At 63.6% G+C, this 57,671-nt stretch carries 46 protein-coding genes and 1 pseudogene; 26 read left to right on the top strand and 21 right to left on the bottom strand.

All coding sequences use genetic code 11. The features are described from left to right. Positions 1–17: 17 nt before the first annotated feature. The 6 genes from EJV47_RS25130 to ftsZ all read left to right on the top strand — a co-directional run bounded on the left by EJV47_RS25130 (position 18) and on the right by ftsZ (position 7,864). The gene (locus EJV47_RS25130; RefSeq protein WP_126695975.1) at positions 18–1,196 is read left to right on the top strand and encodes an FtsW/RodA/SpoVE family cell cycle protein; all 1,179 of its coding nucleotides are present in this window, start codon (positions 18–20) and stop codon (positions 1,194–1,196) included. A 92-nt stretch (positions 1,197–1,288) separates the two neighbouring features. After that, positions 1,289–2,440: an undecaprenyldiphospho-muramoylpentapeptide beta-N-acetylglucosaminyltransferase gene (gene murG / locus EJV47_RS25125; protein WP_126695974.1), complete on the top strand. Its 1,152-nt coding sequence runs from the start codon at positions 1,289–1,291 to the stop codon at positions 2,438–2,440. Between the two features lie 83 nt (positions 2,441–2,523). Continuing rightward, a complete protein-coding gene (locus tag EJV47_RS25120; protein ID WP_126696036.1) occupies positions 2,524–3,939 on the top strand; it encodes a UDP-N-acetylmuramate--L-alanine ligase in 1,416 nt (471 codons plus the stop codon). Then, positions 3,923–4,687, top strand: coding sequence for a cell division protein FtsQ/DivIB (locus EJV47_RS25115; RefSeq protein WP_243651310.1), 765 nt, complete (start codon positions 3,923–3,925; stop codon positions 4,685–4,687). Before EJV47_RS25120 ends, EJV47_RS25115 begins: the two co-directional genes overlap by 17 nt. 83 nt (positions 4,688–4,770) lie before the next feature. Beyond that, the gene (gene ftsA / locus EJV47_RS25110; RefSeq protein WP_126695973.1) at positions 4,771–6,150 is read left to right on the top strand and encodes a cell division protein FtsA; all 1,380 of its coding nucleotides are present in this window, start codon (positions 4,771–4,773) and stop codon (positions 6,148–6,150) included. 133 nt (positions 6,151–6,283) lie between these two features. Next, positions 6,284–7,864: a cell division protein FtsZ gene (ftsZ, locus tag EJV47_RS25105; RefSeq protein ID WP_126695972.1), complete on the top strand. Its 1,581-nt coding sequence runs from the start codon at positions 6,284–6,286 to the stop codon at positions 7,862–7,864. 81 nt (positions 7,865–7,945) lie between these two features. Here the strand turns inward: ftsZ and EJV47_RS25100 are convergent, their stop codons facing one another. The 5 genes from EJV47_RS25100 to EJV47_RS25080 form a co-directional block, all read right to left on the bottom strand. Next, entirely contained in the window at positions 7,946–9,028 is a 1,083-nt protein-coding gene (locus tag EJV47_RS25100) for a cytochrome-c peroxidase (protein ID WP_126695971.1), read from the bottom strand. A 91-nt stretch (positions 9,029–9,119) separates the two neighbouring features. Next, positions 9,120–10,178 (bottom strand): cytochrome-c peroxidase, encoded by a 1,059-nt coding sequence (locus EJV47_RS25095; RefSeq protein WP_126695970.1) that lies wholly within the window; start codon positions 10,176–10,178, stop codon positions 9,120–9,122. Between the two features lie 14 nt (positions 10,179–10,192). Next, a complete protein-coding gene (locus EJV47_RS25090; RefSeq protein ID WP_126695969.1) occupies positions 10,193–10,969 on the bottom strand; it encodes an MbnP family protein in 777 nt (258 codons plus the stop codon). A gap of 25 nt (positions 10,970–10,994) precedes the next feature. Then, positions 10,995–11,399: a hypothetical protein gene (locus EJV47_RS25085; RefSeq protein ID WP_126695968.1), complete on the bottom strand. Its 405-nt coding sequence runs from the start codon at positions 11,397–11,399 to the stop codon at positions 10,995–10,997. A gap of 93 nt (positions 11,400–11,492) precedes the next feature. Continuing rightward, positions 11,493–12,020: an NADPH-dependent FMN reductase gene (locus EJV47_RS25080; protein WP_126695967.1), complete on the bottom strand. Its 528-nt coding sequence runs from the start codon at positions 12,018–12,020 to the stop codon at positions 11,493–11,495. A 402-nt stretch (positions 12,021–12,422) separates the two neighbouring features. Between EJV47_RS25080 and EJV47_RS25075 the strand changes: the two genes are divergently transcribed. Together EJV47_RS25075 and EJV47_RS25070 are read left to right on the top strand one after the other, a co-directional pair. Then, on the top strand, positions 12,423–15,767 hold the full coding sequence (locus EJV47_RS25075) for a helicase-related protein (RefSeq protein WP_341539279.1): 3,345 nt from the start codon (positions 12,423–12,425) through the stop codon (positions 15,765–15,767). A gap of 25 nt (positions 15,768–15,792) precedes the next feature. Beyond that, the gene (locus tag EJV47_RS25070) at positions 15,793–19,812 is read left to right on the top strand and encodes an Eco57I restriction-modification methylase domain-containing protein (RefSeq protein WP_126695965.1); all 4,020 of its coding nucleotides are present in this window, start codon (positions 15,793–15,795) and stop codon (positions 19,810–19,812) included. On the opposite strand, the gene EJV47_RS25065 is transcribed toward EJV47_RS25070, so the two are convergent. Then, a complete protein-coding gene (locus EJV47_RS25065) occupies positions 19,787–20,614 on the bottom strand; it encodes a TaqI-like C-terminal specificity domain-containing protein (RefSeq protein ID WP_126695964.1) in 828 nt (275 codons plus the stop codon). The genes EJV47_RS25070 and EJV47_RS25065 overlap by 26 nt on opposite strands. A 130-nt stretch (positions 20,615–20,744) precedes the next feature. Between EJV47_RS25065 and EJV47_RS25060 the strand changes: the two genes are divergently transcribed. Beyond that, the gene (locus tag EJV47_RS25060; protein ID WP_126695963.1) at positions 20,745–21,341 is read left to right on the top strand and encodes a master DNA invertase Mpi family serine-type recombinase; all 597 of its coding nucleotides are present in this window, start codon (positions 20,745–20,747) and stop codon (positions 21,339–21,341) included. Between the two features lie 214 nt (positions 21,342–21,555). On the opposite strand, the gene EJV47_RS25055 is transcribed toward EJV47_RS25060, so the two are convergent. From EJV47_RS25055 to EJV47_RS25040, 4 genes are all read right to left on the bottom strand, one after another. After that, positions 21,556–22,116 carry a hypothetical protein gene (locus EJV47_RS25055; RefSeq protein ID WP_126695962.1) on the bottom strand — a complete coding sequence of 187 codons (561 nt, stop codon included), beginning with the start codon at positions 22,114–22,116 and terminating at the stop codon, positions 21,556–21,558. A 301-nt stretch (positions 22,117–22,417) separates the two neighbouring features. Next, entirely contained in the window at positions 22,418–23,173 is a 756-nt protein-coding gene (locus EJV47_RS25050) for a succinate dehydrogenase/fumarate reductase iron-sulfur subunit (protein WP_126696034.1), read from the bottom strand. A gap of 202 nt (positions 23,174–23,375) precedes the next feature. Then, a complete protein-coding gene (locus EJV47_RS25045) occupies positions 23,376–25,331 on the bottom strand; it encodes a fumarate reductase/succinate dehydrogenase flavoprotein subunit (protein ID WP_126695961.1) in 1,956 nt (651 codons plus the stop codon). A 17-nt stretch (positions 25,332–25,348) separates the two neighbouring features. Next, positions 25,349–26,023, bottom strand: coding sequence for a succinate dehydrogenase cytochrome b subunit (locus tag EJV47_RS25040; RefSeq protein ID WP_126695960.1), 675 nt, complete (start codon positions 26,021–26,023; stop codon positions 25,349–25,351). A 246-nt stretch (positions 26,024–26,269) separates the two neighbouring features. Here EJV47_RS25040 and EJV47_RS25035 point away from each other — a divergent pair, with 246 nt between their 5' ends. The 3 genes from EJV47_RS25035 (at position 26,270) to EJV47_RS25025 (ending at position 31,551) form a co-directional block, all read left to right on the top strand. Continuing rightward, on the top strand, positions 26,270–29,128 hold the full coding sequence (locus EJV47_RS25035; RefSeq protein ID WP_126695959.1) for a T9SS type B sorting domain-containing protein: 2,859 nt from the start codon (positions 26,270–26,272) through the stop codon (positions 29,126–29,128). Between the two features lie 279 nt (positions 29,129–29,407). After that, complete coding sequence (gene fabD, locus EJV47_RS25030; RefSeq protein WP_126695958.1) at positions 29,408–30,292, top strand: ACP S-malonyltransferase; 885 nt, start codon at positions 29,408–29,410, stop codon at positions 30,290–30,292. 62 nt (positions 30,293–30,354) lie between these two features. Further along, positions 30,355–31,551: a hypothetical protein gene (locus EJV47_RS25025; protein ID WP_126695957.1), complete on the top strand. Its 1,197-nt coding sequence runs from the start codon at positions 30,355–30,357 to the stop codon at positions 31,549–31,551. 4 nt (positions 31,552–31,555) lie between these two features. Here EJV47_RS25025 and folK read toward each other — a convergent pair whose 3' ends face one another. The 3 genes from folK to EJV47_RS25010 form a co-directional block, all read right to left on the bottom strand. Beyond that, a complete protein-coding gene (folK, locus tag EJV47_RS25020) occupies positions 31,556–32,062 on the bottom strand; it encodes a 2-amino-4-hydroxy-6-hydroxymethyldihydropteridine diphosphokinase (RefSeq protein WP_126695956.1) in 507 nt (168 codons plus the stop codon). 161 nt (positions 32,063–32,223) lie between these two features. Then, positions 32,224–33,096: an alpha/beta hydrolase family protein gene (locus EJV47_RS25015; RefSeq protein ID WP_126695955.1), complete on the bottom strand. Its 873-nt coding sequence runs from the start codon at positions 33,094–33,096 to the stop codon at positions 32,224–32,226. A gap of 52 nt (positions 33,097–33,148) precedes the next feature. Then, positions 33,149–34,021, bottom strand: coding sequence for a DUF3667 domain-containing protein (locus EJV47_RS25010; protein WP_126695954.1), 873 nt, complete (start codon positions 34,019–34,021; stop codon positions 33,149–33,151). A gap of 115 nt (positions 34,022–34,136) precedes the next feature. Between EJV47_RS25010 and EJV47_RS25005 the strand changes: the two genes are divergently transcribed. Next, positions 34,137–35,126: a polyprenyl synthetase family protein gene (locus EJV47_RS25005; protein ID WP_126695953.1), complete on the top strand. Its 990-nt coding sequence runs from the start codon at positions 34,137–34,139 to the stop codon at positions 35,124–35,126. A gap of 237 nt (positions 35,127–35,363) precedes the next feature. On the opposite strand, the gene EJV47_RS25000 is transcribed toward EJV47_RS25005, so the two are convergent. Next, complete coding sequence (locus EJV47_RS25000; protein ID WP_126695952.1) at positions 35,364–35,681, bottom strand: hypothetical protein; 318 nt, start codon at positions 35,679–35,681, stop codon at positions 35,364–35,366. A 412-nt stretch (positions 35,682–36,093) separates the two neighbouring features. Here EJV47_RS25000 and EJV47_RS24995 point away from each other — a divergent pair, with 412 nt between their 5' ends. Next, on the top strand, positions 36,094–37,443 hold the full coding sequence (locus tag EJV47_RS24995) for a cytochrome P450 (RefSeq protein WP_165903924.1): 1,350 nt from the start codon (positions 36,094–36,096) through the stop codon (positions 37,441–37,443). Positions 37,444–37,487: 44 nt separating this feature from the next. Here EJV47_RS24995 and EJV47_RS24990 read toward each other — a convergent pair whose 3' ends face one another. The 3 genes from EJV47_RS24990 to EJV47_RS24980 all read right to left on the bottom strand — a co-directional run bounded on the left by EJV47_RS24990 (position 37,488) and on the right by EJV47_RS24980 (position 40,462). Beyond that, complete coding sequence (locus tag EJV47_RS24990; RefSeq protein WP_126695950.1) at positions 37,488–38,612, bottom strand: MBL fold metallo-hydrolase; 1,125 nt, start codon at positions 38,610–38,612, stop codon at positions 37,488–37,490. Between the two features lie 106 nt (positions 38,613–38,718). Next, the gene (locus EJV47_RS24985; RefSeq protein ID WP_126695949.1) at positions 38,719–39,801 is read right to left on the bottom strand and encodes an adenylate/guanylate cyclase domain-containing protein; all 1,083 of its coding nucleotides are present in this window, start codon (positions 39,799–39,801) and stop codon (positions 38,719–38,721) included. 157 nt (positions 39,802–39,958) lie between these two features. Beyond that, positions 39,959–40,462 carry a hypothetical protein gene (locus EJV47_RS24980; RefSeq protein ID WP_126695948.1) on the bottom strand — a complete coding sequence of 168 codons (504 nt, stop codon included), beginning with the start codon at positions 40,460–40,462 and terminating at the stop codon, positions 39,959–39,961. 272 nt (positions 40,463–40,734) lie between these two features. Between EJV47_RS24980 and EJV47_RS24975 the strand changes: the two genes are divergently transcribed. From EJV47_RS24975 to EJV47_RS24965, 3 genes are all read left to right on the top strand, one after another. After that, on the top strand, positions 40,735–41,994 hold the full coding sequence (locus EJV47_RS24975; protein ID WP_126695947.1) for a hypothetical protein: 1,260 nt from the start codon (positions 40,735–40,737) through the stop codon (positions 41,992–41,994). After that, positions 41,991–43,043, top strand: a complete 1,053-nt coding sequence (locus tag EJV47_RS24970; RefSeq protein WP_126695946.1) for a hypothetical protein — start codon at positions 41,991–41,993, stop codon at positions 43,041–43,043. Before EJV47_RS24975 ends, EJV47_RS24970 begins: the two co-directional genes overlap by 4 nt. Before the next feature lie 323 nt (positions 43,044–43,366). Continuing rightward, positions 43,367–43,930 carry a GNAT family N-acetyltransferase gene (locus tag EJV47_RS24965; protein WP_126695945.1) on the top strand — a complete coding sequence of 188 codons (564 nt, stop codon included), beginning with the start codon at positions 43,367–43,369 and terminating at the stop codon, positions 43,928–43,930. A 323-nt stretch (positions 43,931–44,253) separates the two neighbouring features. Here EJV47_RS24965 and EJV47_RS24960 read toward each other — a convergent pair whose 3' ends face one another. Beyond that, entirely contained in the window at positions 44,254–45,585 is a 1,332-nt protein-coding gene (locus EJV47_RS24960; protein WP_126695944.1) for a peroxiredoxin family protein, read from the bottom strand. Positions 45,586–45,769: 184 nt separating this feature from the next. Here EJV47_RS24960 and EJV47_RS24955 point away from each other — a divergent pair, with 184 nt between their 5' ends. Next, a complete protein-coding gene (locus EJV47_RS24955; protein WP_126695943.1) occupies positions 45,770–48,064 on the top strand; it encodes an aconitate hydratase in 2,295 nt (764 codons plus the stop codon). 82 nt (positions 48,065–48,146) lie between these two features. Here the strand turns inward: EJV47_RS24955 and EJV47_RS24950 are convergent, their stop codons facing one another. Continuing rightward, positions 48,147–48,554 (bottom strand): DoxX family protein, encoded by a 408-nt coding sequence (locus EJV47_RS24950; protein ID WP_126695942.1) that lies wholly within the window; start codon positions 48,552–48,554, stop codon positions 48,147–48,149. Between the two features lie 85 nt (positions 48,555–48,639). On the opposite strand from EJV47_RS24950, the gene EJV47_RS24945 reads away from it, so the two are divergent. From EJV47_RS24945 to EJV47_RS24920, 6 genes are all read left to right on the top strand, one after another. Beyond that, complete coding sequence (locus EJV47_RS24945; RefSeq protein WP_126695941.1) at positions 48,640–48,999, top strand: winged helix-turn-helix transcriptional regulator; 360 nt, start codon at positions 48,640–48,642, stop codon at positions 48,997–48,999. 61 nt (positions 49,000–49,060) lie between these two features. Beyond that, positions 49,061–50,077: an XAC2610-related protein gene (locus EJV47_RS24940; protein WP_126695940.1), complete on the top strand. Its 1,017-nt coding sequence runs from the start codon at positions 49,061–49,063 to the stop codon at positions 50,075–50,077. 4 nt (positions 50,078–50,081) lie between these two features. Next, positions 50,082–51,008 (top strand): ADP-ribosylglycohydrolase family protein, encoded by a 927-nt coding sequence (locus tag EJV47_RS24935; RefSeq protein WP_126695939.1) that lies wholly within the window; start codon positions 50,082–50,084, stop codon positions 51,006–51,008. Then, positions 51,005–52,012: an ABC transporter ATP-binding protein gene (locus EJV47_RS24930; RefSeq protein WP_126695938.1), complete on the top strand. Its 1,008-nt coding sequence runs from the start codon at positions 51,005–51,007 to the stop codon at positions 52,010–52,012. The genes EJV47_RS24935 and EJV47_RS24930 overlap by 4 nt, the downstream gene beginning before the upstream one ends. A 102-nt stretch (positions 52,013–52,114) precedes the next feature. After that, entirely contained in the window at positions 52,115–52,363 is a 249-nt protein-coding gene (locus EJV47_RS24925; RefSeq protein ID WP_126695937.1) for a hypothetical protein, read from the top strand. A gap of 127 nt (positions 52,364–52,490) precedes the next feature. Beyond that, complete coding sequence (locus EJV47_RS24920; RefSeq protein ID WP_165903923.1) at positions 52,491–53,168, top strand: penicillin-insensitive murein endopeptidase; 678 nt, start codon at positions 52,491–52,493, stop codon at positions 53,166–53,168. A gap of 3 nt (positions 53,169–53,171) precedes the next feature. Here EJV47_RS24920 and EJV47_RS24915 read toward each other — a convergent pair whose 3' ends face one another. Then, positions 53,172–53,585 (bottom strand): hypothetical protein, encoded by a 414-nt coding sequence (locus EJV47_RS24915; RefSeq protein ID WP_207895997.1) that lies wholly within the window; start codon positions 53,583–53,585, stop codon positions 53,172–53,174. 178 nt (positions 53,586–53,763) lie between these two features. Here EJV47_RS24915 and EJV47_RS24910 point away from each other — a divergent pair, with 178 nt between their 5' ends. Together EJV47_RS24910 and EJV47_RS24905 are read left to right on the top strand one after the other, a co-directional pair. Beyond that, a complete protein-coding gene (locus EJV47_RS24910; protein ID WP_126695935.1) occupies positions 53,764–56,655 on the top strand; it encodes an MSEP-CTERM sorting domain-containing protein in 2,892 nt (963 codons plus the stop codon). A gap of 21 nt (positions 56,656–56,676) precedes the next feature. Continuing rightward, positions 56,677–57,306: a hypothetical protein gene (locus EJV47_RS24905; RefSeq protein ID WP_126695934.1), complete on the top strand. Its 630-nt coding sequence runs from the start codon at positions 56,677–56,679 to the stop codon at positions 57,304–57,306. Between the two features lie 258 nt (positions 57,307–57,564). Here the strand turns inward: EJV47_RS24905 and EJV47_RS29180 are convergent. Then, positions 57,565–57,671, bottom strand: a pseudogene (locus tag EJV47_RS29180) (IS982 family transposase); the annotation flags it as partial.

The following is a 57,671-nucleotide window of genomic DNA, read 5'->3' as shown; positions in this document are numbered from 1 at the left end:
CTCATACCCTTTCACTGATGGAACCCGTCAAAAACTGGCTGCAGCGCAATCTGAAGGGCGACCCGGTGCTCTGGGGCATCGTGATTGTGTTTTCGCTCATCAGCATGGCGGTGGTGTACTCGGCCACCGGCACGCTGGCGTATAAGAAGGACCGGTACACCGAGTACTTCCTGTTCAAGCACACCGGGCTGATTTTCGTCGGACTGTTCTTTGCCTGGCTGGCCCACCGCATCGACTACCGCCACTACTCGCGCCTCTCGCTCTACGCCCTGCTGATTTCGGTGCCGCTGCTGCTGTTTACCTACTTCTTCGGGGGCACCACCGTGAACGAGGCCTCGCGCTGGCTCACCATTCCGGTGATTAACCAGACCTTCCAGCCCTCCGACTTGGCCAAGCTGGCGCTGATTTCGCACCTGGCCAGCATGCTCAGCCGGCGGCAGCAGTACATCCAGAACTTCAAGACCACCCTGCTGCCCGTCATGCTCTGGGTGGGGCTGATTTGCGGCATCATCGTGATGTCGAATGCCTCCACGGCCCTGCTGCTGTTCTTCACCTGCCTGCTGCTGATGTTTATCGGCCGGGTGCCGCTCAAGCAGATGCTCATCATGGTGCTGATTGGCACCGTGGTCGGGGGCATCGGCCTGGCTACGGGGCAGCGGAAAAAGACCTTCGTGTCGCGGATCGAGAAGTTTACCGACAAGAGCCAGCCGCTGCCGTTCCAGCTGGAGCACTCCATGATTGCCATTGCGGGCGGCGGGCCGCTGGGCAAGGGCCCCGGCAACAGCACCGAGCGCAACATCCTGCCGCACCCGTACTCCGACTTCATCTACGCCATCATCATCGAGGAATACGGCATGGCCGGCGGCATCGCGGTGCTGTTCCTCTACCTGGCCTTCCTCTACCGCGGCCTGCTGACGGTAATGCGAAGTTACGGCGCCTTCGGGGGCCTGCTCTCGGCGGGCCTGAGTTTTAGTCTGGTCTTGCAGGCCATGGTGAACATGGGCGTGGCCGTGGGCCTGGGGCCGGTAACGGGCCTGCCCCTGCCCATGCTCAGCATGGGCGGCACCTCCCTGATTTTCACCGGTATCAGCATCGGCATCATTCTCAGCGTGAGCCGCGGCGAGCGGGAAATCCGCCCCATGGTGGGCGAGCCGGAAGACGAAGCGCGCATTCCCAAACAAACGGCGCTGGCCTGATAAGGATGAGTGGATTAGCGGATGAGTAAATGAGCAGATCATTTTTTCATCCACTCATCTACTCACTTGCTCATCTACTCATCAAAAAATAAATGCCCGAATCGGCCCTCCATATCGAGCCTAATCCCAACGCTTCCTGCCGCGTCATCATCAGCGGCGGGGGCACGGGCGGGCACATTTTTCCGGCCGTGGCCATTGCCAACGAGCTGAAGCGCCGCCGCCCCGACGCCGACATCCTGTTTGTGGGGGCCAACGGCCGCATGGAAATGACCCGGGTGCCCGAGGCCGGCTACCGCATCGTGGGCCTGAACATCAGCGGGCTGCAGCGCCGCCTGACGCCCGAGAACCTGCTCTTCCCGCTGAAAGTGTTCCAGTCGGTACGCAAGGCGGGCAAGCTGGTGGAGCAGTTCCGCCCCGACGCCGTAGTGGGCGTGGGCGGCTACGCCTCGGCGCCGGTGCTGCTGGCCGCCACCTCCCGCGCCGTGCCCGCCCTCATCCAGGAGCAGAACTCCTACGCCGGCCTGGTAAACAAGCTGCTGGCCCGCCGCGTCGATAAAATTTGCGTGGCCTACGAGGGTATGGAGCAGTTTTTCCCCCAGGAGCGGCTGGTGCTGACCGGTAACCCCGTGCGCAGCGAAATTGCCGGCGGCAGCCGCGAAGAAGCCCTGCGGTTCTTCGGCCTCGACCCCGCTAAACCCGTGCTGCTGGTTATCGGCGGCAGCCTCGGGGCCCGCACTCTGAACCAGGCCACCGCCGCCGCCCTGCCGCGCCTGCAAGAGGCCGGCGTGCAGTTGCTCTGGCAAACGGGCAAACTGTACTTTCCCACGGCCGAGCAGCAGGCCGCTGATTACAAGGCCGCCGGCCTGCACGCGCTGGAGTTTATCAAGCGCATGGACCTGGCCTACGCCGCGGCCGACGTGGTCATCAGCCGCGCCGGCGCCCTGTCGGTTTCCGAGCTGTGCCTGACGGCCAAGCCCTGCGTGCTGGTGCCCTCGCCCAACGTGGCCGAAGACCACCAGACCAAAAACGCCCGCGCCCTGTCCACGCGGAACGCCGCTCTGCTTGTCACCGACGCCGAAGCTCCGGCCCAGCTCTACGACGTGGCCCTGGATTTGCTACGCGACCCGGCCCGGCAGGCCGAGCTGCGCCGCAACATTCAGCCCCTGGCCCGCCCCGCCGCCACCAGCACCATCGTCGACGAGCTGGAAGCCCTCATTGACCGCCGAAAGTCCCGGAATTCTTAATTTTTTAATTCTCAATTTTTAATTCCGTGAACCCCGTCGCCCAGTTTCCCTACGTCTACTTCCTCGGCATCGGCGGCATTGGTATGTCGGCGCTGGCGCGCTGGTTCCGGGCCAACGGCCACCAGGTCTGGGGCTACGACAAAACGCGCACCCCGCTCACCGAAGCGCTGAGCCAGGAAGGCATCCTGATTCACTACGACGACGCCCCGGAGCATCTGCCGGCCGAAGTGCGCGCGCATAAGGAGCAGACGCTGGTGGTGCTGACGCCCGCCATTCCCAAAAACCATCAGGAGTGGGCCTGGCTGCGGGAGCAGGGTTACGACATCCGCAAGCGTAGCCAGGTGCTGGGCCTGCTCACGGCCGGCCGCCGCACCGTGGCCGTAGCCGGCACCCACGGCAAAACCACCACCAGCAGCATGGTAGCCCACCTGCTGCACCACGCCGGCGTGCCCGCCGGAGCCTTCCTAGGCGGCATCAGCGTCAACCTGGGCTCCAACTTGCTGCTGCTCCCGTCGGAAGAGCAGTTGGCCGCTGCCAACTCGCAGCTGACAACTGCCCAGGTGCCCATCGTGGTCGAAGCCGACGAGTACGACCGCAGCTTCCTGACCCTGCACCCCGACGTGGCCATCATCACCAGCACCGACGCCGACCACCTCGATATTTATGGCGACAAGGACGCGCTGGTGCAGTCCTTCCGCGACTTTGCCGGTCAGATCAAGCCCGGCGGCACCCTGCTGCTGAACCACACCGCCGACGCCAGCGTGGCCGCCGCGGTGCAGCCCGGCGTGCGGGTGCTGCGCTACGGCCTGAGCGCCGAGCAGGGCCCCGATTTGCACCCTGCCGACGTGCACGCCCACGGCCACACCTTCCGCTTCGAGCTGGTGGCGCCGGGTATGGATGACGCCCATGTGCCAGGCCTGGAGCTGCCCGTGCCCGGCTTTCACAACGTGGAAAACATGCTGGCCGCCGCTGCCGCCGCCCACTTGGTCGGCCTGAGCTGGGAGCAACTACCCGCCGCCGTGGCGGCTTACAAAGGAGTCAACCGCCGCTTTGAGTTCGTGGTGACGCAAGGGGAGGAGCGGGCCTATCTGGACGACTACGCCCACCACCCGCGCGAAATCGAGGCATTTCTGCGCTCGGTGCGGGCCTTGTACCCCGGGCGGAAGCTGCGCGTCATCTTCCAGCCCCACCTGTTCACCCGCACCCGCGACTTCGCCGAGGGCTTTGCCCAGAGCCTGAGCCTAGCCGACGAAGTGCTGCTGCTACCGATTTACCCGGCCCGGGAGCTGCCCATCGAGGGCGTCACCTCCGACATCATCTTCGATAAGCTGACGAGCCCGCGCAAGGCCCTGCTGTCAAAGGAGCAGGTGATTCAGACTGAGCGGTACGCCGACGACGAGTTCGAAGTCATTGCCACGGTGGGCGCGGGCGACATTGATCAGCTGGTGCCGGAATTGAAAAAAATCTTGCGGAATAAGTGGTATGGCGCTGAAGCGTAAGGCAAAAAATGTACTTTTCGGTATTGGCTGTCTGCTGCTGCTGACGGCCCTGTCGGTCTTTGCCTCCGTGCGCCAGGCCTCGCGGCCGGTGGGCGCGGTCATTGTCACCATCAGCAACGAGTTCAACAACTTCTTCATCAGCGAACAGCAAGTGACGGCCCTGCTCACCCGCAACGGCAACCAGCAGCTGCGCGGCGCCGCCCCGCAGGACCTCGACTTGCGCGCCCTGGAAGCCCGCATCAAGACGCATCCCTTCGTGAAAGACGCGCAGGTGTACCGCGACCTGGGCGGCAACCTGCACGCCGACGTGCGCCAGAACCGACCCATTGCCCGCCTCGTGCACCCCGAGGCGGCCCAGGACAAATACCTCGACGCCGACGGGCAACCGCTGCCCTTGTCCTCGTTGTATTCGGCCCGCGTAGTGCCTATTGCCCGAGTAGGAGGGAGCCCATTGAACGCTCAATTTTTCCAAGATTCTGCCGGCACGCGGTATCTTGAATTTTTGCGCTACGTAGATGAGCATCCATTCTGGCGGGCTCAGGTTGCTGAAGTATTTTTGTCCCCGAATGGGAAAATAATTTTCACCCAGCAGGTAGGCGACCAGCGGGTAGAATTTGGTTATCCGGAGAATATTCCGGAAAAATTTGCCAAACTAATGGTATTTTACCGCCAAATTCCGCCAGCTTTAGGTTGGGACACCTACCACCGCGTCAATGTGGAATTCCAGAACCAAATAATTTGCGAATAGCCCCCGCGTTTAATCACGCTGGGTTTCTGCGTTTTCTGCCCTAGCTGCTTCCCCGAACACCTCTCCACGCCCTGCCTCGCGCCATGCAACAAGATAAAATCGTCGTCGGCCTCGACATTGGTACCACCAAAATCTGCGCCTTGGTGGGCCGCAAAAATGAATTCGGCAAACTGGAAATTCTCGGCATGGGCAAAGCCGTGTCGGAAGGTGTCGTGCGCGGTATCGTGTCGAATATCGACAAGACTGTGGACGCCATTAAGCGCGCTATCCGCCAGGCCGAGGAACAGTCGGGAATTAATATTGGCATTGTCAACGTGGGCATTGCCGGCCAGCACATCAAGTCGCTGCAGCACAACGGCTCGATTACCCGCGCTTCGCAGGATTCGGAAATTACCCAGGACGACGTCATGCGCCTCACCAACGACATGTACCGTCTGGTGACGCCGCCCGGCTCCGAAATCATCCACGTAATGCCCCAGGACTACAAGGTGGATTACGAGGAGGGCATCATGGACCCGGTGGGCATGTCGGGCGTGCGCCTGGAGGGCAATTTCCACATCATCACCGCCCAGAGCACGGCCATCAACAACATCAACAAGTGCGTGACCAAGGCCGGCCTGGAAATCGACAACCTGATTCTGGAGCCGCTGGCGTCCAGCATGTCGGTGCTGTCGGACGAGGAGAAGGAGGCCGGCGTCGCGCTGATTGACATCGGGGGCGGCACCACCGACCTGGCCATCTTCAAGGACGGCATTATCCGCCACGCGGCGGTACTTCCTTTCGGCGGCAACATCATCACTTCGGATATCAAGCAGGGCTGCATGGTGATGCAGAACCAGGCTGAGCAGCTCAAGGTGAAGTTCGGCAAGGCTATTGCCGAGGAAGCCTCCGAGTACGAAATCGTGAGCATCCCCGGCCTGCGCGACCGGGCGCCCAAGGAAATCAGCCTGAAGAACCTGGCCTACATCATCGAGGCCCGCATGGAGGAAATTCTGGAGCTGGTATACGCCGAAATTCAGCGCACCGGCTTCGAGAAGGGCCTGGCCGCCGGCATCGTGCTGACGGGCGGTGGCTCGCAGCTGCAGAACCTGGTGCAGCTCACCGAGTACATCACCGGCATGGACACCCGCATCGGCTACCCCAACGAGCACCTGGGCAAGTCGCGCATCGAGGCGGTGAAGTCGCCGATGTACGCTACCACGGTGGGCCTGGTGCTGTCGGGTTACCGCTCCCTGGATGACCGCGGCGGCCGCCAGCAGTACGACGAGTACACCATGACCCGCCCCCACGAGGCGCCGGTGCGGCAGAACACCCAGCCGGCCAACAGCCAGCCGGCGCAGCCGCAACAGCCCGCCAAGCCCGAGCAGCCCAAGCAGCCGAGCAAGGCCGCCGGCTTCTTCCGCGACATTCTGAGCCGTACCAAAGGCCTGCTCATCGACGATTTCGACGATAAACAGTACTAAATGGCTAAATTGTCAAATGGTTAAATGGTTGGACGTTCAAGCACCGCAAGTCAGCTTCCGAACTCCCAGCCATTTAACCATTTGCCACGTCAAGCCCCGGCCACTTTCTCCAGCCATCTGACTTCCCCGCCATATGGATTTTAAATTTGATATCACGCCCCAGAGCAAGTCCATCATCAAGGTGATTGGCGTGGGTGGCGGCGGCTCCAACGCCGTCAACCACATGTTCGCGCAGGGCATCAAGGACGTGGAATTCGTCATCTGCAATACCGACAAACAGGCGTTGCAGAGCTCTTCCGTGCCCAATAGACTGCAAATTGGCGTCGACCTGACCGAAGGCCTGGGCGCGGGTGCCAACCCCGAGCGCGGCAAGCAGGCCGCCATCGAAAGCCGGGAGCAGATCCGCGAATTGCTCAGCAATGGCACCAAGATGGTGTTCATCACCGCCGGCATGGGCGGGGGCACCGGTACCGGGGCCGCCCCGGTTATTGCCAAGGTGGCCAAGGAGCTGGGCATTCTGACGGTCGGCATCGTGACGGCGCCCTTCCTGTTTGAGGGTCGCAAGAAGCGTCAGCAGGCCGAAATGGGCATCCGCGACCTGAGCGACAACTGCGACACGGTGCTGGTCATCCTCAACGACCGCCTGCGCGAGATGTTCGGCAACCTGCCCATCCGCTCGGCTTTCGCCAAAGCCGACAACGTGCTGAGCACCGCCGCCAAGTCCATCGCCGAAATCATCACCGTGACGGCCGACGTGAACGTGGACTTTGAAGACGTGAAAACCGTCATGAAGGACTCGGGCGCGGCCGTAATGGGCTCGAGTATTACGGAGGGCGAAAACCGCGCCCGCCGTGCTGCCGAGGAGGCCCTGGCTTCGCCGCTGCTGAACAACACCGACATCCACGGCGCGCAGAAGATTCTGCTCAGCATCATGTCGGGCGACCAGGCCGAGCTGGAAATGGACGAGCTGACGGAAATCACCGAGTACATTCAGGCTAAAGCCGGCCAGGATGCGGAGGTGATTTTCGGCCACGGCATCGACAGCACGCTGGGCCAGAGCATCCGGGTGACGGTTATTGCTACCGGCTTCGCCCGCGACACGCACAGCATTTCCATTATGGGGGGCCTGCGCGACCCGGAGCCGGCCAAGCCGGAAGTAGCGGCCGTAGTAGCCGATCCGCAGATTAACCTGTTCGACAAGGACCGCCACGACCCGGCCGTAGTGCGCCCGACGGTAGCCGCGGCCCCGGTGGTGGTGCCCCCGGCCCCGGTGCCGGCCCCCGTCGCCAGCGCCGACTACCCGCCCGTGCAGCCCACGCAGCCCGAGCCCCCGCAGGCCCGCTTCGACCTGGAGCAGTCTCCGTCGCCCTTCGTGCCGCCGGTGGTGTACCCTGCGCCCTCGGCGCCGGAACCGCTGCAGGCCGTGCAGCAGCAGCCGGCCGCGCCCGTAGCGCCGGAGGCACCGCAGGTCCAGCCAGTGCGCCCGTCGTTGGATGCACGGGCCGAGGAGCGCCGCCGCCGGCTGATGGAGCTGAGCAACGGCGTATCGAACGAGGCCATCAAGGAGCAGCTGGAAGTGCCGGCCTACCTGCGCCGGCAGGTGAAGCTGGAGCAGGTGCAGCCCTCCTCGGAGCGCAACATCTCGCGCTTCAACCTCTCCGACGACAACGAACTGCTCGGCGACAACCGCTTCCTGCACGACAACGTGGACTAAGCAAGCGGCCCAAGCCCCTCAACGCCAAAGCCCCGCTCAGTAGCTCTGAGTGGGGCTTTTGCGTTGAGGGGCTTGTCGGCACTACGGGCGCGGCTCCGAGAAGCGCGGGTCCTTGGTAAAGGTGGTGTCGGTGAGCGTGTGCAGGAAGGCAATGATGCGCCGCTTTTCCACGGCCGTCAGGCTGACAGGCGTGCCCAGCTGCGGGTCCAGGTTGGGGCTGTTCAGCTGCACATGGTCGCTGTAATGGTCGAGCACCTGCTCCAGGTTTTGAAAGCGGCCGTCGTGCATATAGGGCGCGGTCAGGGCCACGTTGCGCAGGGAAGGGGCTTTGAAAGTGCCCATATCGATGGTCTGGCCGGTGATACCGCCGCGGCCGCGGTCGGTGAAGGGGCCGGGGTCGAGGCCGTTGTTGAAGAAGGTGTGGCGCGGGCCGGCAAACTGCGCGCCTTCTACTGTGTGGCAATGCTCGCACTCGGCGCTGCGGGTGCTGTTGTGGCGGAACAGGTTGAGGCCCAGCACTTCTTCCTGCGTCAGCACGGTCTCACCGCGGCGCCACTTGTCGAACTTGGAATCCGAGGAAACCAGGGTCCGCTCAAACTGCGCCAGCGCTTTCAGGATGCCCGCCTCGGTGATGGTGGACGAGCCGAATGCCTTGCCGAAAAGCTGCGGGTACTTGCTGATCTTCTCTAGCTTGGTCACGCTGGCGGCCAGCGTCTGGTGCATCTCGATGGGGTTTTCAATCGGTACCCGGGCCTGCTGCTCCAACTCGGTGTTGGCCCCGTCCCAGGTGAAGTCGGCCTGCCAGGCCAGGTTGGCCAGCGACATGGTGTTGCGCGTGTGCTGCTGGTTATTCACGCCCAGCGCCCGGGCGCGGCCGTCGGTAAAGGCCTTGCTCTGCTGGTGGCAGCTGCCGCACGACACGGTGCCATCGATGGAAAGCTGCTTCTCATAGAACAGCTCCCGGCCCAGGGCCACGCCTTCCTCGGTGAGCGGGTTGTCGGCCGGCATGGGCTGCAGGGCCGGCCAGCCGGCAGGGCGGGGCAGCGTCAGCGGCGTGGGGTCGCCAAAGGCTTCCGCCACGTCCTTGTCGGGTTTGCAGCCCAGCAGCAGCAGGCTGAGCGGTAAGACGGGCCAGAAGCGGCGGAGCGTAGAAGTCGACAACACAGACAGGCTGAAAAATTGTGAACGGAAGTTACAGCGCTTCAGGCAGAACCCCAGCACCAGCGGCCGGGTTCAAACGCCCCGCGCTGCCGGCTTATTTAGGCGGGGCCAGCTGCGGATTGCTCAGCAGGGCAGGGTCGGTGAGGGTGTGCAGGAAGGCCTGCAGGTCGGCGCGCTGCTGGGCGGTGAGCGGAATGCCGAGGGTGCCATCGGGGCGGCGCAGCTGGGCGTCGAGGGTGCTGGATTCCACCACGCCGTGGTCGTAGTGGTCGAGCACCTGCGCCAGGGTCTGGAAACGGCCGTCGTGCATGTAGGGCGCGGTCAGGGCCACGTTGCGCAGGCTGGGTACTTTGAAGAGGCCCCGCTCCCCCGGGCGGTTGGTAATGCCGGCGCGGCCCGAGTCGAGGGGGAAGCGGCGGTCCAGGCCGTTGTTGCGGTAGGTTTCGTCGGTAAACAAGTCGGTGGCGTGGCAGCTGGCGCACTGGGCGCGGAAAACCGTCAGCCCGCGCAGCTCGGCCGCGTCGAGTGTGCCGCCGGCCTCGCCGCGCACGTAATGGTCGTAGCGACTGTCGGCGGAGGTGAAGCCGGCCGTAAACTGCGCCAAGGCGCGCAGCAGCTGCTGGGAGTTGATGGGCGTGCTGCCGTAAATCTGCTGGAAGCGGCGGCGGTACTCGGGGCTGGCGTTGAGCTTGTCGAGCACGTGGGGCAGCGTCTCGTCCATTTCCAGCGGATTGGTGATGGGCGCCAGCGGCAGCACTTCGAGGTTGGCCACGCCGCCGTCCCACAGCAGGGTGCGGCGCCAGCGCAGGTTTTGCAGAGCCGGCGAGTTGCGGGTCCCCAGTCGGCCCTGCACCCCGGGACTCAGGGCGCGGCCCTCGTGGGCAAAAGCCACCGCCTGCTGGTGGCAGGAGCCGCACGACACGGTGCCGTCGCGCGAGAGAACGGGGTCGTAGAACAGGCTGCGGCCCAGCTCGAAGGTGGCCCGGTCGGGCGGGTTCTGCTCCGGGCCGTACACCGGGGCCGGGAAGTTGGCGGGCAGCACGCTGCCGGGTACGGCCTCGGGCGGCTGCACGTCGGCATCGGGGCGGCAGGCGGCCACGAATAGCCCCGCCAGCGCGGCGGCCAGAAGCGGGGCTATTCGGAGTCCTTGCATGGCAGCCGGAATGGTTATTCGCCGGTGTGGATGTGGTCGATGCTGAACAGTCCGGCCGCGTAGTTATTGGCCAGCTGCACCGATTTGGCATCGGGCATGTGGCTGGTGGCGCTCAGCTGGGAGAGGCGGATGGTGGTGGGACCGGTGAAGATTTTCTGCACGTCGGCCTTTAAGTGCAGCTGCGGCGTCTTGTCCTTGGAAATAGCCAGCGAAGCAGTGCCCGCGGGCAGGGCCGGCGACACGGTGCGGATGGTATTGTAAGGCGTGCGGAACCCGCCGACGTGGTACACTATCTGCCCGTTCGAGGACTGCGGCGAGGTGCCCTCCAGCTTCAGAAAGATATAGCCCGAGTTCCAGCTCCAGTACATGTCGTTGTCGGGCGCCAGGGCCCCGGTCTGAGCGCCGGCGGTGTTACGGGCACTGTCGACACCGATGGTGAAGGTCAGCTTGGTGTAGTAGCCCGTCGGGATGTCCTTGATGGCAAAGCTGCGCGAGGCAGTTTCCGCCTGCTTGACGAGGTGGTAGCTTTCCGGCTCGGCCCACACGGTGCCGTTGTCGCGGGTGAGCTTGATGTTGGAAATGATGTAGTTGAACTTGCTGACAGTAATCTGGTCCCCGGCCAGGGTCGAATAGGACTGGCCCAGGGTCAGCGGCTGGCTGCCGACTACGTTTTCCAACTCCACGTTGAGCGTGCCGGTGGCGGGTTTTTCAGTGTCGTCGTCGCAGGCGGAGAGGGTGGCGGCGCCGAGCAGCAGCGCAAAGGAGTAAGCGGAAAGGGTACGGAAGGTCATGGGGTGAAAAAGCAGGGGTGAGAAATCAGGCCGCCCGGGCGGGCACGAGAGCGGGCCCGGGGTGCGGCGGCCGGAATACGCTACCCCGGCCATTGTACTGATAAAGCACCGTGCGGGCGGCGCCGAACTGCGGCCGCGCTGCCGGCGACGCAGCGGCCCCGGGCAGCAGCCGCTGCGCCGGCGGCAGGGCCTCGTACTTCACCTTGCCGACGAGACTGGGCGGGACTTTTTTATCGGCCTCGGCGGCTTTGCGCAGCTGCTTGCGCAGGTGGCATTTGCCGTTGCACTGCAGCTGGGGCTTGTCTTTGTTGACGCAGAACAGCTCCGTCACGCGGGCGCGGTGCAGGGCATAGTCCACGACCAGCACCTCCCGGCTGAACGACTGCAGCAGGATGAGCAGGGTCAGAAACAAAGCCAGGCACTGTTGCACGGGCGGCGGGGTAAGGTCAGTCTTAAAGATAAGCCTTCGGAGGGGCTTTGGCCTGATGACCCCGTTTGAGGCCCGACGGTTGGAACGCCGCCCCTAAAACCGCAATAATTGTTCCGCTTGTTCCCGTAGCAGCGAGTCGAACAAGGGGTTGTGCAGCTCGCCGGTGGTAGTCAGGCTGGCTTCGATGTTGGGCAGGCGCACGCGCAGGGGCAGCACGGCCGTGCCCAAGTACATCAGCACGTCGGTGAGGTGACTGAGGGCCAGCAGCCCGCCCTGCGTGCCGGAGGAGAGGCCCACCAGCGCCGCCTTCTTGTTGCGGATACCGCCGGGGTAAGGGAGCCCGTCGATAAAGGCCTTGAGCACGCCGGGGTAGGAGCAGTTGTACTCGGGCACCACAAACACCAGCTTATCGGCCGAGCTGGCCATTTGCACCAGCGCGTTGAATTCGGGGTGGGAGCCGGCGCGGTCGTAGAGGGCGGTGGCGGTGAAGTCGGCGGGCAGCGTGGCCAGGTCCAGTATCTGCGCTTCGGCCCCGAATTCGCGTAGCTGTGCCGCGTACAGGTCGCTGATGCGGCGGGCCCGGGACTGGGGACGGTTGGTGCCGGCAATGATGGTTATCAAGGTAAGGGAGCGAGGGTTAATAGTGCAGCAACCGGCTATAAGGTGCTTTGGTTGTGCGCAGCCTTGCCTTTAACAGGCCCGACAGCCCGCGGTTTATTGATATTACGGTTGCTTTTGCCACTACCACCTGCGCGAGTGCAGCTTGAGCTGGTCGGTGAAAATATCAGGTAAAGTGGGTTGGGAACCGAACGCTTACTTGTTCTATCTTGCTAGCTCATCCTTTGATCAATGAGCTATCATTCGCTTCCCGTTACTTCCCGCTCTACCATTCGTGACAATCGAGCCAACGGCCCTTACGGAAAAGTAGGCGAGTACCTAAGCCAACATTTAGCCTCGGAAACGGATCTGGCCATCGTTTCGGCTTACTTTTCCATCCATGCGCACCAAAATCTGGCCGCTGAGTTGGCTGGCATCAGGCGCTTGCGCTTCTTGTTCGGCGAACCCAACTTCGTGCTGGACCCTACTAAGCCGCACCGGGTGTTTAGCCTGACCGCTGATGCCGTAGGATTGAAAGACAAGCTGCCTCAAAATAAAATTGCCCGCGCCTGTTACGACTGGCTTAAGGAAAAAGCGGAAATCCGCTCAATGGTTAAGCCGAATTTTTTGCACGGCAAGCTCTACCACCTCAAGCAGCCCAGCGGCCAGACGCAGGCGCTGGCAGGGTCCAGCAATTTTACTTCGCGGGGCCTTGGTTTCGGCAATACTCCCAATATCGAGCTGAATTTGGTGGTCGATTCTGACCGGGAGAGGGCCGAGTTGCTGGAGTGGTTTGAGGGCCTCTGGAACGACGACAGTGGCTTGGTGCAGGACGTGAAAGCCGACGTACTGCACCACCTGGCGCAGCTGTTTCGCGAAAATGCCCCGGAGCTGATTTACTACAAGACGCTTTACCACGTCCTGAAAAGCGACCTGGACAAGCTCAAAGAATTTAGTCTCCTTGATGAAGATCTGCCCACGTCTTTTACTAAAAGCGCGGTGTGGGAAATGCTGTACGATTTTCAGAAGGACGGGGTGAAGGGCGCTGTGCAGAAAATGGAGCAGCACGGGGGATGTATTCTGGCCGATTCGGTGGGCCTGGGTAAAACCCTCGAAGGGCTGGCTGTCATCAAATACTATGAGCTGAAGGGCAAAACGGTACTGGTACTGTGCCCTAAGAAGCTGTCGGAGAACTGGACTATCTACCAGGCCAAAAAGAATTCCACGCTCAATCCTTTACAACGTGACCGGCTGGGCTACACGGTACTCTACCACACCGACCTGGCCCGCACCAATGGAAAAACGGGTGCGGATAGCCTGGACTTGGCGACGCTCAACTGGGCCGCCTACGATGTAGTGGTAGTAGACGAAAGTCACAACTTCCGCAACAACGCCGCCGGACGCCTGCTCGATGACGGCACCCGCGCGCTGAGCCGCTACGGGTGGCTGACCGAAAAAATCATTAATGCAGGCGCTAAAACCAAGGTGCTGCTGCTTTCGGCAACCCCCGTCAACAATTCGTTGCGCGACCTGCGCAACCAACTTTACCTCATCAGCGGAGGAAGCAACGACGCCTTCGCGGGCAGTGCGGGCGTAGCCAACCTGCGAACCACCCTGGATACGGCGCAGCGGCAATTCGCGCTTTGGGCTTCGCCTCACAGCTCCGACCGTTCAGTCAAGGCCCTGCTGGACCGCCTCGACCCGAGCTTTTTCAGCCTGCTCGACCAGCTGACCATTGCTCGCTCGCGCCGCCAGATTCAGCGCTTCTACGACATGGCCGCCATCGGGAAATTTCCAAAACGGCAGCCACCCGTAACGGTAGCTACTGCCCTTGACAAGCGGGGTGAGTTTCCGACCTACGACCGGGTGAATGCCCGCATCCTCGACTTCAAACTTAGCTTGTACAACCCATCGAGCTTTGTAAAGCCGGAGTTTGAAGCGCAGTACCAGGAGGAGCGCGTACAGAACGCCAAAACACAGAATTTCTCAGCCGCCAAGCGGGAGGAGTTTCTGATTGGCATGATGAAGGTGGGCTTCTTGAAGCGCCTCGAAAGCTCCGTGCAGTCATTCGAGGAGTCGATGGAACGGGTCGTAGGCAAGATTGATACCTTGCTGGATCGGATAGCTGGCTACGAACTGAGCCAGATGCCAACAGGTAGTTTCGACCCCGCCGCCGACCTGGCCGGGGCCGCCCCCGCCGACAGTGCGGCGGGCCAGGCGGAGCAAGACGACGCGCAGACCGATGAGCAACAAGCCATGAGCGCGGCCTTCGAGGTGGGCGGCAAAAAGAAATTCAAGCTGGCCCACCTGCGACTGGACGACTGGCGAAAAGCCCTGCTGGCCGACCGCGAAGCCCTGCACGACCTCTTCGAGCGGGCCTCGCACGTTACGCCCGCCCGCGACCTGAAACTAACGGAACTCAAGAAGCTCATTCAAACCAAGCTAGACCAGCCGCTGAATGCCGCGAACCGCAAGGTTATCGTTTTCACCGCGTACGCCGATACGGCCCGCTACCTCTACCGGGAGCTGCACAACCACCCCTGGCAAACTCCTACACAGTTGCATGCCGCGCTGGTGACGGGCGGCACCGGCGGCAACCAGACCACTTTCCAGCCGGCCGGGCTGCGCCAGGCCACCGAGTTCAACACCATTCTTACCAATTTTTCGCCTCGCTCCAAGGGCCGCGCCCGGCTGGCTATGCCGCAGGATGCGGGCGAAATTGACTTGCTGATTGCCACCGACTGCATCTCGGAAGGCCAGAATCTGCAGGATTGCGACTATTTGGTCAACTACGACATTCACTGGAACCCGGTGCGCGTGATTCAGCGCTTCGGTCGCATCGACCGCCTGGGCTCGGTGAATGCCGCGGTGCAGATGGTGAACTTCTGGCCCACCAAGGAACTCGACCACTACCTCAACCTCAAGCTGCGGGTGGAAGCCCGCATGGCCTTGGTCGACGTGGCCGCCACCGGCGACGACAACCTGCTGGCCCACACCCCCGGTACCGACGGCCAGGAAATAGAAGAGCTGGTAACCCAGGACCTGAAATACCGTGACCAGCAACTCAAGCGCCTGCGCGACGAAACCCCCGACCTCGAAGACCTGCTAGCCGACTCCGGCGGCGTGAGCCTTCAAGACTTCTCGCTCGAAGACTTCCGGCTGGACCTGCTGAACTTTCTCAAGCAAAACGAGGAAATGCTGGCCGACCTGCCCCTGGGTCTGCACGCCGTGGCCGCTGCCCCCTCCGGCCCTCGTGCCGCCCGCCGCACCGCCGAGTACGCCGCTCTTTCCGAGAACGAGCGCACCACCATCCGGCCCGGCGTGCTGTATTGCCTGCGCCATACCGCCCCCGCCGAAGCTCCCGTGCCGCGTACTGCCGGCGGCCACGTCCTCAACCGCCTGCACCCTTACTACCTCGTGTACCTCTACGACGATGGCGCCGTGCGCTTCGGCTACAGCCAGCCCCGGCAGGTGCTGGAGGTGATGCGTCTGCTCTGCCAGGGTCAGAAAGAAGCCGACCAGGCCCTGTGCGACATCTTCAACCGTGAAACCAAAGAAGGCGCCGACATGGGGCGCTATCAGGAACTGTTGACGGCTGCCTTGGCTTCGGTGCGCCAGCAGTACCAGCAAAAGGTAGCCGTGGCCGCCAAAAGCGCCGGCCGCAGCGGCAATGACTTTCTGATTCCGGAAGAGGACGAACAACTAACCGAAACGGTCACCTCCGACGCCACCAACAGCTTTGAACTGATAACCTGGCTGGTTGTCGAGTAAGCTTTTTCTTTCTAAGTTTCGCTTTATGGCTACTACCCGCACCACTATTCAAGCCTCGCTTCAACAATTCCACGCACAGCCTAACTTCCGGGCCTCTGCTACCAACTTTTTTAAGGCATTGGGCTACGAAAGCGCCCGCACAATTAAGCTCTCCGATACAAGCGCCGCAGGATTTACCAAGCAATTCGATCTTACCGCTGATCAGTTTGACAGCCGCAAAGCTCTTACGCAGCACTGGCAGCAGTTTGAATTCTTATTCCAGTTCGGCGAAAAAGAAGTACAAAGAGCGGCGCAGGGCGACCAAACACTGGACCTGTTCAATCAGGGCGTGAACAAGGGGGAGAAAAACAGTTTCTTTTTCCACGCCGTGAAGTTGCGCCATAAGCCGGATGGCTACCGGCGCACCGAGCTGGCCGACATGACGCGGCAGCTGAACCGGCCTTTTGGTATCCCCACTGTGGTGCTATTTGAGCACAGCTCCTGTCTGACGCTGGGCGTTATCGACCGCCGACCAACCAAAAGCAAAAAATCCAGCGACCAGGGCAAAGACGTGCTGGAAAAGGTTACGCTCATCAAGGACATCGACTTGCACAAGCCTCACCCGGCCCATGTGCACATCCTGGAAGAGCTGCGTCTGGGGCACCAGGCCGAAGCGCGTAAAGTCAACAACTTCGATGCCCTGCTTACCGGCTGGCGGGCCACGCTCAGCACCACCGAGCTAAACAAGCGCTTCTACCGCGACTTGGCCAACTGGTACTTCTGGGCCTTACAGCACGTCCAGTTTCCAATTGATGCGGGCACCGACCCCGATACCCACCACCATACGGCCCTCATCCGGCTAATTACCCGGCTCATTTTCGTGTGGTTTCTGCGCGAAAAAAAGCTGGTGCCCGCCGATTTGTTTCGCAAAAAGGCGGTAGATAACCTGCTCAACTACCAGGACAAAACCGGCAGCACCTACTACAAGGCCATCCTGCAAAACCTGTTCTTCGCCACTCTCAACGCCGAGATGAACTCGGCCGCCAAGCCCGACAACCGCCGGTTCATCAACGACCAGGATACTTCCCGCAACGGGCAATATCTCGTGCATAGTCTTTACCGCTACGAACGATTTTTTGCCGATAAGGCTGCCGCCCTAGCTCTGTTCGCCAATGTGCCCTTTCTCAACGGGGGGCTATTCGAGTGCTTAGACTCCAAGAAAGACGGTCAGCCGGAAAATCGCGTGGATTGTTTTTCCGACAACCCTAAAAACGAGAAGCGTCTGACTGTGCCTGACTTTCTCTTTTTTCAGGAAGACGAGCAGGAAATTGACCTCAATGCCATTTACGATACCAAGCGCCGCCACTACCGGGTGCGGGGCTTGCTGTCTATCCTGAGCAGCTACAAATTCACTGTTACCGAAAACACGCCCGTTGAAGAAGAAGTAGCCCTCGACCCGGAGTTGCTGGGTAAGGTGTTTGAGAACCTGCTGGCCAGCTACAACCCCGAAACCAAAACCACCGCCCGCAAGCAAACCGGCTCGTTCTACACGCCCCGCGAAGTCGTGGACTTCATGGTAGATGAAAGCCTGATTGTCTACCTCGGCGCAGCCCTTGCACCCCCTGCCAGCCCCAGCCCCGCCGCCCCGGCCAGCTATGCCGAGCTGGGCCAGCAGCAGACCACCATGTTTGCCAACGAGGGCAAGAAACAAGCTACGCTCCAGCTTCAGGTGGCCGCCGCTACGCCGGCCGCCGCTGTGGTGCCTGCCCCTTCTGGCGAGCTGCTACAGCGGCTCCGCCACTTGCTGGCCTACAACAATGACGCCCCGGCGTTTGACACCGCAGAAAAGCAGGCCTTGCTCACAGCCCTGCACCACTGCCGCATCCTGGACCCGGCCTGCGGGTCGGGTGCTTACCCGATGGGCGTGTTGCACAAAATGGTGTTCCTGCTCAACAAGCTCGACCCCGATAACCAGCATTGGCGGGAGCTACAGCGCCAAAAAGCTATGCAGGAGCTGGACGACGCCACCAAGATTGTAAACGATGCCGAGCGCGAAGCTCGCTTGCGCGAAATCAATGACGTGTTCAAGGAAAACCTGCACGATTATACCCGCAAGCTGTTTCTCATTGAAAACTGCATTTATGGCGTGGACTTGCAGCCCATTGCCGTGCAGATTTCCAAGCTGCGCTTCTTCATTTCGCTTGTCGTAGACCAAAAGCCTGACGACACCAAACACAACCGCGGCATCCGCCCGCTGCCCAACCTGGAAACCAAGTTTGTGGCAGCCAACTCGCTTATCAGCCTCGACAACGAATTCAAGGGGCTGTTTCGTGACCAGGAAATAGAAGAACTGGAGCAGAAGCTGCGCGACGTGCGACACCAGCACTTCCAGGCCCGCACTTGGGCTACCAAGAAGAAATGGCGCGACGAAGACGAGAAGCTCCGCCAGCACCTGGTTCAACGGATTGAGTTGCGGGCCGCCGAGCACGAAGCGCGGCTAACGGCCAAGCTGCGGGAGCTGGAACAGCACATTGAAACCACCAAGCGGCAGCTAACCAGCAAGGCCACTGCCGGCGACCAGGCCAAGCGCCGCAAGGCCCTCGAACAACTCCAGAAAGACTACGAAGCCACCAAAGCCAAGCGCCTCGACCGCGAAACCGTGCGGGACAGCGTGAGCCAGGTCGGCCGCTGGAACCCCTACGACCAAAACGCCTCGGCCCCGTTCTTCGACTCCGAATGGATGTTTGGCAAGGAGGTGCAGGCGGGCTTTGACCTCGTTATTGGCAACCCGCCCTACGTGCAGATTCAGAATTTCTCCACTTCGGCGGGCAAAGAACAGGAGAAGTGGGCCAAGCAAGGCTACGCCAGCTACACGCGCACCGGTGACGTCTATTGCCTTTTCTACGAGCAGGGAATGCGCTTGCTACGCTCAGGCGGCTTTCTCTCTTACATTACCTCTAACTCTTGGATGCGAGCTGGTTACGGTAGTCTGCTGCGCAACTATTTCAGCCAACATACCAATCCCCTGCAATTACTCGACTTCGCTAAAGAAAAGGTGTTTGACAGCGTAACCGTCAATACCAACGTGCTGCTGACACAGAAAGCCCCTAACCAGCAGCAGGCGCAAGCCTGCGTTATCGGTAGCGACTTTGCCTCGCTAGATAATTTGAGCCTTTACTTTCAGCAACGCGCCCAGCCCGCCCCCTTCGCCCAAGACGGCAAAGCCTGGGTCGTGCTCAATGAAATGGAGGCAGGCATCAAAGCCAAGATTGAGGCAGCAGGTACGCCGCTCAAAGAGTGGGATGTACAAATCAACTATGGTATTAAGACCGGCTACAATGAGGCGTTCATCATTGATGCCGAAACGAAGGACAAGCTACTTGAAGCCTCGCCTAAATCTGCCGAAATAATACGCCCATTATTAGAAGCAACCGATTTAACCCGCTATGTGGCTAAGCCGGTTTCGTGGTGGTTCATAAATGCACATAATGGTGCGCCTACGAGAAGAGTAGCTGCGGTTAACATTCCGACTGATCACCCCGCAATACACGAACGATTTTTACAATATAGAGAACGGTTGTCGAAGCGTGGGGACAAAGGTGCAAATTGGTATAATCTACGTGCTTGTTCATACTTGGCCGAATTTGAAAAACCTAAGTTAAGTTGGGGCAATCTGAGTACAAAGCCAAGATTTAGCTTGGACATGTCTGGTGCCTACCTGGTAGCACCTTGCAACATGCTTACCACAGAATCAGAATCACTATACTATTTGTCCGGTGTTCTGAACTCTACAGTCTGTTACTTCTTTATGCGTAATCAGGGGTACACAAGAGATGGTGGATATATCGAATACAAGAAGCAGTTTGTAGAACAATTACCCGTACCACGCCCTGACATGAGCACACAGACAGAAATTGCAAATCTGGTTAGACAGCTGATCGAAAATAAAAAGCGCAATATATCTCTGTTGAAAATTGAGGAAGAAATAGATGCCTTGATTTATACTTGTTTTGGCTTAACGCAGGAAGAAGCTACTTACCTTAAGAACTGGGCTGCTGCGAACTAATTAAATTGGCTTCGGATTCTGATAAGCCAAGTAAAGCAAAAATCTCTGCATCCAGTAAATGCCGAAGCTCACGTCTCCGCGCCTCTGAGGTCTTTTCTAAAACAGCTTCATTCACCAGAGTAACAATTATTTTTTGCTGATTTTTACTGACTTGCGGTATTGCCAACTGCTCAACATAAACTTTAAACCACCTACGCGTGCCAGCTCCTGATGTGGCAGCTATCTTGTCAAGATACCATTCGCATAGGCTTGAATTGAGGAAACCTAAAAGATAACGTAGGTTTGGCCCAGTCATGAAGAAAACAGTATTGTTCAAAAAATACCCTTCGGTGTCAAGCGCAAATTTTGGCTGGTCAGTTAGTTCTATCCAAATTATTTTCTCTTTATTAAATTCGTCAAAGTAGGCACAGTTACGCAGGTTAGACCAGTGTTGTCCCTTGTCCTTCCTGTTTTCCAACACTGACTTGAATTTGATTAAATGTTGAAAAACGTGGGGATGGTTGTTCGGAACATCAATTCTTCCGATGCCCTTAGAACTTTGACCGTTGTGGGTGTTAAGTAGCCACAAGTCTGCGAACTGAGCACGGTACTGCTTCACGTCCCGACCGCGGAGTATCGGGCGTATTATTTCGGCACTACCAGGTGATTTTTTCAATAAATCATCTTTAGTCTTTTCATCAATGATAAAAGCGTCGTTAAAGCCAGTCAGGATGCCGCGGTAGATATTCACGTTCCAGTTTTTGAGCGGTGTACCGACCGCTTCTATTTTCTGAAGAATTTGTGTTTCAAGAGGAGACAGCACGACCCAGGCTTTGCCGTCTTGGGCGAAGGGGGCGGGCTGGGCGCGTTGCTGAAAGTAAAGGCTGAATAGGTATTCCTTCTATAATGACTAAAAAAAAGCGCAAGCCTTATTTTTCGCCTACTTTCGCCGCATGATTTTCGCCTACATCCGGGTTAGCACCGACAAGCAGACCAACGAAAACCAACGCTTCGAGCTGAACCGTTTCGCCGAGCAGCGCCAGTGGCAGATAGATTCGTGGACGGAGGAAACCATCAGTGCCCTCAAGAAGCTGGAGCACCGCAAGCTCCACGGTCTGCTACAGCAAATGCGGCGCGGCGACATTTTGCTGGTTACCGAACTCTCGCGCATGGGCCGCAACCTGATGCAAATCATGAGCATTCTGAACCAGTGTATGGAGCGCGACATCCAAGTTTTCACCACCAAGGAGGGCTACGAACTGGGCAACAACATCAACGCCAAAATCCTGGCTTTTGCCTTTGGTCTGTCTGCCGAGATTGAGCGTAACCTCATTTCGCAGCGCACCAAGGAAGCCCTGGCCCGTAAAAAAGCTGAAGGCGTAACGTTGGGCCGCCCCAAAGGCAGTAAGTCGAAACGCAAGAAACTGACTGGCAAGGACGACGAAATAGCGCATCTGCTAGCCAAAAAGATTTCCGTAAGTGGTATCAGCCGGCTTCTGGGCGTACACCGGCTCACGGTGGCAGCCCATATCAAGGACCACATGCAATAAAGTTACCTTGGGCTACTACACAAACCAGCCCTGGCTGTCACGACAGCCAGGGCTGGTTTTTCGCTAACCTTCGCCGCGTTGAGATATCCCAAAACAGGGTTTTGTGAAGGCTGCACCCCTCAGTAGGCTGGAGAAGAGGTACGCTCTCTGTTCGTTCTGCCTTCGTTCTTCGTTCGTTCAGGGCCCAACCAGTACCAGCACAACCCCAATTGTACTACGGCAGGATTTGCGTCTTCACGGCCGTGTGGCCGGGGTTATCGGTGGCCGTGACGGTGATTTTGTCGCCGGTCAGCGAGGTGTTGGGTTGGGTGGTACGGTAGTGCCAGCGGTTGGGGTCGGTTTGCTGCACGGCTGTGCCCTGTTCCACCAGGCTGCCGTCGCCGTTCTCTATTTTCACCGTGACGGCTTGCACGGCGTGGTCGTCGTTGGCCGTCACCACGATTACCTCGCCGGCCTGCCCGCTGTACTGGCTCAGGTCCACGTCGGTGATGTTGGGAGCCTGCAGGAAGTCGCGCAGCAGCACGTTGTACACGCTGATGTTCTCGGCTGCTGCCTGCTCGGCGTACTCGGCCTGCACGGCCGGATCCTGGCTCTGCCCCTTGGCGTACACCACCGCCTGCTGAAACCGCTCGCGCTGGGCCAGTTGTCCGGCCGTGGGCGGCCCGCTGGGTGACTGGGGGCTCACGCCCACCACGGTGCCGCGACTGGTCTGCCTAAACACCAGCTGCCCGCCCAGCGTACCGCTCAGGCCCTGCGTAACAAGGTTTTTCTCCACGTTTGCCATGTGTTTGAAAAAGTAATAGGGTTAGCAATTGCCTAGAGGTCAGTCCGGGCTTCGCTGCATAACGACGAGCTTATCGGCTTATTAGCATCACCCAGGGAAATATAGAAATATAAGCTTTGGGGTGGCTGCGGGTACCAAACGGTCGTCTTTAAACTGGCCACGATACCTCGCCAACGAAGCACGCGAGATGTCTCCACAAGGTCGACAGGAAGCTTCGCTAATCCTTTGCGGTCAACAAAAAAGCGAACCGGCTTGCCGGTTCGCTTTTTCAGTTCTGATAAACCACGAAACCCTAGCCCAGGTTATTCGAGGTAGCCTTGGCCGCCAGGAATTCGCGGTTCAGGATGGCAATATTCTCCAGCGAAATACCCACCGGGCACTCCGCGGCGCACGAGCCGATGTTGGTGCAGGCGCCGAAGCCTTCCTTGTCCATCTGGGCCACCATGTTTTCCACGCGGGTTTTGCGCTCCACCTGGCCCTGGGGCAGCAGCGCCAGCTGCGACACCTTGGCCGAAACGAACAGCATGGCCGAGGCATTCTTGCAGGCTGCCACGCAGGCCCCGCAGCCGATGCAGGTAGCCGCGTCGAAAGCCTGGTCGGCAATGGACTTCGGAATCGGAATTTCGTTGGCGTCGGGAATGCCGCCGGTATTCACCGACACGTAGCCGCCCGCCTGGATGATGCGGTCAAACGCCGAGCGGTCCACCGACAGGTCCTTGTTCACCGGGAAAGCCTCGGCGCGCCAGGGCTCGATGGTGATGGTGTCGCCATCGGAGAATTTGCGCATGTGCAGCTGGCAGGTGGTCGTGCCCGGCTCAGGGCCGTGGGCGCGGCCGTTGATGAACAGGTTGCACGAGCCGCAAATACCTTCGCGGCAGTCGTGGTCGAAGGCCACGGGCTCTTCGCCCTTGCGCAGCAAATCCTCGTTCAGCACGTCGAGCATTTCCAGGAACGACATGTCGGGCGAGATGTCGCGCACCTGGTAATCCACAATGTTGCCTTGGGCGTTGCGGTTTTGCTGCCGCCACACCTTTAGCGTGAGGTTCAGGGGTTTGGCATTGGGGTTACTTCCAGCCATTTCTATTGGGGTCTTGGGGGCTTAGGGTCTTGGGGTCTTGGCAGTCGACCGAAGCCAGTACCCAGCCTCCGGTGTTTAACTTACTTAACCGGCGAATCGGGAATCAGGGTACCGGAATCCGGAGCGGGCGTCGAACGTCACCAAGCTCCTAAGACCCCAAGCCCCCAAGACCCTACTTGTAGCTACGCTTGGTGAGCTTCACGTTTTCGAACTTCAGCTCTTCCTTGTGCAGGGTTTCGGGCTGATTCTCACCGCGCCATTCCCAGGCCGCCACGTAGGCGTACTCGTCGTCGTTGCGGTCGGCTTCGCCCATTTCGTCCTGGTACTCCTCGCGGAAGTGGCCGCCGCAGCTTTCGTTGCGGTTGTAGGCGTCGTCCACCATCAGCTCGCCCAGCTCCAGGAAGTCGGCCACGCGGCCGGCTTTTTCCAGGGTCTGGTTGAGGTCCTCGTTGGTGCCGGTCACTTTCAGGTCCTGCCAGAACTCGCGGCGCAGCTTCTGGATTTCCTTTTTGGCGTGCTGCAGGCCCTCGGCGTTGCGGGCCATGCCGCAGTATTCCCACATGAGGTGGCCCAGAGCCTTGTGGAAGTCGTCCGGGGTGCGCGTGCCGTTGATGCTGAGCAGCTTCTGAATCCGCCCGCGCACCTGGTTCTCGGCCTCCACGAAGGCGGGGTGGTCGAGGGTAATGGGCTGCTTGTTGCTGTCCATCAGCTTGGCCGGCGTTTGGGCCAGGTAGTCGCCGATGGTGTAGGGAATCACGAAGTAGCCGTCGGCCAGGCCCTGCATCAGGGCCGAGGCCCCGAGGCGGTTGGCGCCGTGGTCGGAGAAGTTACACTCCCCGGTGGCGTACAGGCCCGGCACGTTGGTCATCAGGTTGTAGTCCACCCACAGGCCGCCCATGGTGTAGTGCACGGCCGGGTAAATGCGCATGGGCTGCTTGTACGGGTCCTCGTCGGTGATTTTCTCGTACATGGCGAACAGGTTGCCGTACTTCTGGCTTACCTGGTCGGCCCCGATGCGCTTGATAACGTCGGCGAAGTCGAGGTATACGGCCAGGCCCGAAGAGCCCACGCCGCGGCCTTCGTCGCACATCATCTTGGCGTTGCGCGAGGCCACGTCGCGCGGCACCAGGTTACCGAAGGAGGGGTATTTGCGCTCCAGGAAGTAGTCCCGGTCCTCTTCCGCAATCTGGTTCACGTGGATTTCGCCGCGGCGCAGGCGCTCGGCCATTTCCACCGTCTTGGGCACCCACACGCGCCCGTCGTTGCGCAGCGACTCCGACATCAGCGTCAGCTTCGACTGGTAGTCGCCCGACACGGGAATGCAGGTGGGGTGAATCTGGGTGAAGCAGGGGTTGGCAAACAGGGCGCCCTTCTTGTGGGCGCGCCAGGCGGCCGTGGCGTTCGAGTACTTGGCGTTGGTGCTCAGGTAGAACACGTTGCCGTAGCCGCCGGTGGCCAGCACCACGGCGTGGGCCAGGTGGCGCTGAATCTCGCCCGTGATGAGGTTGCGGGTGATGATGCCGCGGGCCTGCCCGTCGATAATCACCAGATCCAGCATCTCGGTGCGGGTGTACATCTTCACCTTGCCGTAGGCAATCTGGCGCGACAGGGCCGAGTAGGCCCCCAGCAGCAGCTGCTGGCCCGTCTGGCCGCGGGCGTAGAACGTGCGGCTTACCTGGGCCCCGCCGAAGGAGCGGTTGGCCAGCAGCCCGCCGTACTCGCGGGCGAAGGGCACGCCCTGGGCCACGCACTGGTCGATGATGTTCACCGATACCTGGGCGAGGCGGTACACGTTGGCTTCGCGGGCGCGGTAGTCACCACCCTTGATGGTGTCGTAAAACAGGCGGTGCACCGAGTCACCATCGTTCTGGTAGTTCTTGGCGGCGTTGATACCACCTTGAGCAGCAATGGAGTGCGCGCGGCGGGGCGAGTCGTGGAAGGAGAAGGCCTTCACGTTGTAGCCCAGCTCGGCCAGCGAGGCCGCGGCGGAAGCGCCGGCCAGGCCGGTGCCCACCACGATGACGTCGTACTTCCGCTTGTTGGCGGGGTTGACGAGCTTGACGTTGAACTTATGCTTGTCCCACTTCTCGGCCAAGGGGCCTTCGGGGATTTTGGCGTCCAGGATCATAGTCTAAACCGGGTGGATTACTGGAGGAAGAAGAAGTACAGCGGCATGGCGGCAAAGCCGGCGCATACAATCACCGCGAAGGCGTAGCCCAGGTAGGTGACGAAGGGCGTGTACTTGCGGTGCGTCAGGCCCAAGGACTGGAAGGCGCTCTTGAAGCCGTGGATGAGGTGGTAGCACAAGGCTACCTGGGCCAGTACGTACAGCAGCACGTACCACCACTCGTGGAACGAGGTAACGACCAGCGTGTACAGGTCGTCGTGGTTGTTGATGTCCTTATCGAGCGTGCCGAAGCGGGCGCGCCAGAAGAAGTTGTACAGGTGTACAATCAAAAAGAACAGGATAACCGTGCCCAGCAGGCCCATGTTGCGCGAGGCCCAGGGCGAGTTCTGGCCGATGCGGTTTTCCACGTAGCCCTGGCTGCCGCGGGCTTTGCGGTTTTTGCCCGTCAGCGCAATGGCCTCGTAGATGTGAAACACGAACCCCGCCACGAGTACCCACTCGATGGTACGGATGACGGGGTTGGTGCCCATGAAATGGGAGTAGACGTTGAAGGCATCGCCGCCATCGTTCTTGAACAACTGGAGGTTGCCGATTAGGTGAATCACCAGGAACGAGCACAGGAACAAGCCCGTGACGGCCATGATGATCTTGCGGCCAATGCTGCTGGTAAGCGCGTTGCTAAGCCAACTCATAGGTGAACGGAAGGGTGAGAAAAAGGTCGATTGTACTGGGCGAAGGTACGCCCCGACCCGCTATGAAACAATTCAGTTATCATTCGTCCTGAATTGGCCGCGGCGCGGGTGAACCAGCCCCGCCTCCTTGCCGTTACACGAATGCGACCTACTAAGCAACCGTTTGCATACGGCAGTTGTTAGTGGGATAACATACTTTTTTTGCCTTCTCTCCTCCTTGCCGACGTCTCTTAATCGTCTAGCTCTATGATATTTCCATTACTCCGCGGTCGGGCTCAGCGCAGCCGGGCCGGTCTGGCGTTCTTAGTGCTGCTGAGCCTGCTGCTGGCCCGTCCGGCCTGGGCCACGCACATCCGCGCCGGCGACATTCAGGCCAAGAGTGACACGACGGCGGCCCGCAATCCGCTGCGCGTGTTTTTTAAGATGATTACCTACACCGACCGCACGTCGCCGGCCGACGCGAAGAACGACGAGGTAATCTTCTTCGGGGATGGGACCAATGCCACGGTGTTCCGGCAGGGCAACGCCGGGGTCAACATTGGCAACAACATCAACCGCAACGTGTACTACTTCGAGCACACGTACAATGCGCCGGGCCAGTACTTTGTGAGCTTTATCGGGGAAAACCGGGCCACGGGCATCCGCAACTTCCCGCTCTCCGACCAGCGCAACTTCTACATCCACACCCGCGTCACCATCGACCCGCTGCTGGGCGTGAACCGCTCCCCGGTGCTCAACGCGCCGGCCGTGGACCGGGCCGCCCGCCAGCAGGTATTTCTGCACAACCCCGCCGCCTCGGATGCCGACGGCGACTCGCTGGCTTTCAAGCTGCGCGTGTGCCAGTGGGAGCCGCGCGGCGTGCAGGGCGTTATTGCGGGTGGCAACCGGCCCCAGCCGGTGAACCTGCCGGGCTACGTGTACCCGCAGGACCAGAGCGTGTCGCCGGGCGGGGTGCAGGTGCCCTACACCGGCCCGCCGGTGGGCGTGCCGGGCAGCGCGGCCATCCTGGAATTGAATGAAATAACCGGGCAGCTGGTGTGGAACTCCCCCAGCACCCAGGGCGACTACAACGTGGCCTTCGTCATCGAGGAGTGGCGGCGCGACGCGTTTGGCAGCCGGCGCCTGATCGGGGAAGTGGTGCGCGACATGCAGATAACGGTGTTTGCCACCAACAACCTGCGCCCGACCGTCTTCATCCCGCTCGACACCTGCGTGGTGGCCGGCACTACTATTACGCGCAACATCCGCGCCACCGACCCGGACAACAACAACATTCGCCTGACGGCCTACGGCGGGGTGCTGCCCCCGGCCACCTTCGTGCAGACGGTCAATCAGCCCGGCCGGGCCGTGGGCCGCTTCACCTGGAACACCAGCTGCTCGGACATTGCCACCGACCCGAAAATCATCGTGTTCAAGGCCGAGGACGTGCCGGCCGCCGGTACGCCGCTGATTGACGAGCGGCCGTGGCGGGTGACGGTGGTGGGGCCACCGCCCACCAACCTGCAGGCCACCGTGACGGGCGTCAGCGCCCAGCTGACCTGGGATAGATACCTCTGCCAGGCCAACGGCGCGGCTACCATCCGCATCTTCCGTAAGGAAAATCCCTCGAACTGGACGCCCAGCACCTGCGAAACGGGTATTCCGGCCAGCGCGGGCTACGTGCAGGTCGGGCAGGTGGCGGCCAACCTGCAGAGCTTCACCGATACCAACGCCAACAAGGGCCTGGAGCGCGGTAAAACCTACTGCTACCGCATTTTTGCCGAGTTTCCGCGGCCGGCCGGTGGGGCCAGCATTGCCTCCCAGGAAGCCTGCGTGACGTTGCAGGGACGGGCCGCACTGTTTACCAACGTGACGGTGGACCAGACCAGCACTACCACCGGCCAGATTACGGTGAAGTGGACCAAGCCCGTCAGCACCACCGGCTTCAACCCGCCCGTGGGCTACCGCCTGTACCGCGCCGAAACGCAGAACCCCGCCACTGGGGCCTACACCCTGGTGCGCACCATTAGCAACCTGAACGACACTACCCACGTCGACACCAACCTCGACACGGAAACCAAGGCTTACACCTACCGGCTGGAGTTTTTCAGCAACCTGACGGCCCAGCCGGGCTCGACGGCCATTGTTGAGAATGCCGGGCCGGCCAGCAGCGTGCGGCTCAGCGGGGTGGCCAATGCCTTGAACAACAGCATCAAGCTGAGCTGGACCTACAACGTGCCCTGGGACAACAGCCGGCAGCGCACCCGCATTTTCCGGCGCAATCCGGGCAGCACCACCTTCACGCTCGTGGCCGATACCATAGCCACGCGCAACGGCGGTACCTTCACCGACCGCAGTTCCACGCTGCGCAAGAACCAGACGTACTGCTACTACGTGGAAACCAACGGCACCTACGGCGCCGCCAACCTGCCCAGCAACCTGGTCAACCTCAGTCAGGTGCGCTGCGTGAACCTGGCCTCAATTCCGTGCCCGCCGGTGCTGACGCTGCGCCCCACCAACTGCGACAGCGTGGCGGCGGCCCTGCCCCGCGGCCAGGCCCTGCTCTACAGCAACTACCTGCGCTGGACGCTGGGCTCGACCCCGGCCGACTGCGGCCGCAACATTGCTTTCTACCGCGTGCTGTACCGGCCCACCGAGGACGGCCCGCTGACGGAAATCGGGCGCACGCCGGTGCAGAGCTTCGTGCACCGCAACCTGGCTTCGGCTGCCGGCTGCTACGCCGTTATTGCGGTGGATTCCCTGGGCAACGAAAGCGCCCAGAGCAACGTGGAGTGCCAGGACAACTGCCAGATTTTTGTGCTGCCGAACATCTTCACGCCCAACGGTGACCAGCGCAACGACGTGTTCCGGCCCATCTACGCCTCGCCCGTGAACCGGGTGAAAGTGCAGGTGTTCAACCGCTGGGGCGCGAAAGTGTACGAGGGCATTGCCTCGCCGGACCTGACCCTGTGGGACGGCGGCGGGGCCCGTAGCAACGAGGGCGGCGGCCGCGACACCGGCGCCAAGGCCACGGGCGGCACTTACTACTACCTGCTGGAAGTAGAGTTTGCCGACCTCAAGCGCACCGTCAAGACCTATAAGGGCTGGGTAGAAATCATGCGCTAGGCATTCAACCGCTTGAAGAAAAGGGCCGTCGGCAACGACGGCCCTTTTTTTGTGGCCCGTTACGGAGCAGCATCCGGCGGGCGTCTGCCTTGCGTAGTGCGCGGCCTAGCCGCCGCAGAAGCGCCGGGTGGCGCGGCGCAGTGGCCCTAGTTCCGGCGCCGGCTTTTGCGGTTATTGGCCTGATTGCGCACCTTGCGGCCTCGTTCGACGCAGCCCGGCGCCGCGTCGGGCCGTACATCCTGCATCCGCAACCGCCTTTTCCCACACCGACCTTCTTCAATGAAAGCAGTAGTATTCCCCGGCCAGGGCAGCCAGTTCACCGGCATGGGCCGCGACTTGTTTGAGCAGCACCCCGAGGCCCGCGCCCTGATGACGCAGGCCAACGACATCCTGGGCTTTTCGCTCACCGACATCATGTTCACCGGCTCCGAGGAGGATTTGCGCCGCACCGACGTGACGCAGCCGGCCATTTTCGTGCACTCGGTGGCGCAGTTCGTGGCCACGCCCGGCCTGCAGCCCGATATGGTGGCTGGCCACTCCCTGGGCGAGTTTTCGGCCCTGGTGGCCGCGGGCGTGCTCAAGTTCGAGGACGCGCTGCCGCTGGTGGCCCGCCGCGCCCAGGCCATGCAGGCTGCCTGCGAGGAGCAGCCCGGCACCATGGCCGCCATCCTCGGCCTCGACGACGCCACGGTGGAGCGCATCTGCCAGGAAATCAGCCAGGTCGGCAACGTGGTGGTGGCCGCCAACTACAACTGCCCCGGCCAGCTCGTCATCAGCGGCTCCCGGGCCGGCATCGACCAGGCCTGCGAGGCGCTGAAAGCCGCCGGGGCCAAGCGCGCCCTGCCGCTGCCGGTGGGCGGCGCCTTCCATTCCCCGCTGATGCAGTCGGCCGAGGCGGCGCTGGCCGAAGCAATTGGGCGCACCACCTTCGGCGCGGGCCGCTGCCCGGTGTACCAGAACGTGGACGCCGCCCCGCACACCGACCCGGACGAAATCCGCCAGAACCTGATCCGCCAGCTCACCGCCCCGGTCCGCTGGACGCAGTCGGTGCAGCGCATGACGGAGGACGGGGCCACCGAGTTTATCGAGTGCGGTCCGGGCAAGGTGCTGCAGGGCTTGGTGAAGAAAATTTCGCCCCAGGCCGCTACCGCCTCGGCGCAGTAACTTTCCTTCCCTCCACTCAACGTTGAAGAGCCGGCCCCGTCCGGCTCTTCGCTTGTGCAGCCATGGCCCCAGCCCCGTCCGATACTTCCCGGCCTCTGGCCGCCCCGCCCGGTGTCGTGGTAGGGCTGGCGGCGGCCGTGCTGCTGGCGCTGCTGCTCTACGCCCTCAGCCCCGGCCTGGCTACCACCTCCGACGCCCGCTTTTACCTTTCGGCCGCCGCCAGTTTCCGGGCCGCGGGCCAGCTGCTGAACCCCGATGGCACACCTTATACCTCCTGGGGGCCGCTGTACCCGCTGCTGCTGGCTGCGGGCGGGCGGGAGGTGGGGACGTGGGCCCTGCTGCTGAACGTGCTGGGCTCCTTGCTGAGCCTGGGCGCCTGGAGCTACCTGGCCTGGAAGCTGCTGCCCCGCCCCGGCGCTTGGCTGCTCACGGCGCTGCTGGCCCTGGCCGTGCCCTGGCTGATTACGGCCAAGTTCGTGTGGGCCGAGGCGGTGTTTCAGGCCCTGTTCGGCCTGTACGCAATGGCTCTGTTTCACTACCTCACCCGGCCCCGGGCTTCTTGGCTACTGGCGGCCACCGTGCTGGGCCTGCTGCTGGCCTGGCAGCGCACCTCGGGCCTGTTTCTGCTGCTGGGCACCGGGCTGGGGCTGCTGACGGCTTACCGGGAGCTACTGCGCCGGCACTGGCGCGGCCTGCTGCTGCACGCCCTGACGGTAGGGGCGGGCCTGGGCGGCTGGCTGCTGTATGCGGTGCGCGCCGCCGCCGTGCCCGAGCTGTACCGCAGCCGCGGCTGGCAGGGCCTGCGCGAAACCCTCGGCGACTACGGCTACGTGCTGCTGCGCTGGCTGCTGCCGGTGCAGCAGGCGGGCTGGCCCAAGCACTGGCTGTTCGAGGTGCTGCTGCCGCTGCTGCTGCTGGGCCTGGGCTGGGCCACCTGGCGCAGCCGGCACCGCTTCGGGCGGCTGCTGGGCGCCGTGCTGCTGACTTACTTCGTCTGCCTTATCGGTACCACGGTGATGAGCCGGGCCGGCGGCAACGTGTACGACGTGGAGCGCTACGCCGCCGTGGTGTACGGGCCGTTCTGGCTGGTGCTGGCCGCGGGCCTGGCCGAAGCACTGCCGCGGCGGCGCTGGGTGCTGCTGCTGCTGGCCGGCTGGCTGCTGTACCCGGCCGCGCGGGCGGTACGGGTGGCGCAGTTCTGCCGCCGCATGGCCGTGCAGCCGCTGGAGCTGCCGGCTGCTCCCGCGCCCCGCCGCTGAGCGGCTACAAATCCCCCAGCCAGGGCTCCACCGGCAGCTGATCGGGGCAGTCGGCCAGCAGCTCGGCTACGGGGCGGCGCAGCTGCGGGTGCAGCAGGGCGGGGGCAATGTCGGCCAGCGGAACCAGGGCGAAGCGGCGCTCCGGCAGGCGCGGGTGCGGCACGTGCAGGCGCTCGGTGTTGATAATCTGGTCGTCGTAGAGCAGGATGTCCACGTCGAGGGTGCGCGGGCCCCAGGGCTCCAGCCGCTCCCGGCCCAGGGCGGTTTCCACTTGCTGGCAGGCGTCGAGCAGCTGTTCGGGCGCGAGGTCGGTGCTGAGCTGCAGGGCCTGATTCAGAAAGGAATCCTGGTCTTCCTTGCCCCAGGCCGCCGTTTCATACACCCCCGATACGGCCACGATGCGGCCGGCTTTTTCGGCCAGAGCCAGCAGGGCGCGGTGCAGCGTCACCACCCGGTCGCCAAGATTGGAGCCGAGCAGCAGGTAGGCGGTATGGGCGTGGGGAGTCGGCATGGGAGGATTAGGGTAGGAGGGTGTGCGGGTAGGAGGGTGTGCGGGTAGGAGGGTAGGAGTTTAAAAAGGGAGGAAAGGTAAGGGCTGGGGCGAAAATCAGCGTGCCAGCACGTGCCACCGGCCAACAACTCTCATCCTCCTAGCCCCGCACCCGCTTACCCTCATACCCGCTCAAAAAACGCCGCCGTGCGCTCGGCTACGTCCTGGGCCAGCGGGGGCAGAGCAGTTTCGGCCCAGGGGTGGGCGCCGCCGAACATATGCCCCGCGCCGGGCAGAATTACCAGCTCGGCGTCGGGCTTGGCCTGTTGGAGCAGGTGCACCTTCTCTACGGCTAGCGTCTCGTCCTGGTCGCCGTGAATGAGCAGCAGGGGCTGGCGCAGGCGCAAGCGCAGGTTGTGCTGAATGTCGAGGCGGCGGCGGTTGCGGTGGTAGTCCTCCACAATCTGGAAGTACAGCGGCAGCTGCTGCTTGGTACGGGCGTTTTCGATGTGCACCACGCCGCTCTGCTGCCAGTGCTGCATCATGGCCTCGGGCCAGCCGGGGTTGACGTCGGTGATGGGCGCCCAGGCGGCCACGGCGCGCACGCGGGCGTCTTCGGCGGCCTTGAGCATCACCAGCCCCCCGCCTCGGCTGTGGCCGACGAGGAAAAGTCGCCCCAAATCCATTTCGGCGGCCGGCACCGGCGTCTGCCCGGGCCGCTGCAGCGCGTCGAGCAGGCAGCCGATGTCGTCCAGTTCGATGCTGAAGTTGTTGCGCCCGAAGGCGTCGAGGTCCTCCAAATCCCCCGTGCCGCCGATGACTACGCCGTTGTGCGAGAGGTTGAGCTTGACGAACACGAAGCCGCGCCGGGCGAAGAAGTCGGCCAGCAGGTTGAAGTGGCCCCAGTCCTTGAAGCCCTTGAAGCCGTGCACGAACACCACCACCGGCTTGGGGCGGCCGTCGGGCACGAAGCGGGCATCGGCGGCAAAGGCGCGGGCGTGGTGGCTGGGCGTGAGCTGAAAATCGAGGCGGGTGGAGGCGGGTGGAACGGGCATGACGCGGAAAATGGGCGGGTGCAACCTAATAACCGCGGCAGCGGCACCCGGGTTAGAGCAGCCAGTACGCGACCAGGAACAGCAGCAGGCGGTACACGTTGATGAGCAGCCAGAAAAAGCCGATGCCCACCGCCAAGCCGCGGGCGGCAGCCGCCACCGCCCCGCCCCCGTAGGTGCGCCGCAGCAGCAGGGCCGACCACACCGTGATACCCAGGGTGATAATCGTGGTGGCCACCAGGTCCCGGTTGCCGAAGCCCAGCGGCTGGCTGCTCAGCTGGTTAATCAGCCAGATAAGGGCCGTGCCGGGCGCAATCATCACCAGCTCCACCAGCAGAATCTGGCTGATGAGGTGCGTGGCCGTGACGACGTGCTCCAGGTAGTAGCGGCGCTGCCGCCAGAACAAGGCCGTCAGCAGCAGAGCCAGCAGCGGGATGAAAGCGAAAATCAGCGTCTTCGACAGCACATTGGCCGAGGCGTTGAACTGCTCGGCCAGCTGCGCCACGGTGGTGCCGCGCCGCTCGGCCAGGCCCTGCATGCGCCCGAAGGCCCAGCGGCCGTACCAGTTGTCGAGGTGGTAGTGCCAGGGCGTGTTGAAAATCTGCAGCTTCAGCTTGTGGGCCGCGAAGACGAACAGCAGGTTGACAATCAGAAACAGCTGCAGGGGTTTGGGCCAGGGCACCCGGCGGCCGGCCAGCACCTCGCGGGTCATCAGGCCGGGGCGGCGCAGCAGGCTCCAGGCACCCTTCACCACCTTCACGTCGAAGTGGGTGGCCGTGTCAATGGCGTGCTCCAGGAAATGGCCGAAGTGGTAGTCGTGGTGGTCGAGGCGCTTTTCGCCGCAGTGGTGGCAGTAGGGGCCCTGCAGCGCGGTGGCGCAGGCGGCGCCGACGTCGGTGGCGGCAGGGGCAGAAACGGCGGTTGACATAGCTCGGCGGGGAAATATCGGCAGGGGCTAAGCTACGCAGCCGGCGGCAGCAAACCCGCCCCAAAGTGCCGAAAACTGGCGCCGCGTGCGTATCATTGCGCGCCCCAACCGCCGCATGAAATATTCGCTGGACGATATACAGGCCCCGATAGCGGCCGAAATGCAGGAATTTGAAGTCAAATTCCGCCAGTCCATGCAAACGCGGGTCATGCTGCTGGACAAAATCATGGGCTACATCATCAAGCGCAAAGGCAAGCAGCTGCGCCCGATGTTTGTATTCCTGACGGCCCATGTGGCCAGCCCCGACCCCACGGCCCCGCTGCCCGAGCCCACCTTCCGCGGTGCGGCCCTCATCGAGTTGCTGCACACGGCCACGCTGGTGCACGACGACGTGGTGGACGAGAGCAACTACCGCCGCGGCTTCTTCTCCATCAATGCCCTGTGGAAGAACAAGATAGCTGTGCTGGTGGGCGACTACCTGCTGTCCCGCGGCCTGCAGCTGGCCCTGGAGCACGACGACTTCGACCTGCTGAAAATCGTGAACCGGGCCGTGCGTGAGCTGAGCGAGGGGGAGCTGCTGCAAATCGAAAAAGCCCGCCGCCTCGACATCACCGAGGACGTGTACTTCGACATCATTCGCCAGAAAACGGCTTCGCTCATTGCCTCCTGCACGGCCGTGGGCGCCTCCTCGGTGGGGGCCAGCAAGGAAGCCGTGGAGCGCGCCCGCCTGTTCGGCGAGAAGGTGGGCATGGCTTTTCAGATCAAGGACGACCTGTTTGACTTCGGCACGGCCGAAATTGGCAAGCCGGTCGGCATCGACATTAAGGAGAAAAAGATGACCCTGCCGCTGATTTACGCCCTGCAGCAGGCTTCCTGGTTGCAGAAGCGCCGCGTCATCTTCAACGTGCAGAACAACGACGGCCGCGCCGACCGCGTGCAGGCCGTCATCGAGTTCGTAAAAAAGTCCGGCGGGCTGGACTACGCCATTGCGCGCATGAAGCAGTTCCGCGACGAGGCCCTGGCCATCCTGCACACCTTCCCCGCCTCGCCCGCCCGCGTCTCGCTGGAACAGCTCATCGACTACACCATCGAGCGGGAGAAGTAAATCACGGATTCGGACGGATTTTTCGGATTCCACGGATTTTAGCTTCGCTGACCTTCGGTTGTAGTCGATTGTTCACTACACGAAACAGCCCGGTCACACGTGACTGGGCTATCTGCTTTTATAGCTTCTCTGGTTGTTCCTAAAGAAAAGAGCCGAAGCGGTTGGCTTCGGCTCTGCAAGCGTCTACAAAATCCGCGAACCGAAGGAAGGCGTAGCCAAATTCGAAAAATCCGTGATTTAGTGCTTCTCCTCGGCCGGCGGAATCTGGTAGCTCACGCTGCCGGGTGCCACTTCCGATACGTCGAAGGTGACGCCGTCGAAGGTGCTCTTGATGGTAATTTCGTGCGTCATGTCGCAGCCGGGGCACTTCACTTCTTCCGTCTCGAACTGCCCGTCGTCCTCGGTGGAGTTGGCCAGGTGGTCGGGGGCCGGAATGCCGATAAGGTCGGTGAAGACTTCGGTGTGGCACTGGTTGCACTCGAATTTCAGGCCCACGGTGTGGCCTTGCAGTTCGGAAAGGGCGGCGGGCTCGTTAGCTTTTTGCTGAATCCACATAGGGAAGGCGGTTTGGTTGGGGGAAATGAGGTCGGGAACTAAGCCGTAGCGGCCCCAACTGGGCCGTACAGGAAATTACTACGCAGGAATCACGGATTGGTGCGGATTGGTGCGGATTTTTCGGATTTGGCTACGCCTTCCTTCGGTTCGCGGATTTTAGCTTCGCTGACCTTTGGTTGTAGTCGATTATATTCTGGACGACGTGGTGCCACGACTCTTAATGTCGTGGCACCACTACATTTACACCGCCCCGTTTGAAAGGTTAAAAGTTGCCGCCTGCCAAAAAAAGTGGTGCCACGGCTTAAAGCCGTAGCACCACGTCGCCCGGACGATAATCGACTACAACCAAAGGTCAGCGAAGCTAAAATCCGTGAAATCCGAAAAATCCGCAGAAATCCGTGATTTGCCCCGCGTGCCACGGCTGCGCTCCTTCCGCAACTCCTGGGCTCTGGCCGCCAACCCCATCCCCGTCATTACCGATTACCTCGACCAGTTTGGCGACACCGTGGGGCTGTATTTGGGCGGCGTGCGGCCCACCTTGCTCACCCGCGACCCGGGCCTGATTCAGCACGTTCTGCAGAAAAATCACCGCAACTACCCCAAGTCGGAGCTGACCCGCGGGGTGGCGCGCTACCTGGGCCACGGCCTGCTCACCTCCGAGGGCAGCTACTGGCTGCAGCAGCGCCGCCTGATTCAGCCCGGCTTCCACCGCCAGCGCATTGCGGCCCTCACCGAGCTCATGCTCGACGTCATCGACGAGTGTCTGGCGCCGGTGCTCGACGCGGCCGGCAAGCAGGGCGGGGTGGCGCAAGTGGCCGTGCACGAGCTGATGACGGCCACGGCCTTCCGCATCATTGCCCGCTCGGTGTTCAGCAGCAGCATGACGGAGGCCGAGCTGCAGCAGATGGCCCGGCTGCTCACCGAACTGCAGGGCTTCTACGTGCGCACCCTGCGCCAGCCTTACCTGCGCCCCTGGCTGGGCGTCACGGGCCAGTACCGCCTCCACGACGGGCTGGCCGCCGAGCTGCGCCAGCTGATTCGGGGCTACATCCAGCGGCGCAAGCAGGAGCAGCAAGCCGACCCCGGCTTCGCCAAGGACGATTTGCTGCAGATGCTGCTCGACGCCCGCTACGAGGACTCCGGCGAGGCCATGACCGACGAGCAGGTGCTCGACGAAGCGGCCATCCTGCTGGTGGCCGGCCACGAAACCGCCGCCAATGCCCTTTCGTGGCTGTGGCTGCTGTTGGCCCGCCACCCCGAGGAAGCCGCCAAGGTGCGCGCCGAAATGCAGCGGGTGCTCGGCAGCCGCCGCCCCAGCTTCACCGATTTGCCCCAGCTGCCTTATTCCATGCAGGTGGTCCAGGAAACCATGCGCCTGTATCCGCCCGTGTGGATAGTGGACCGCCAGGCCGCCGAGGACGACGAGTACAACGGCCTGCCTCTGCCCAAGGGCACGCTGATTTCGGCCTACCTCTACGGCGTGCACCACCTGCCCCGGCTCTGGCCCGAGCCCGAGGCCTTCTGCCCCGCCCGCTTCGGCAAAGACCAGCCCGCCCCGCCCACTTACGCCTACCTGCCCTTCGGCGGCGGCCCGCGCCTGTGCATCGGCAATCAGTTTGCCCTCACCGAAATGCAGCTGGTGCTGCTGGAAGTGCTGCGCCGCTTCGAGGTGGAGTGGCAGGAGCAGCCTCCCATCCAGATGCGCCCCCTCATTACCCTACGCCCCCGCGCTGAAATCAACCTGCGCTTCCGCGCCCGGTAGCCCGGCAGCTCCCCGCCGCAGCCGAGGAGGGGAGCTGGCCGCCTTTACTGCCACCAGCGCAGCTGCGGCAGCGGGTAGCCCAGCGTCACGGGCTGGCCCAGCTCGGGCGTGGTGATGGGCAACTGCCGGCGCTGGGCCTCGGCCCAGGCGCGCGTCACGGGCTCGTTCCAGGCGTGGTGGGCTTCGGTGAAGGCGCCCCAGTGCACCGGCATGTAGGTGCGGGCCCGCACATCGAGGGCGGCCTGCACGCTCTGCTCGGGCATCATGTGAATCTGGCTCCAGTTCTGGTCGTACTGCCCGCACTCCATCAGGGCCAGGTCGAAGGGGCCGTACTTCTGGCCTATTGCCTGAAAATGCGGCCCGTAGCCCCCGTCGCCGCTGTAGAACACGCGCCGGGTGGCCGTCTTCATCACCCACGACGACCACGAGGTGGAATTACGGTTGGTGAGACCCCGGCCCGAGAAGTGCCGGGCCGGCTGGCTGACCACCGTCAGGCCGCCGGGCAGCTGCAGGGAGTCGTTCCAATCCAGCTCATGAATCTTGCCCTCGGCCACGCCCCAGCGGCGCAGGTGCGCCCCCACGCCCAGCGGCACCACGAAATGGGCTGTCTTGTCCTTGATGCGGCGGATGGTCTGGTAGTCGAGGTGGTCGTAGTGGTCGTGGGAGATGAGCACGGCCGCAATGCGCGGCAGCTGCTCGGGCGCAATGGCCACCATCGGGTTGTAGCGCTTGGGCGTCACCCAGGAAAGCGGGCCCATATCCACGCTCAGCATGGGGTCGAGCAGCAGGTTCTGGCCGGCCAGCTCCACCAGGCTGGCCGAGTGGCCAAACCAGGTTACGCGCACGGTTTCGGCGGTTTTGCGGGCCAGTCCGAGCGAATCGAGCGGGTGCAGGGGCAGCGGCGCGTCGGGCTCGGCGTGGGGCGTCTTGCTGAAGATGAAGCGCCAGAGCACGCCCAGGGTGCTGCCCCCGGTCATCGTTTCGGTGGGTACCAGGTTCTTGAACTCGCCGTCCTGGTAGTGGCCCGAGCGGGCGTAGCGGGCTTTGTCGGCCTTGGTGTGCTTGCCGCCCAGCTCCGGGCTCAGGTTGGCGAAGGCCACGCCGGCCAGCAGCAAGAGCAGGAGCAGGCTGCCGATAATCCGGCCGGCGGTTTTCAAGGGTTTGCGCATGCAGCGAAGAGTAATAAGGCTTCGGTACTTGGTAGTCGGGCAGAAGCCGCGGATACTTTAAATGCCGGGGCCGGATTTTAGTTTGGGCCGCAGCCGGCGGCAGGTATCAGAGTACGTGCAGGTACTCCTGCACGTCCAGCAGCTCGGTGGTGCCGGCCTTGCCGCGCAGCAGCTGCCCGCCCTGGGGCGTAAACTGAAACTCCGGCTGCGGCCCCAGCTGCTGGCGCAGCGCCTCCGAAATCAGAAACCAGCTGCCCAAAGCGTTGCACTGGGCCTGAATGCGGGCCGTGGTGTTGAGCACGTCGCCGTGGTACACCAGCTCGCGGTGCGCCGTGCCCACCAGCACCGTCGTCACCAAGCCGCCGTGGGCGCCGGCCTTGAAGCGCGGCACCGTGCCGTACTGGCGCTGGTAGTAGTCCTGCCGCTCGTTGATGGCCCGCTGCATCTCGAAAAAGCAGTGCAGGCAGTTGGCGTAGCGCAGGCCCGTGGCCGCTTCCCAGGTCACCACCACCTCGTCGCCCACGTACTGGTACACCTCGCCGCGGGTGGCCGTTATGGCCGGGCTCACGTCGCGGAAAAAGTCGCGCACCAAGCGGCTGTAGGCCTCGTTGCCCAGGGCCTCGGCCAGCCGGGTGGAGTCCTTCAAATCGACGAACAGGAAGATGCGGTCCTCCGTCTCAGGCTGTTGGTAGCGGCCGCCCAGCAGCTGCTGCAGGCGCCGGCGGCTCATGCCCTGCAGCAGCTGCCGCATCAGCGAGGTCACAAACACGGCCAGCAGGTAAATGATGGGTACCAGCAGCAGGTGGCGCAGCGGGCCGGCCGTGCTCGGGGCCGGCTCCGACCACAGCTGCGGCAGCCCCAGCCAGCGGGCCACCAGCCGAAACCCGCCGTAGAGCAGCCCCAGCAGCAACAGGTGCCCCAGCCCCTGCAGCAGCTTGGCCAGCTGTAGCGGATACCGCTGCACCAGCCACGGAAACACCACCACTTGCAGCAAGCCCAGCAGGTAGCCGATGGGCAGACCCACGGCCGCCAGCGGCAGCAGGGCGCGGTTGGGCACCCACAGCAGCAGGGCCATGGCCAGCAGCACCGTCACGAACAGCCCGCCGGTGGTGCCGATGGTTTGCAGCTGGTGGCGCCGGGCGGCCCAGAAGCGGGCCGAGCGGGCAGCGGAAGCGTTGAGGTAGGGCATAGGCGGCAGGGCAGGCGCAGGGGCCGCAGCCACCGCGCCAGATTTATCAGTCGGGATGATACGCGAAATACTTTACTGCGCTGCCACCTAACGCAAAACCGCCCCGGCCGACGAATCGACCGGGGCGGTGGGGGAGGGGAAAAGCGGAATCAGCGGCTTAGCTGCGGCCCTGGCGGAAGTCGCCGCGCCGCTCCGGCCCGCGCTGGCCGCGGCGCTGCTCCATCTGCTTGAGGCGCTCCTGGCGCTTGGCTTCCAGCTGGGCGTACTGCTTTTTGCTGAGCACGTCTTTGAGCTGCTTGTCGGTGCGCTCGTGAATCTGCTTGGCCTGGGCCAAGCGCTGGCTGCGGTCGGCGCCCTGCTGGCGGCCGCGCAGGCTCTGCATCTGCTGCTGCTGCTCCTGGAAGATCTTGGCTACTTTCTCCTGCTGCTTTTTGCTCAGGTCCAGCTCCTTGGCCATGCGGTCGAGGCGCTGCTGCTGGCGCTGGGCCTGGTCGCGCCCGTCGCGCTTGTGGGCCTGGTCCTTACGGCCCCGGCCGTCGTCCTGGCGCAGCTCGCGGCGGTCCTTGTCTTTATCCTTACCGAAATCGGCGGCGAAGCTGTCGGCGGCAAACGAAGCGCCGAGGCCGAGGATGAGAGCGAGGCTGAAGAGTTGCTTTTTCATGGGTGAAAATGGGTTGGGAAGTTGAAGTCAGGGTTGGTTATCAGGATGCTGCATCCTTGCCAGCTCATTTGCAAGCCTGGTGCCGAAGTGTCGCCCGGCCCGGCCGTTTCTCTGGCACTGCCCCCAAAAACCCGACGAACCGCCCCGTTTTATCGGCCATCCGCCGCCCGCGTCCGTAGCGCCGTTGGCCAATCCGGTGCGTTTTCGCGGCGGCGGTTGCAGACTGGCCCGGCAGCGTCTAAGTTGAGGCCGCATTCAGCCCCTTATCCTTCGTGCAATCCTCGTCCATGTTTTTGCTGCGGCGCTGCGGCCTGGTCGTGCTCGGCGCGGCCAGCCTGAGCGCCTGCCAGCCCGCCGATAATGGGAGTGGGCCGCCCAGCCCCGGCTGGCCCACGCCGCCCCGGCCCCTCATGCCACCCCCACCATCGCCGCCGCCGCCAGTAGAAGCGGAGTGGCCGGATACGCCCGGCGATACGCTGCTGCACCAGCACAACGGCTTCTACCTCTGGCTGGCGTACTGGCAGGACTCCGCGAAGCTATTCCGGCAGCTGCCCGCCCTGCCGCCGGCCCCCGCCGGCTTTCGCGTCAGCGGCATCAGCTCCGCCGCCGGCTACGAGCCGCTGCCCCGGCACCTGCGCCTGTCCGGCGGCCTGCTGGTCGATATCTACCACCACGAGTACCTGGAGCTGGGGCTGCTGGACCCCGAGTTTGGCGCGCCCGACCCGCTGCCCCGGGGCCTCTGCGGCAACGAAGAAGGCTACTATGTCAACAGCTGGCGCTACCGCCGGCAGGCGCTGGAATTTCCCCGGCTGCGCACCGCCGCCGGCCCGCTCACGGCCCTCAACCGGGCCCTGCAAACCCGCTACGAGCTGGTAACCCCCAACCGGGACTTGGGCGAATTGACCGACCGCGAAGCGGGCCAGCCCATCCTGCCCTTCGAGCTGAGTGCGGCCGCGCTGGCCCGCCGGCCCTGGCACCGCGAAGTAGACTCCAGCGAAGCGGCGGCGCACCCCGAGATGTGGCGCGCCACTTACCGCCTGCTCGATACCACCGACCGCTACCAACACTACCCCGTTGCCATCAGCGCGGTGGAGCTGGGCCCCGGCCGCCGCCTGCTGAGCCTCGATGATTACTATGACAACGACTACGAAGACGCATTGCGCACCAGCTACTACGAGGACCTGGCGGCCAGCAGCCCGGCCTACTATGCCCTGCAAACCGGCCGCCGCGTACGCTACGCCGACCTGTTTGTGCCCGCCCTAAGCCAGGACCTCTGGCGGGCCATGTGGGCGCCGCTGCGGCGGGAGCGGCAGCGCCACCAGGTGCCCCCGCTCGATTCGGCTGCCACCCAGGACCTGCGCCGGCAGTTGGCCGAGCCGGCGTACTGGGCCTTTACGCGCCGGGGGCTGCACGCGCATTACCTCGGGGCCGAGCACGAGTACGAAGACGCCCGCTACCGCCACGCCCGCCGCTACCAGGACGGCTTCACCGTGCTGATTCCCTACGCCCGCCTGCGCCCCTACCTCCGATGAGCCCGCCCACCTTCCCGCGGCGCCGCTGCTGGTACGCGGCCGCGCTGCCCCTGCTGATTCTGCTGCTGGGCGCCTGCCAGTACACGCCCGGTGCCCTGCCCGGCCCCGCCGTGGTCGTGCTCAGCGACTCGCTGCCCGGCCCCGTGCCCGCACCCGTGGCCCTGCGCCCCGATACCGTGCGGCCCCACGAGCCCGCGCTGTACCTCTACCTGCAGCCCGGCGCCGATACCGTCCGCGTGCCCTGGCTGCGCCGGCTCACCCGGCTGCCTACCGGCGGCTGGCAGGTCGATTTCGACCGCGCCGGCCGGCTGGCGGGCCGGCCCCTACGCTACGTGGAGGCCCGGCGGGTGGCCATCAGCCCCGGCCGCCGGCCCGGCCGCTGGACGGCCCAGCTGCTGGCCCTGACCTACCCGCAGCTGCCGCCCGACCTCGGGGCCCAGGGCCTCAACGAGCGGCTGCGCGAGGAGTATTACACCAAGCACCAGGCGGCGCTCTACCTCTGGTTTGAGCCCCAGCCGGCCTACGACGCCCTGCCGCTGCCCGCCCGGCGCCGCCTCACCGATACCGTGCTGCTCTACCGCCGCCGCCCGGTGCGGCTGGGGCTGCTGCGCCCGCCCGGTTACCGCCGCTTCCTGCTCACCGTCCACCACGAGCTGCAAACCTGCCCCGAAGCCCGCTCCAGCTACGACACCGATTTCTACGACGGGCCCGGCGGGCAGTACCGGCTGTCGGAAGCCGAGCTGTTTCGGCCCGCCCTGCAGCGGCTGCTGGCCCGGGCAGTGCTGCAGCTGGTGCAGGATACCCGGCGCCGCCGGCACCTGCCGCGGCTGCTGCCCGCTCAGCGCGCCGAGTTTCGCCGCCGGTTCGACATGTACCAGGGCATGAGCTTCACGCCCCAGGGCTTGCGCCTGGTCTACGAAGCCCCGCTCCAGCCCGTCTCCGACCCCGCCCAGGACCCCCTCGGCGCCCTGCTGCCCGCCGACTGCCGCCCGCTGGTGCTGCTGCTGCCCTACCGTATTCTCACGCCTTACCTGCGCCCCGAGTCCTGAGCACCCAGGCGCCTGCCGCTAACAAGCTGTGCAGGAATCGAGAAGCTAGTGCTACAGGCTAAGGCTGGTTCCCCGCCCCAGCTGATTCCGCGCATCAAGTGGCGTGGGGCTAGGGGCGGTTGAAAAACCAGAGCTAGAAATTACTACCTGCCATCAGCACGCGAGCTGTCTCGCGGGGCTCGACATGACGTTCTGATTTCTTCGTTCTAATGGCAGGGCAACCACCCCTAGCCCCGCCTCAGCTGAGGCGGGGAACCAGCCTGTAGCCCCGACTTCTGCCCCGAAATGCTACTCCGCCACTTGAGTTTGCATACTTTGCCGCCATGCAGCTCCTCAGCCTGGGCCCCCTCGCGCCCGCCGCCATTCCCCAGCTCGAAACTCCCGACCTCCTGTTGCGCGCCCCGCGCCCCTCTGATCTGCCCGCCGCCGCCGCTATGCACCAGGACCCGGCCTTTTACCGCTACCTCGGCAACAACCCCAACGACGAGGAAACCGTGTGGCGGCGTATGCTCTCCCACATGGGCCACTGGACCATGCTGGGCTACGGCTCCTGGGCCATCGAGGAAAAAGCCACCGGCCGCTTCATCGGCACCACCGGCTTCTTCGACGTGCAGCGCGACCTGACCCCGTCTATTAAGGGGGTACCCGAAGCCGGCTGGGTGCTGGCCCCCGACGTGCACGGCCGCGGCTACGCCAGCCAGGCCGTGGGCGCCGCCCTGCGCTGGGCCGATGAGCACCTGCCCAGTCCCCGCACCGCCTGCATCATCGACCCCGACAACGCCGCTTCCCTGCGCCTGGCCCACAAGTTCGGCTACCACGAATTCGCCCGCTCCCCCTACCACGGCGACGAAATCGTGCTGCTGGAGCGCCCAAGGGGCGGCCGGTAACCGGTAGCACCGGCAGTCATTGCGAGCAAAGCGCGGCAACCGCAGGAAGGCGTAGCCAATCCTTCCTCCAGTAGCACTGCCGCCACAATGACCACCAACCAAAAACAGCCCCGCCAGAAACTGCAGCAGCCAGGTTTCGGGCGGGGCCTCACGTTTAGTCAGGCCGTTGTATAGGACCGATTGCCGCACCTACCGCGTCGCCCTAAAAAACAAAAGGCCCGCTTTCGTCAGAAAGCGGGCCTGTACGTCCGGTCGAAGCACGAATCGTCCGGCTCCCCCTATCCAAAAAGGAGAGGGGGATGGGGGGTGAGGCGCCCAAGGGCTTACTCCGCCAGCAGCTGGTCGATGGTCTTGGTGAAGTCGGCCTTTTCCTGCTCGTAGTACTTGCCGGTGCCGGGGCCCGAGAAGCCGGTGTGTACCTTGCGCACCTCGCCCTTCTTGTCCAGGAAGATGGTTGTCGGGAAGGCCAGCACGCCGGACAGCTGGGGCAGGGCTTTGCTGGCCGAGTCCTTGTTGGCCACGCCTGCCACGGCAATGTCGTAGCCGATGTTCATGCGCTGCTTCATCTTCAGCAGCTTCTCGGCGGCCTTGCGCTGGTCGGGCGTGCGCTCAAAGCCCAGGCCGATGATTTCCACCCCGCGCTGCTTGTTCTGCTCGTACCAGGGCGCCAGGAAGTTCGTCTCGTCCATGCAGTTGGGGCACCAGGAGCCCAGCACCTGCACCACCACCACCTTGCCCTTGTACTTGAGGTCGGTGGGGGAGATGCTGCCGCCCTCGTAGATGTTCGGAAACAGGAAGTCCAGCCGCTTCTGCCCCGGTTTCAGGCCCGTCAGGCTATTAGCGTCGGGCAGCTTGGCGTTGGGGTTGCGCGTGGCAGTCCAGGTTTCGTGGCCTGACTTGCCGCTGTAGAAATGGCCTTTCAGCGTACCGTCACGATTTTGTTCAGCCGTGAACAAAAAGCCGTGGCTGCCATCAAAGGTCGACAACCGAAGTTCACAGCCACTGATACCGCCAGCTAGATACCGATAGTCGCCGGTAGTGGTCAGGAATGTGCCCGTTACTTTTCGGCCCGTCTCTCTGCTTGATGTCTCTTTGAAAACGCCCACGGCCGGGTAAGTCTCGCCGTCGTCACCTTTAAAAGTAACATCCCAGGTACCGTCAACTTTCGGTGCTTCTGCGCAAACGCTGAGGGTGCCAGAAGCCGGCAATTCACCCGTTCTAGCTTCCTGTTTCTGGGCCGAAAACGCCACCCGGTACGGCTCCTTCGCGTCGTACTTCACCCAGGCGCCCTTGAGCTTGTCGGCCCCGTCGGCCCGCACCACCAGCGCCGCGTCGAACACGCCCAGGCGGATGGTAGTGGAGTCGCCGGCCGTGGTTATTTCGTCCAGCTTCAGCCGCTCCTCGCCGTTGCGCAGGGTCACGGTGGGCTTGCCGCCGTCGGTAGCCACGTCGAAGAGGAACGGTATTTCCTGACCCTGGGCCGATAGCACGCCGCGCCAGGTGCCGGCCGTCAGGGCCGGGCCCGCGGCGGCCTCGGGGCCGCCTTCCGAGGCGGTGGCGTTTTTGTCACCGCCTGAGTTGCAGGCCGTCAGCAGCGTAGTGAGCAGGGCCGCGCTGCCCAGCAGCCGGCGGCCCGAAACGAATCGAAAAGTCATCTGTTACTAAGGAAGATGGGCGCAAAAAGACCCGAAAAAGTACAGTCCGTTGCCGACCCCAATGGTCGAACCCGCGTACAACTCCGCGGCGAATATAAAGTTTGCCGGCCGGTGAGGCGGGGCCTATATTTGCGCCTTAGCCATTCTAGGCTTGGTTTTGTCACCCTTTTCCCGCTGATATCCCATGGCGTTTGACCTGGAAATGATCAAGACCGTGTACAACGGTCTGGGCGAGCGAGTTGAAGCTGCCCGCCGCGTGGTGGGCCGCCCCCTCACGCTGGCCGAAAAAATCCTATACGCCCACCTCTACAACGGCGCGACCGACAAGGCGTTCGAGCGCGGCGTTTCCTACGTTGACTTCGCTCCCGACCGCGTGGCCATGCAGGACGCCACCGCCCAGATGGCCCTGCTGCAGTTCATGCAGGCCGGCAAAGCCAAGGTTTCGGTGCCCTCCACCGTGCACTGCGACCACCTGATTCAGGCCAAAGAAGGCGCCGAAGAGGACTTGGCCATTGCCAACTCCGAAAACAAGGAAGTGTACGACTTCCTCGCCTCGGTTTCCAATAAGTACGGAATCGGCTTCTGGAAGCCCGGCGCCGGCATCATCCACCAGGTGGTGCTCGAAAACTACGCCTTCCCCGGCGGCATGATGATCGGCACCGACTCGCACACGCCCAACGCCGGCGGCCTCGGCATGCTGGCCATCGGCGTCGGTGGTGCCGATGCCGTGGACGTAATGGCCGGTATGGCCTGGGAGCTGAAATTCCCGAAACTCATCGGCGTAAAGCTGACCGGCAAGCTGTCGGGCTGGGCTTCGCCGAAAGACGTGATTCTGAAAGTCGCCGGCATCCTGACGGTGAAAGGCGGCACCGGCGCCATCGTCGAGTACTTCGGCGAGGGTTCCGAAAACATGTCGTGCACCGGTAAGGCGACCATCTGCAACATGGGCGCCGAAATCGGGGCTACCACCTCGGTTTTCGCCTTCGACCAGTCGATGGTGGAGTACCTCTCGGGCACCGGCCGCCAGGACATTGCCGAAGCCGCCAACGCCGTGGCCGACCACCTGCGCCCCGACCCCGAAGTGTACGCCGACCCGGCCAGCTTCTACGACCAGCTGATCGAAATCAACCTGTCGGAGCTGGAGCCGCACGTCAACGGCCCCTTCACCCCGGACGCCGCCTGGCCGATTTCGCAGTTTGCTGCGGCCGTTAAAGAGCACGGCTGGCCCGAGAAACTGGAAGTAGGCCTGATCGGCTCGTGCACCAACTCCTCGTACGAGGACATCACCCGCGCCGCTTCGGTAGCCGAGCAAGCCGTGTCGAAAGGCCTGGCCGTCAACGCGGAGTTCACCGTAACTCCGGGTTCGGAACTGGTGCGCTACACCGTGCAGCGCGACGGTCTGCTCGACACGTTTGCCCAGATGGGCGGCGTGGTGCTGGCCAACGCCTGCGGGCCGTGCATCGGCCAGTGGGCCCGCCACACCGACGACCCCAAGCGTCGCAACTCCATCATCACCTCGTTCAACCGCAACTTCGCCAAGCGCAACGACGGCAACCCGAACACCCACGCCTTCGTGGCCTCGCCCGAAATCGTGACGGCCTTTGCCATTGCCGGCGACCTGACCTTCAACCCGCTGACCGACACCCTGACCAACAAGGAAGGCCAGCAGGTGAAGCTCGACGAGCCGCGCGGCCTGGAAATGCCCCCGCAGGGCTACGCCGTGGAAGATGCCGGCTACCAGGCGCCCGCCGAAAACGGCTCGGGCGTGCAGGTAATCGTGGACCCGAACTCCGACCGCCTGGAGCTGCTGGAGCCCTTCAAACCCTGGGAAGGCACCGACCTCAGCGGTCTGCGCCTGCTCATCAAAGCCCAGGGCAAGTGCACCACCGACCACATTTCGATGGCCGGCCCCTGGCTGAAGTACCGCGGCCACCTCGACAACATCTCGAACAACATGCTGATCGGCGCCATCAACGCCTTCAACGGCGAAGCCAACAGCGTGCGGGATTTTGTAACGCAGGGCGACGGCTACAACGCCGTGCCGCAGGTAGCGCGTAACTACAAGTCCATGGGCATCGGCACCATCGTGGTGGGCGATGAAAACTACGGCGAAGGCTCCTCGCGGGAGCACGCCGCCATGGAGCCCCGCCACCTGGGCGTGCGCGCCATCCTGGTGAAGTCGTTTGCGCGTATCCACGAGACGAACCTGAAAAAGCAGGGCATGCTGGCCCTGACCTTCGCCAACAAGGCCGACTACGACCTGATCGAGGAGGGTGACACCATCGACATCATCGGCCTGACCAGCTTCGCCCCCGGCAAGCCCCTGCAGATTCGCCTGCACCACGCCGACGGCGACACGGACCTCATCACGGTGAACCACACCTACAACGAGGGCCAGATCGAGTGGTTCAAAGCCGGCTCGGCGCTAAACCTGATCCGCCAGCAGCAGGCCCAGGGCAGCAACCTGTCGCAGAAGTAATTCTGATGCCGCTAGGCTGAACGAGAAACCGGCCGCTTCCTGCAGGGGAGGCGGCCGGTTTCTCGTTCAGCCTAGCGGCGCATCAGTTTTGCCGGCCGAGCGGCGCCTTGCCCCGGCCCCAGAACACGAATAAGACCAGGGCCAGCAGGGCGAAGTTGAACGGCGTATTGGTCTGCTCCCCGCGCATGAGGTGGAACGTAATAGCCGCGGCCTGCAGGGCCGCGCAGCCCAGCGCCGCCAGCCGCGTGAGCGGTTGCGGGCGAATGCGCAGCAGGGCTGGCCCCACCAGGCCCAGGCCGCCGAGCAAATCGGCGGCGGCGGTGAGCGGCACCAGGCCGGGCTGCTCACCGGCCCAGGGCCAGAGGGCGGCCAGCTCGCGAATGGGGGTGAAAAGCTTGAACAGCCCCGTGCCGACGAATAGCAGGGCCAGCAGCGTCTGCACCAGCCAGAGCAAAACATTCAACGTGCGGGTGGGTTGGGGAGAAGTCATGCGGCGAAGGGATGAGTGAGTGGACGCCGGCAAAGCTCCCGGTTTTCGCCTTCGTCCCGAACGCCATTACCTGCACGTAAGCGCCATGCTCCTGACCGACGGCACCACCAAGCAACTCCACTGCCTCGCGCAGGTGCAGCCCATCCGCGACGCGCTGGAGGTGGTCGGGGGCAAGTGGAAGGTGCTGGTGCTGACCTCCATCATGCAGGGCAGCCGGCGCTTCCGGGAAATTGAAACGAGTATTCCCAAGCTCAACCCCAAGGTGCTGGCCAAGGAGCTGAAGGACCTGGAGGAACACCAGCTCATCCGCCGCACGGTGTACGAAGACGACTACCCGGTGCGCATCGAGTACACGGCCACGGAGTACGCCTACACCCTGAAACAGGTGATGCTGGAGCTGCACGCCTGGGGCGAAAATCACCGACGGAAGGTATTTGGCAAGTAGCAGGCCGGGGATTGCGGTTACCTTTGCCGCCGGAGGGCGTTTCCGGCGCCTCGCTATAGCTATGCCCCGTTGCTTGTTATTGCTGCTGTTTCTGCTGGGTGGCTTCACGGCCCGGGCCCAGCAGGAGTTTACCATCGATGATTTTTCGTCGGATTATGTTGCCCGCATTCACGTCGACACCCTGTTTAGGGGCTGGGTAGGCGTGTACGACCAAAAGACGAAGCGGCAACTAGTGCGGGTAGCGTCAGCGGATTTGAGCGAAGGACTGGACGGCAATCTGCTGGGCTCCTCCGGGGCGCGCCTCCCGTACGCTGAGCAACACGTGCTCATCAGCGGGGACTTCAACTTCGATGGCCGCCCGGACCTGGCCATTCAGGAGGGACGCAACAGCTGCCACCTCAATCCGTCATTCAAGGTGTACCTCGCAACGCCGGCTGGCTTCGCGCACAGCGAGGAATTCTCCTACCTGGCGCAAGCCTACTGCGGCATGTTTGGGGTAGATGCGGAGCGCCAGCGGCTCAGCGTGCAGCAGATGGGGCACTGGGGGCAGGAATCGGTGGAGTTTAGCGTCCGGGACAACAAGCCATTTCGCATAAGCAGCTCCAGGGAAGACCAGTCGCAATATCCCTTTGTGCGCTACAGCCAGGAAGAATGGAACGGCAGCCGCTTGGTGTCGCGGGCGTGGCGGGAGTTGGAACTCGGCCCCGGGGAGGCAATCTGCGCGTTTCCACTGGTCGAGAGCGGCAAGCGGGTTGTCCTCTTCGTCCTCGATTCCCGGGTGCTGTGCTACGCGTTGCTGCGCAGGGACGACAGCGTGGAATTCAACTACCCCACCTTACTGGCCGAAGAGGCGCCGCCTTTCACGCTGCACCAAACCGGCTCTGGGCTGAGCCTGCGCTTCCAGAATGGCGCGGCCCGGTACGAAATCCGCGAAACGCCCGCCGGGCAGCTGACCGTAACGGCCCGCTTCGGCGCCAAAACCCGGCAGTTGACCGGAGCGGCGACCCGGAAAACGGGCAGCCTGCGCCCCTTGCTGACGATGCAGCTGGACAACCTGACCCTGCCGCCACCGCAGTAGCCCGATGCACCCCACCCACCGCCTCCACCTGGCCCACCAGTCCCTGCGCGGGCTGGCCCTGGGCGACGCATTCGGCGACAGTTTCTTCGGCGACGAGGACGCGGTGCTCCGGGCCATTGCCGCCCGCCGGGTGCCCGCCGCCACGCGCTGGGAGTTTACCGACGACACCGTCATGGCCATTGCCGTGGTCGACGTGCTGGCCCGCTACGGCCGCATCGAGCCGGACGCGTTGGCCCGGCGCTTCGCTGAGAATTACCACCTCGACCCCCGCCGCGGCTACGGGGCCACGGCCCACCGCGTGCTGCGCGAAATCGGGGAGGGGCGGCCCTGGCGCGAAGTGTCGGCCGCCGTGTTCGACGGCCAGGGCTCCATGGGCAACGGTGCGGCCATGCGCGCTGCGCCCATCGGCGCCTACTTCCACGACGACGCAGCCCGCCTGATCGAGCAGGCCACCTTGTCGGCCGAGGTGACGCACCTGAACGCGGAAGGCGTGGCCGGGGCGGTGGCCGTGGCCCTGGCGGCCGGGCTGGCCGTGCGGCTGGGGCAGGCGGGCGAAGTGCTGCGCGGCGAGGAGTTTATCGACGGGGTGTACCAGCAGCTGCCCGGTGGCACCGACACCAAGGCCAAAATCGGTAAGGCCCGCAGCCTGCCCGGCAGCTACCGCGTGGCCACGGCGGCCGCGGTGCTCGGCAACGGCTCCCGGCTGCTGGCCCAGGACACGGTGCCCTTCGCCCTCTGGGTTATTGCCCACCGGCTCGACAACTTTGCGGCGGCGCTGTGGACGGCCGTGGCCGCGCTGGGCGACCGGGACACCATCGGGGCCATTGTGGGCAGCGTGGTGAGCCTGCGCGCCGACGCCGCCACCGTGCCCGCCGACTGGCAGCAGGCCGTTGAATCCGTAGATGAAAGCTCCTTTTGGGGCCGCGTATGAAAAAACAACCATCGGCCCCGCCGGCCCCGCTGCTCGACGTGCGCCGCGTCAGCTTCCAGGAAGCCGGTATTTTCGGGCTGCACGACGTGAGCTTCACCCAGCAACCCCGGCAGAAGCTGGCCCTGGCCGGCGAAACCGGCGCCGGTAAAAGCACCCTGCTGCAAATCGTGGCCGGGCTGGCCGCGCCCAGCACCGGCGAAGTGTACTTCGAGGGCGAGCGGGTGGAGGACCCCCACGAGCAGCTGATTCCGGGCCACCCGGGCATTGCCTACCTCTCGCAGCAGTTCGAGCTGCCCAAGTTTCTGCGGGTGGAGCAGGTGCTGCGCTACGCCGACAAGCTGGGCGCGGACGAGGCGCGCGAATTGTACGAGCTGTGCCGGATCGACCACCTGCTACAGCGCAAAACCAACCAGCTCTCGGGCGGGGAGCGGCAGCGCACGGCCCTGGCCCGCCTGCTGCTCGGCGCCCCGCGCCTGCTGCTGCTCGACGAGCCGTTCTCGAACCTCGACAGCGCCCACAAGCAGACGCTGAAAGCCGTGCTGCGCGACGTGGGTGAGCAGCTGGACCTGAGCTGCCTGCTCGTCTCGCACGACGCGCACGATACCCTCTCCTGGGCCGATGAAATTCTGGTATTGCAGCAGGGCCGGCTCGTGCAGCGCGGCACGCCCGAGCAGGTGTACCGCCAGCCCGAAAGCGAGTACGTAGCCGCCCTCTTTGGCGACTACAACCTGCTGAGCGGGGCCGCCGCCCGGGCCCTGGGCCCGCTGGCCGACGTGCGGCCCGGCCGCAAAAAGCTGCTCATCCGGCCCGAGAACCTGCACCTGGTAGAAGCCGGCCAGGGGCTGGCGGGCACGGTGGCGGCCGTGACGTTTTTTGGCAGCTACTCCGAGCTGCGGGTGCAGCTGGCCGGGGGGGCGGTGACCGTCAGGACCACCGCCCGTCACCTGGCCCCCGGGGCCGTGGTACACCTGCATCTGAGCGCGGAGGACGCCTGGCGAATCTGAGGCTGGTGGCCCATCGGGCCCAACTCCGCCGGCCGGGCGGCGTAGAGCAGAAGACGCCGCGGCCACGGTGCGCCGCGGTTTCGCCCTTATTTCCTCCCAGCCATGCTCCCCGACCAGGAACAACCCGACCAGAACACCCCCAACGAAGCCGCCGAAGCCCAGGGCCGCCGCGAAGACCCGCAGCAGGCCCCGGACGTAGCCAACACCGCCGCCCCCGACGGCGCGCAGCCCACCGTCACCCAGGGCAACATGGGTGACGGCAGCGGCCAGCGCGGCGGCTACGGCGACAGTGACCAGACCAACGGCATGGAAGGCGCCTCCGACAAGCCCAGCTCGGAAGCGGCCGAGTAAACAACCTGCTGCTGCAAAGCACAAACGGACCGCCCAACCGGCGGTCCGTTTGTATATGTTTGGACGTATGATTTATCGTTTCCCGTCGCGCCGTCGACGTTTATTCGCCTGCTTATTTCTATTTTTTGTGCTGGTCCTCAGCTCCTACCCGCAGGTCACGCACCGCAACCAGGGCGAAAGCCAGGCCGTGGGCGACTACGGCCGGGGCCGGCTGGTCAACGGCTACCTGCTGCCGCGGCGCGGGCCCAACTTCCGCTGCTACAGCTGGCTGAGCTACTACGTGCTGGGCCGCGAGTACGTGCACTCCCGCGTGTACCACACCGTGCTCGACGCCTACCAGGAAATGGCCCGGCAGTACCCGCAGCGGCAGTTTGTGTACATGGAAACCGGGCGCAAGCGCGGCGGCCGGCCCTGGCCCCACCGCACCCACCAGATCGGGCTGAGCGTGGACTTCATGAGTCCGCTGCGCACGGCGGGCGGCGCCCCCAAGTACTACGAAGGCCTGGGTTTCGCGCGCTACCTGCTCAATTTCGACGGGCAGGGCCGGGCCCGGCTCAACCGCGAAGTCAGCATCGACTTCGACGTGCTGGCCGCCCACGTGCTGGTGCTCGACCGGCAGGCCCGGCGCCACGGCCTGCGCGTGAGCAAGGTTATCTTCAACACCGGCCTCAAGGACGAGCTGTTCGCCACCAAATCGGGCCAGAAGCTTAAGGCCGCCGGCATCTACTTCGCCCAGCAGCTCACGCCCACGCTCAACCGCCTGCACGACGACCATTACCACGTGGATTTCGCGCCGCTGCCGTAGGCCTTACAGCGTGGCTACCTGTTCGGTGCGGTTTTCGCGCGGCTTCTGCCAGAAGTAGTAGTAGGCCAGCACCAGCAGCCCCAGCGTAAACGGTATCATGGCCAGGTGCTTGCCCGTGACGCCGCGCCACACCAGCACCTCGTCGAAGCCGAAAAACTCGCTGATCATCCAGTAGGAGTTGGCTGAAATCCAGAAGATGATGGCCAGGTTGTGGGCCAGCTCGGCGGCCAGGTGCCGGGTGCGCCAGGCAATAACCACGGCAATGGACAAGGTGGGCACCACCATCGTCAGGCCCAGGGGCTTCCAGATCATGCACCAGCCCACGTCCTTGAGCAGCCAGAACACGATGTGCAGGTTTTCCATGCGGCGGAAGGACGCCGGAATGGCGTAAATCGGGTCGTTGGCAGCGGGTTGCATCGGCAGTGGAGTAGGAGAGGAGGCCAAAGGTAAAAGGCCCGCGGGCACGTGGCGAAGCCTGCGCCCGTCCCGGCAGTGGATATTTTTCGACGATACTTTGAATTGCAAAGCTCTTTGGTATATGTTTGCCCCGATTTAGTCGTTGAGCTGTTCCCTCAACTTTTTCATCCTCGTTCCGATGCGCGGTCTGCTTAATCCGAAGTGGTTATTCCTGCTGAACTCCCTGCCCCTGGCGGTGCTGCTCCTGCTGCTGGGCGGGGAGTTTAGCGTCATTCAGTCGTTGCTGCCGGCCGAGAGCCGGCTGATGTGGCGCTGGCTCACCGGGGCCCTGCTCACGTTGGCCGCCCTGCCCGCCGGCTACGCCGCCTGGTGCCTGTGGCGGCGCCAGCCCCTGCACCGGCTCTACGGCCTGCTGATGCTGCTACTGAGCGTAGGCTTCATGTTCGTGTACTTCAGTAGCATGGTCGGCAAGCTGTTTCCGCCGGCGGTGCCCCGCTGGATGGTGGGCAGCGAAACCAGCCTGTACGCCTTCACCTTCCTAATGCCCACGGCCGTGCACGCGCTGCTGGTGCTGGTGGTGTACTCCGTGCCGCCCGACCGGCCAGCGCGGGCCCTGCCCAGCTTCGGCCTGGCGCTGGCCGTGCCCCTGGTGTTTTTCCTGGGCGGGCAGCTGCTGTCGTTGCTGCCGGGCGGTTTCTGGGACTTACTAGAATCCGCGCTGCCGAACCGCTACCACAACTGGGTGGCAGCGGCCATGGCGGCGCTGGCCATGGTGGCCGGGCCGCTGACTTTCCTCTTCTTTCTGGCGCGGGGGCTGTTCATCGTCGTCAGCCAGCGGGCCGGGGGGTGGCAGCAGCATGAGCTGATCTGGAAAATCCTCATTGCCGGGGTGCTGCCGCTGCTGGGCCTGGCCGTCAACAGTGGCCTGCTGTTCGGCAAGTACAGCTCGGACGGGCAGGGCATCTTCGGCGACTTCAGCAGCCCCTGGTTTTACGGCCTGGCCGCGCTGAACTGCCTGCTGCTCTGCCTGCCCACGCCGGCCGGGCGCTGGCCGCGGCTGGGCCTGCTGGCCGCCCGCAGCGCCCTGCTGGCCTACACGCTGTACTTCTTCGTGGTGTTTCTGCCCTGGCTGCCGCTGTCGGTGCTGGCCATCATCCTTATCGGCACCGGCTTCCTGATGCTGGCGCCCACGCTGCTGTTCGTGGTGCACCTGCACCAGCTCAGCGAAGATTTGGCGGGGCTGCGCGGGCTGTTTGCGCGGCCCGTTCTCACGGCGGCCGTGGTGGGCGGCCTGCTGGTGCTGCCCCTGGGCCTGACTGCCACTTACCTGCACTACCGCGGCACCCTGCACGAGGCCCTGGCCTACGTGTACGCCCCCGACTACGCCCGCCGCTACCAGCTCGACGCGGCTGCGCTGGGCAGCACGCTGCAGATGGTGCAGTACCACAAAACCCGCAACCGGGATTTGCTCGGCAGCGGGCAGCCCTACCTCTCGCGCTACTTCACCTGGCTGGTGCTCGACAACCTCACCCTGGCCGAAGACAAGCTCAGCCGCCTGCAGCAGATTTTCGCCGACGCCCCGCCGCCCGCGGACTACGACCGGCCGGCCTCTACCGACGGACTGGCCGCGGTCATGGGCGCCCGGCCGTTGCACCCACGCCTGACGCGCCTGGACCACCGCAGCCGGTACGACGCCCGGCAGGCCGCCTGGGTGAGCTGGGTGGATCTGGAAGTGATGGGCACTAACGGGGCCAGCCAGGAATACGCCACCGAGTTCAGCTTGCCGCCGGGCTGCTGGGTGCAGGATTATTACCTCGACATCGAGGGGCGGCGGGAGCACGGCATCCTGGCCGAGAAAAAGGCCGCCGCCTGGGTGTTTGCCCAGATTCAGAACGAAAACCGCGACCCGGGCATCCTGCACTACCTCGCGGGCCGGCGCCTGGGGCTACGCGTGTTTCCGGTGGCGCCGGGCCAGGTGCGCCGCACCGGCATCCGCTTCGTGCACCAGGAGCCGGTGCAGCTCAGCTTCGACGGGCGGCCCGTGCGGCTGGGCGACTCGCTGCAGCACCCGGCCCCGGCCGAAACGGCCACCCCGAACCGCGAAGTGGTGTACCTGAGCCGCGCCGCCAAGCAGGCCCTGCCCCGGTTGCAGCGCCGGCCCTACTACCACTTCCTGCTCGACGCCTCGGCCGGCCAGCAAACCCACCGGGCCGACATGATCCGGGCCGTGCAAACCCAGCTGCAGCAGCCCCTGGCCGCCCCGCCGCGCTTCACGTTGGTCAACGCCTACGCCCGCACCCTGCCCGCCGGCGCCGACTGGCAGCAGGCCCTGCGCGCGGCGCCGGCCGAGGGCGGCTGCTACGCCGCCGGGGCCATCCGCCAGCTGCTGACCCAGCAGCAGCTGCGCCCCGCCGATACCTATCCGGTGCTGGTGCTCGTCAGCACCGCTACCGGCCGACCCGTGCTCGATACCGACTTTGCCGACCTGGCCGCCGCCTACCCCGAAAGCCCCGCCTACTACGTGCTGACGCCCGCCGGCCTCGAAGCCCGCTCCCTGGCCGAGAAATCCGAGCAGGCCTGGGTCGAAGCCTCCGCGCCCGGCGCCCCGGCCCCGGTGCGGGCCTGGCCCGCGGCCGCCCGTCCCCGCGCCTACCTGCCCGACGACGCGCAGCCCGCCGTGGTGCTGGCCCAGCCCCACGTCACCTTCCCCGTCGACGCGCCCAAAACCTGGGCCTCCGGCCTGCTGCTGGCCGGCTACGACCAGGAGCTGGCCCTGCACCCGGCCCAGGCCGAAGCCACCCGCCTGGCCGCCATCCAGGCCAGCTTCGAGTCGGGCGTCATGACGCCGCTGACCTCCTACCTCTCGCTGGAAAACGAGGCCCAGAAAGCCGCCCTGCGCCGCAAGCAGGCCGAAGTGCTGCAGGCCAACGCCGCCCTCGACGCGGGCGAAGACACCCCGCCCTCGGCCGTGCCCATCGACGGCGGCGCCACGCTGCTGCTGGCCGCCGGCGGGGCGCTGGCCCTGCGGCAGCTGCGGCGGCGCGGGCCGGCCCGGAAGCAAGGTGTCTGATTGTGCGTTCTGATTGACCCCGTGGAAGTTCTGCTGATTGCCTTCCTGATACTTACGCTGTACGTCGGCCTCATTTGGGTCACTGCCCGCGTGCTGCCAGCTGCCGAGGCCAGTCGGCAATGGCTGGCAGGGGCTTACTGGAGCAGCACTGCCTTTGTACTGGTATGCTGGCTGGCGTACGTGTTATTCGGCTGGGTGCTGCAATTTCCGACCTTGTTTATAACCGCATTTATCAGCAGCGGCGTGCTGGCCGGCGTGCGAAGCCGGTTGGATTGGGTGCCCGCGCGCCACAGCGGCTGGATGGCTTTGCACTGCTGGGGCTGCCTGCCGGTGGCGCTGGGGTTGTGGTGGGCACTTGCCATCCGGTATGAGCCCGTATACCGCGACGGCAGCGTGGCCGTGGAAGTCAGCAAGGATTTCACCCTAAGCGACGAGGAAACCTGGACGCTCACTTTCCACCAAAACAGGACGGCCTTGTTTGAGGTCGAAACCGGGCGGGCTCGCGTAGCGGTGTACGACCAGCAGGTGTACTGGCAACCCGAGTGGTGGCGCGAGGTGTACCGCATAAGCCTCGATCCGGGGGCCGGCAGAGCTACCCTGCACCGGTGCTGCGGCAAGACCGAAATGACCATCAGCTACCACGCTCAGTAAACCAGGAAACCTAAGTTGCGGAAAGATGTTAGGGTTAGTTCCCCTGCTCAGATGATTCCGCGCATCAAGCGGCGTGGGGCTAGGGGTGGTTGAACAGCTAGAATTAGGAAGCTAGAAGCTAACTGACGTTCCAGAACAGCATCAACCACCCCCAGCCCCACGCCGCTTGATGCGCGGAATCATCTGAGGAGGGGAGTTAACCCTAGCTGCTAGCCTTGGCCGGCTTTGTAACTTGGCTTAGCAAACCCAAGTTGCGGGTTACAGTCCGAAGCGGTCGATTGCGTGTACAAAGACGAAGAGGCCGATTTTAAGGGCGAAGCCGGCGGCCGTGGTGGCGTGGATCTTCTTGGGGAAGCGCTCAGTCA

The organism is Hymenobacter gummosus, from assembly GCF_003970915.1.
GTDB lineage: Bacteria > Bacteroidota > Bacteroidia > Cytophagales > Hymenobacteraceae > Solirubrum > Solirubrum gummosum.
The sequence above is the reverse complement of the archived record's forward strand: the minus strand, read 5'-3'. Positions and strand labels throughout refer to the sequence as shown.

Coding starts and splice junctions, on each gene's coding strand:
- EJV47_RS25130 (WP_126695975.1), top strand. CDS start 18: ATGGAACCCGTCAAAAACTGGCTGCAGCGCAATCTGAAGGGCGACCCG.
- murG (WP_126695974.1), top strand. CDS start 1,289: ATGCCCGAATCGGCCCTCCATATCGAGCCTAATCCCAACGCTTCCTGC.
- EJV47_RS25120 (WP_126696036.1), top strand. CDS start 2,524: ATGTCGGCGCTGGCGCGCTGGTTCCGGGCCAACGGCCACCAGGTCTGG.
- EJV47_RS25115 (WP_243651310.1), top strand. CDS start 3,923: ATGGCGCTGAAGCGTAAGGCAAAAAATGTACTTTTCGGTATTGGCTGT.
- ftsA (WP_126695973.1), top strand. CDS start 4,771: ATGCAACAAGATAAAATCGTCGTCGGCCTCGACATTGGTACCACCAAA.
- ftsZ (WP_126695972.1), top strand. CDS start 6,284: ATGGATTTTAAATTTGATATCACGCCCCAGAGCAAGTCCATCATCAAG.
- EJV47_RS25095 (WP_126695970.1), bottom strand. CDS start 10,178: ATGCAAGGACTCCGAATAGCCCCGCTTCTGGCCGCCGCGCTGGCGGGG.
- EJV47_RS25090 (WP_126695969.1), bottom strand. CDS start 10,969: ATGACCTTCCGTACCCTTTCCGCTTACTCCTTTGCGCTGCTGCTCGGC.
- EJV47_RS25070 (WP_126695965.1), top strand. CDS start 15,793: ATGGCTACTACCCGCACCACTATTCAAGCCTCGCTTCAACAATTCCAC.
- EJV47_RS25060 (WP_126695963.1), top strand. CDS start 20,745: ATGATTTTCGCCTACATCCGGGTTAGCACCGACAAGCAGACCAACGAA.
- EJV47_RS25045 (WP_126695961.1), bottom strand. CDS start 25,331: ATGATCCTGGACGCCAAAATCCCCGAAGGCCCCTTGGCCGAGAAGTGG.
- EJV47_RS25040 (WP_126695960.1), bottom strand. CDS start 26,023: ATGAGTTGGCTTAGCAACGCGCTTACCAGCAGCATTGGCCGCAAGATC.
- EJV47_RS25035 (WP_126695959.1), top strand. CDS start 26,270: ATGATATTTCCATTACTCCGCGGTCGGGCTCAGCGCAGCCGGGCCGGT.
- fabD (WP_126695958.1), top strand. CDS start 29,408: ATGAAAGCAGTAGTATTCCCCGGCCAGGGCAGCCAGTTCACCGGCATG.
- EJV47_RS25025 (WP_126695957.1), top strand. CDS start 30,355: ATGGCCCCAGCCCCGTCCGATACTTCCCGGCCTCTGGCCGCCCCGCCC.
- folK (WP_126695956.1), bottom strand. CDS start 32,062: ATGCCGACTCCCCACGCCCATACCGCCTACCTGCTGCTCGGCTCCAAT.
- EJV47_RS25015 (WP_126695955.1), bottom strand. CDS start 33,096: ATGCCCGTTCCACCCGCCTCCACCCGCCTCGATTTTCAGCTCACGCCC.
- EJV47_RS25010 (WP_126695954.1), bottom strand. CDS start 34,021: ATGTCAACCGCCGTTTCTGCCCCTGCCGCCACCGACGTCGGCGCCGCC.
- EJV47_RS25005 (WP_126695953.1), top strand. CDS start 34,137: ATGAAATATTCGCTGGACGATATACAGGCCCCGATAGCGGCCGAAATG.
- EJV47_RS25000 (WP_126695952.1), bottom strand. CDS start 35,681: ATGTGGATTCAGCAAAAAGCTAACGAGCCCGCCGCCCTTTCCGAACTG.
- EJV47_RS24990 (WP_126695950.1), bottom strand. CDS start 38,612: ATGCGCAAACCCTTGAAAACCGCCGGCCGGATTATCGGCAGCCTGCTC.
- EJV47_RS24985 (WP_126695949.1), bottom strand. CDS start 39,801: ATGCCCTACCTCAACGCTTCCGCTGCCCGCTCGGCCCGCTTCTGGGCC.
- EJV47_RS24980 (WP_126695948.1), bottom strand. CDS start 40,462: ATGAAAAAGCAACTCTTCAGCCTCGCTCTCATCCTCGGCCTCGGCGCT.
- EJV47_RS24970 (WP_126695946.1), top strand. CDS start 41,991: ATGAGCCCGCCCACCTTCCCGCGGCGCCGCTGCTGGTACGCGGCCGCG.
- EJV47_RS24965 (WP_126695945.1), top strand. CDS start 43,367: ATGCAGCTCCTCAGCCTGGGCCCCCTCGCGCCCGCCGCCATTCCCCAG.
- EJV47_RS24960 (WP_126695944.1), bottom strand. CDS start 45,585: ATGACTTTTCGATTCGTTTCGGGCCGCCGGCTGCTGGGCAGCGCGGCC.
- EJV47_RS24955 (WP_126695943.1), top strand. CDS start 45,770: ATGGCGTTTGACCTGGAAATGATCAAGACCGTGTACAACGGTCTGGGC.
- EJV47_RS24950 (WP_126695942.1), bottom strand. CDS start 48,554: ATGACTTCTCCCCAACCCACCCGCACGTTGAATGTTTTGCTCTGGCTG.
- EJV47_RS24945 (WP_126695941.1), top strand. CDS start 48,640: ATGCTCCTGACCGACGGCACCACCAAGCAACTCCACTGCCTCGCGCAG.
- EJV47_RS24940 (WP_126695940.1), top strand. CDS start 49,061: ATGCCCCGTTGCTTGTTATTGCTGCTGTTTCTGCTGGGTGGCTTCACG.
- EJV47_RS24935 (WP_126695939.1), top strand. CDS start 50,082: ATGCACCCCACCCACCGCCTCCACCTGGCCCACCAGTCCCTGCGCGGG.
- EJV47_RS24930 (WP_126695938.1), top strand. CDS start 51,005: ATGAAAAAACAACCATCGGCCCCGCCGGCCCCGCTGCTCGACGTGCGC.
- EJV47_RS24925 (WP_126695937.1), top strand. CDS start 52,115: ATGCTCCCCGACCAGGAACAACCCGACCAGAACACCCCCAACGAAGCC.
- EJV47_RS24915 (WP_207895997.1), bottom strand. CDS start 53,585: ATGCAACCCGCTGCCAACGACCCGATTTACGCCATTCCGGCGTCCTTC.
- EJV47_RS24910 (WP_126695935.1), top strand. CDS start 53,764: ATGCGCGGTCTGCTTAATCCGAAGTGGTTATTCCTGCTGAACTCCCTG.